This is a genomic window from Halorussus caseinilyticus, from assembly GCF_029338395.1.
Taxonomy (GTDB): Archaea; Halobacteriota; Halobacteria; order Halobacteriales; family Haladaptataceae; genus Halorussus; species Halorussus caseinilyticus.
In genome coordinates this window covers 1846095-1902906 of record NZ_CP119809.1, presented here as the reverse complement: position 1 = coordinate 1902906, position 56812 = coordinate 1846095, and the positions used below count along the sequence as shown (strand labels likewise).

Sequence of the window (56812 nt, the reverse complement as noted above, 5' to 3'; positions counted from 1 at the left end):
TCGAACCCCCGCCGCGTTCGCTCTTATAGCGAATTGGCCGTTCACGGCCGCTATCCCGGCCTAACGCGGCGACATCCGGATTACGGGCGAGCAATCGGAGTTACGGGCGGGAAACCGGGTGTTTCTCAGTCCCAGAACGACTGGGTTCGGGCGTACTGGCGCTCTTGGGCCAGAATGTCCCGGTAGAAGTCGTCCTCGTCCTCGCGCAACTTGGCGATGATTCGGGCCGCGTTCCGGGGACCGACGCCGCGGGCCGCCAGCGCGACGACGGCCTGCTTGCCGTGGCTCTGGACGAGGCTGGCGGCCTTGTACGCGCGCTCGGTCATCTTCTCCTGTTCGTCGTCCTTCTCGGCGGCCCGGACCGCCTGCACCACCTCGTCGGCCCACGGGTTGAGCGCGGCGATGCGGGTCGAGTGACACTCGGGGCACTCCGGTTGGTCGCGGACGCGCCGGACGGGTTTCTTGCGCTTCCAGTCCTCGCAGTGGAGACAGAGCAGGATTACCTCGTCGTCACGAATCCGGTCTTTGACCGTCTGGATGACGCTGGCGTCGGCGTTCTCGGGCGCGAGCAGTTCCCGGCCCGACGAGATGCCGCCGGTGCCGACCGGAGTGCGCCCGCCGGTGGTGACGACTTCGATTTCCTCGTCGCGGATTTTCCGGAGGACCTCGCTCGCGCGTTCGACCGCGAGGTCGTCGTGAAACACCTCTCGGACCGCCTCGTCGTACATCGGCGTCTCTTCGAGGGCGGCCATCAGGCGGTCGATGTGCGGACCGCCCGAGTTTCCCTCCCAGTTGCGGAGCGCGCCGAACTTCGCGGCGACCTGCGAGAGTTTGAACTTGAGCGAGTCGGAGCGTTTGAGGCTCAACTCGATGATTGCCTCGACGTGGTTCGGGTCGGTCCCTTCGAGGACTTCGGCGACTTCCCGTCCGTTCACCTTCGCGGGCACGTCCAACTCGATGCGGTAGGGGTCCACCTCCATGCCCACCGACGACCCCGTGCGCTGGCCCACGAGCGACGAGAGGACTCGGCCGAGCGTCTCGTTTACCTTGTGGCCGAAACACGCGTTGACGACCACCGTGTTGGCGGCGTGTTCGACCACGATTCGGTCCGCCGTCGGGAGGGGTGCCCCCGTCTCGGCGTGGCGGTCCAACTGGTCTAAGGCCTCACTCGCGGTGTACTCGTCGGTCGGATACCGGTTCGTGAACTCGCGGGCCACGCCCTCGCGGGGTGCGCCGCGCTCGAACCGGGGTCGCGCGACGGCGCGCATCTCGCCGACCTCTCGGGCCACGTCGTAGGGCACCGGAATCTCCTCGCCGACCCACGAGGGAATCTCGCCGCCGGGGTCCTCGACGGGCGAGACTTTGACGGTCTCCTCCTCGTCCTCGACCTCCGTAATCCGCCACATCTCGCCGCGCTGGACGAAGATTTCGCCGGGGCGGGCGAAGTTGACGACGAACCGCTCGTCCAGCGTGCCGACCTGCGACCCGCTGGCGATGTCCTCTACGGTGTAGGTCTGCTCGTCGGGAATCATCGAGAGGTTGGCGTAGAAGTACTGCCACGTCCCGCCCGACTTTTCGAGTCGGTCGTTCTCCTCGTCCAACCAGACGAGTCGGTTGCCCTTCAACTCGCGGCAGACCGCCTTGAACTCGGCCTTCGAGAGGTCCCGGAAGGGGTAGGCCCGCGTGACGATTTCGTAGGCCCGCATCGCCGAGAGGTCGCCGAAGTCCATCACGAGACCCACGATTTGGTTCGCCACGGTGTCGAGGCTCCCGTCGTGAATCTCGACGTTCTCCACGTCGCCCGCCTTCGCGCGCCGGGCGATGGCGAGGGCTTCGAGGGTGTCGTCGGGGTGTTTGGTGACGATGGTGCCGTGGGAAACCTGCTCGGAGCGATGGCCCGCGCGCCCGACGCGCTGGAGCAGGCGCGCGACCTCCCGGGGACTCGAATACTGGACCACGTGGTCGATGCGTCCCACGTCGATTCCCAACTCCATCGAGGAGGTACAGAGCAGAGCGTCGAGTTCCCCGGCCTTGAAGCGGTCCTCCACGTCGATGCGGGCCTCCTTCGAGAGCGACCCGTGGTGGACGCCGACGTTGGCGTCGAGTTCCTTGAACCGCGACCCGAGTGCCTCGGCGGTCTGTCGCGTGTTGACGAAGATGAGGGTCGAGTCGTGGTCGTCCACCACGTCGAGGATGGCCCGGACGTGGCTGGCGACTTCCTCGTCGGTGGCGAGTCTGCCCGCGAGTCGCTCGTCCTCGTCGGTTATCTCGGGTTCACGCACCTCGAACTCGACTTTGCTCCCCACGTCCACCGCCACGACTTCGGGGTCGTCGCCGCCGGTCAGGAAGCGACCGACCGCTTCGGGGTCGCCGACCGTCGCGGAGAGACCGATTCGCTGGAAGTCGTCGGCGAGTTCCCGGAGGCGTTCGAGACCTATCGTCAACTGCGCGCCGCGCTTGGCGGCCGCGAGTTCGTGAACCTCGTCCACGACGACGTGGTGTACGTCTTCGAGCGCAGTCCGGAGTTTCGACCCGGTGAGCATCGCTTGCAGGGTCTCGGGCGTGGTGACGAGAACGTCGGGCGGGTCGTTGGCCTGCTTCTGGCGCTGGTAGTCGGTGGTGTCGCCGTGGCGCACGTCCACCGCGAGGTCCAACTGGTCGCCCCACCAGTCCAGACGCTCGCGCATGTCCCGGTTGAGCGCCCGGAGCGGGGTGACGTACAGCGCCGAGATGCCGAAGCGCGGGCCGTCGTCGGCCCGCGCTTCGGCGATGGCGTCGAACACCGGGAGCATCGCCGTCTCGGTCTTGCCGGTTCCGGTCGGCGCGATGACCAGCGCGTCCTCGCCGCGTGCCAGCGGCGGGATGGCCCGACGCTGTGGTTCGGTGGGCGTCGAGAATCCTCGTTCCGAGAGCGCCGCCCGCACCTGTTCACCGAGTCGGGCGAAGGCCGCAGAACCGGCGGCCCGTCGGTCGCTCATTGGACGTTTTTAGCGGGTAGACGGTCATAAGCGCGTTGCCTTCGGAAACCGACGCCGGGACTGCGGGCGGCGTCTCGCGGGCCGACCCGTTCGCTCTCCGGGCGCTCGGTCGCCCGCCGTCAAAGACGCGTTGGCTGACCGTCGGCGCTCCGCGCCGACGGTCTCGAACCGAGGTTTCAAAGGAGAATAATGCTTTAATATTCGATATAGTATCTCTAACATTGGTAAAGATATTTGAAAGACAACTTTTCCGTTCCGAGAGCGCATCCGGCGGTTCGCGGCGCTTCGACGCGAGCGACGACCCGAGACGGCGATACGACGGGACTCCGGAGTCGCGCCGAACGTGTTCGGGGGAAAATATATCCAACCGACGCGTTCAAATTAATTCGACGCCGGTGGCGGTGCGGACCGGGCATCGACGCACGACCATCCCCCTCGTCGCCGAGCGCGGCGACGGTTCGACCCAAACGACACGAATGTCTGCAGGAGATACACTCTACCATCGGTTAGGCGGTAAAGAACAGATTTCGAGCATCGTAGACGAATTCTACGAGCGAGTGTTAGCCGACGATTCAGTCGCCCAGTTCTTCGAGGACGTGGACATGGCCGCCCAGCGCGCCCACCAGACGCAGTTCCTGAGCGCGGTCGCTGGCGGTCCCGTCGAGTACGACGGTGAGGAGATGCGCGAGGCCCACGAGGGTCTCGGACTCGAAGAACAGCACTTCACGGCAATCGCCACGCACCTCGAAGCGGCACTCCGGGAGTTCGACGTTCCCGACCAGTCCGTAGAGGAAATCATGGCCGAAGTCGCGGCGCTGAAAGACGACGTTCTCTGCCGGTAGCTTCGACTTCCGGCGAAGACTTTTCTCCGAAGGTGTCGAAGTCGCTCCATGGAGACGGAAGTCCACTTTCGGGAGACCCAAGCGTTCGACCAGCGGTGGCTCTGGGGACTGCTCGGCCTGCGCGCGCTCGCCGACTTCGTGTCCCTCGCCCGCGGCAAGCGGTCGGCCCGCGAGACGGTGGGCCGACTCGCCACGCTCGGGGCCGTCGCTCTCTTCTTCCGAGTCGCCACCCTCCGAACCGAGGTCCGCGACGACGGCGTGTACGTCGCCTTCGCGCCGTTCCACCGGTCGGCCAAGCGCGTCCCCTTCTCGGACCTCGCGGACGTGCAGGCGACGGGGTACAGTCCCCTCCGGTACGGCGGGTGGGGCATCCGGTGGAGTCCGAGCGGCATCGCCTACACCGTCAGCGGCAAGACCGGCGTCCGGTTCGAGCGCACCGGCGGCAAGTCGGTGTTCGTGGGGTCCGAGCGACCCGACGAGTTGCTGGCGGCGGTCCAAGAAGCGACGAAAGAGATGAAGTGAAATAATACTTTTATGACCTGAGTATTTTTTACTTCTGTGAAACGGTTAGATTCGTTGACCGGGGTTCGACGGTCGGTACCGAGTACGACCGATGGAAGCGGAGGGTTGTCTCGAGACGAGAAGTTACTCGCGACCTACGAGAATCTCCGAGCCGAGTTGCGCGTTCGGATGCAGGCGGGTAATCGGCGGAATACGCGGGGGGTAGCAGTCATCGGCGCAATAATCGGGTCTGCGATAGTCGAAAATTTCCATCTGTTAGTCTTCGTCCCGCTCGCAGTCGGGTTCCTGCTCGTTGAGAGCGTGCGGAGTTACCAAGAGATGATTATCGTCGCACGACACTTAATAGCGATAGAGCGGGAACTGTCCGAGGATGGTTCGCCGTTTCGATACGAACGTCAACGCGGCGGCGCATTCGGGAAATTACGTAGACGAACGGGATTATTCGGTCTCGGGTGGTCCACGGTTCCGAAGACAATTCAACTCTTTCTGTTCGGACTGACGTACCTCTCCATCGGGCCGATTCTCGTCTCGGAATGGAGTCCAGCACCGAAATTGCTTGGGTACGAAATCACGAGACAGTATGTGGGAATCGGATTCGGACTGCTTACCGCACTGTTACTGATTACGAGCGTTTCGTTCGTCGTTCAGCGTCGCAGGCTTCTCAACGAGATAGAAACCAAGGAGGGTTAACTAAACGTCGCCATATCTGCCGAGTCGCGTCCCGTCGAGCAGATACGCCTGTCCGCCGTCCAGTCCCTCCGGCAGGAACGGAGCCAGAAACTCCTGACCTTCGACGTTGACCCACGTCGCGCCCACGAGTTCGTTGAACGCCGGGAAGACGACGAGTTGCGCGCCGTCCCGCACCGTCGCCTCGCGTTCGGCGAAGGCGGCCCCCGAAAGCGACCCACGGAGCCAGACGCGCTCGACGCGACTCCCGCCCACCTCGTCTTCCAGTCGGACCGCGGGGTGTTCGTGGCCGACGCAGACGACTTCGCCGTCCAGCACCTCCGGCGCGGGCCACGTGTGGCCGTGCGCGAACCCCACATCGCCGAGTCGGACCCCCGCGCCGTCGGTGACTTCGAGGTCGGCCCACGACTCTATCGCGCCGTCGTGGTTGCCCTTGACCAGCGTGGCGGCCACGCCCCGCTCCGCGAGGCGTTCGAGCAGGACTTCGATTTCGCCGCGCTCGGCCCCGCCGGGGTCGCCGATGGTCTGCATCAGGTCGCCCAGAAAGACCACCCGGTCGGGGTCGGTCCGGGTGACGAGCGAGAGCAGTCGCTCGCGGCGCTCGCTCGCGCGGCTATCCAGCGAGACGCCCTCGGCGCGGAGCGCCTGCTCGACGCCCGCGTGGAAGTCGGCGACGACAAGCGCGCGCTCGCTCCCGAGGTCGGCGACCGCGGCCGGTTCGCCGGGAACCGGCTCGACGAGGCTCATCAGATAGGCTTGAGGGTGTCCTCGCCGGACTCGTAGCACCGCCCGGCCATCAGCGCGGCTTCGAGGGCGTCCTCCACGTCGGCGGGCGTCACGTCGTAGGCCTGCACCACGGCGGCGAGTAGGGTCTCGCGCCCGACGCCGTCGCCCTCGTTCAACTCGCGCATCTCGGTCATCACGGTGTCTTCGAGGTTCTCGGGCACCGCTTGGTCGCCGGACTCGCCCGAGTCGTCGCTCACACCGCCGGATTCGTCCGCTTCGTCCTCGCCGATGGACGCGCCGGGCGCTTGGGCGGCGGCCGACTCACTGCCCTCGGGCGCTTGGTCTACCGAGTCAACGACTTCCTCGGTGCCGCCCGGCGCGGGTTCGACCTCCTCCAGTTCGTCGGCGTCGATTTCGTCGTCGGTGGGTTCGGCGTGCCCGTCGCTGTCGCCGGGTTCGCCTTCGAGACCGGCGTCGGGTTCCGGCGGTTCGAGGTCGGACTCCTCGGGACTCTCGACTTCCGACCCCGAGGAGAACTCCAGTCCGTACTCCTCTTCGACCTGTTCGCGCTCCTCGTCGTCGAATTCGTACATCTCGTCGCCCGCCCCGGCGGTGCCGATGTCCGGTCCCTCGTCGCCGTCGGTCTCCGGCGCGAGCGATTCGTCGGTCGAAGTGTCCTGCTCGGACTCGACGGTCGGCGGTTCCTCGGTGCCGATTTCGTCCTGCAACTCCGCGGCATCTTCCGCATCTTCGACCTCCGGGGCTTGCTCGGTCTCGGCCTCGGCGGTCTCGGCTTCCGACCCCTCGACGGTCCCGGTGGGTGCCTCGCCGAGTCCCTCGTCGGCGTCTGCGGGCGTCTCCGATTCCATCCCCTCGTCTGCGGGCGTCTCGGTTCCCGGTTCCGGAGCGTCACCGAGACCCGTCTCGGGGTCGGCCGGTTCGGTCGTTTCGACCGATTCCGCAGTCTCGGCAGTTTCGGTCGCCTCGGTCGATTCCGTGGTCTCGGCTACCTCGGTTTCGAGACCTGTCGCGTCCGCGCCCATCTCCGTCAGCGAGTAGTCTAGCTCGACGGCCACTTCGTCGCCGCCCTCGCCGGGCGCGAATCCGAGCGGACCCACCTCGTCGGCGGTGATTTCCCCGGCGACGACGCGGGTCGAATCGACCGCGAGGTCCCAGACTTCCGCGAGGTAGGCCTTCGTCGTGCCGTAGTGGTCGAGCGCGAGCGGGATGCCCGACGCGAGTCCGGCGTCCGCGCCCTCCGCTTCGAGCGCCATCCGGAGTTCGTCGCCACGTGCGCCCGAGTCGATGGCGTCGGCGAACGTCGAGACCCTCGAGAGGGTCTGCTCGGCGGTCTGGACCACCCAGCGGTCCCGCGTCTCGGCGTCCACGCGGTTGATGGACTCGGGCCGAATCGAGGTGAACACGCGGTCCGAATCCTCGGGTTGGAAGGTCCGAGCCTTGCCCGTCACCGCGACGAACGCGGGCGGGTCGGCGCTTTCGAGGAAGGCCATCTCGTCGGGTTGGTACTGCCCGGCGTAGAGGACGAACGCGCCGGTCGGGTCCACGACCCGACCCCGAAGCACGTCGTCGCTGACCTGTTCGACTTCGGTCAGAACGCCGACGACGAACAGGCGATTGATTCGCGCGCCGGTCGGCGTGACCACGTAGTTCGGGGCGCGCTCCTCGTCGCTCTCCGAATAGTCGAAGTCGGCGTCGTCGTACTCGGCGGCGAAGACGCGCCACGCGACTTCGCGCCGCCCCGCGCCGCCCTGATTCGACTCGTTTTCGTCTTCGTTTCCGCTCATTCTGCCACCTCCGCGAGCAGGGCCTCGGCGCGGTCTGCGGGCGAGTCGGCCGACTGCTCGAACTCGGTGACTTCGAGGTTCGCGCCGTAGTCGTCCACCGAGAGGTTGCCCCGGACGCGGTACTCGTGGCCGACGATGCGGTCACGAATCGAGTCGGCGACGACTTCCTTGTCCATCGCGTCTCGGGCCTGCGCTTTGGCGTCCTCCACGCCGCCGCCGTACACCTCGGCGGTTCGCTCGTCGTCAAGCACCGCGGTCACGGTGCCGGTGCCGTCGTCCACGATGGCCTTCACGCGCAGGTCGTCTTGGCCGTCAACGTCGCCGTGGCTTCGACACTGGCCGTTCTGGATGACCCGGCCGCACTCGGGGCATCGCTCGATGAGACCCGACCCGTCGCGGACCGCCACGATGCTCCCGACGACTTCCACGTCGTAGGCACCGCCGGTCCCGACCGCCTCGCTGACGGTCATCCGGGTGCCGGTGTCGCTGATGGCCAGTTCGCGGTCGAGCGGTGCGACTTCGGTGAACTCCGAGAGGTTGACCGAGGGGACGCCCCGGAACTCCCGGACGTACACGTCTTCGAGTCGCAACGTCTCGCCCTCGGCGACTTCGGGTCGGGACTCCCAGTCGGTGAACGGGAGGCGGGCGCTCTCGTCGGCGAGGACGCCGCTCTTGATTTGGGTCTCGCCGTCCCGTCCGTCGATGGTCTTGGTCTCGACTTCGACCACCTCGACTTCGAGGTCGATGCCCCTGTCGCCGGGGTCGAGGTCCGCGAGGTCCGCGTCACCGCCGACGGGGTAGGGCACTTCGATGTCGTCCCCGAAGGCGACGTTGGTACTCTCGCCGAGGTTCAACTCGGGTTCGCCCTCCCACTCGCGGACGCCAGCGTTGCCCGCCGTGATGGTGTCGCCCGCCGAGAGACCGAAGTCCTCCCACGCGGTGTACGAGATTTTGCCCGAGTCGTCGGCAATCTCGCCCTCGTGGATGACCTGCTCGTTGCCCTGATACCGAATCGAGCGCTTGCCCACCGTCAGCACCTTCCCGGTGACGGTGACGTTGCTGTCCTCGGTGGACACGTCGGCGATGTCGGCCTGCGAGGGTTCGCTGGAACCGCCGCCGCCGTCGCCGTACTTCCGCCTGAGGCTCTGTTTGGCCTCGTCCACCGGCACGCTGTACTCTACTAGATTTTCGAGGTCCGCCTTGACCTCCTCCTTGTCGACGCCGAGGTCGGAGGCGAGTTCCTCGGCATGGTCGTCCAAACTCATCACTCGACCTTTGCCCGGACGGATTAAAAGTGTTCGTCACGGGGGTCGAACCCCGCCCGGTCGCGGGTCTGCGACCCGCAACCGGGCGACTCTTTTATTTGCTCTCGTCGGTTGGTCGATTGAGCGCGAAACAAGTTAGCGGGAGAACCAGCGACTCACTGGAGTCGAATCGGCCACCGGAACGACACCGACAGCGAGGAGTTGCGGTACTCCACGGCGGCCCACGCGAGGACGGTCAGGACCAAAATCAGGGCGGCCCCGATGTCGGTGAAGCCCATCCAAACCGGCAGGACGAACGCGACGCTGTTGGTTATCTTCCGAGGGGTGAACCCGGCGACTGCGGTAGTCTCTTTCTTCACGTCGGCTTCCTCGATGCCGCGGGACTGGAGGTCGGCTTTCGCGGCGCTCGGCCCGCCCGCGCTCTCGTCGCCCGTGCCGAGGCGTTCGAGTTCGTAGGGCGCGTAGAAGTTCACGCTCCACACCACCTCACCCTGCTCGTTGACCTCCAGCACGCGGTGGGCGTTCGTGTCCGCGATGAGCGTGTTACCGTTGGGCAGTCGGTCGGCGTCTCGGGGCCACTTCATTTCGTCGTCGGACCACACCCACGTCTGGGCCCACTTGCCGTTCTTTCGCTGGTACTCGATTACCCGGTCGTTGAGCGAGTCGGCGACGAGAACCGACGGGCCGCCCTCGGAGGCCGGAATGTAGTCGGGGTTGTGCTGTTCGTAGAGGACGCTGTGAGCGCCGTCGGCACCGAGCGTCCAGTTGTCCTGCATACCGGTCTCGGGGTCGATGAAGACCACCGAGTCCTGATTCCGGAGACTGGTCATGATTCGGCCGTCGTGGAGACGCTCTACGTCGTTGAGGTGGGCCCAGTCTTCCGGGTAGGGACCGCCGCCCGAGATGGGATACGACTGCTTGGTGGACCACTCCCACGTCGTCGTTCCCGTCGTGGTGTTGACGACGTAGGCCTCGTCGGTGTTGATGGCCCCGACGAGGAGGCGGTCCTCGCCGAGTCGGTCCACGTCGTGCCAGTTGGCCCCGCGGTCCTGCGGGATGACCCGCGAGTAGACGCGCTCTATCTCGCCGGTCGTGAGGTTCAGGCGCTCGACGACGGAGACTGTACACTTGCCGTTGCAGTCGTCGCCGTCGTAGTCGTACTCGGCGACGTACTCGACGGTCATCTCGGTCCCCTTCACGGGGTCCACGTCGAAGTAGCCGTGGTAGGAGTCGTTGTGGTACAGCACCTTTCCGTCGGGACCGAACGCGACCAGCGCGGCCGACTCGCCTTTCATCCCGTGGCCAGCGACCACGGTGACGTTCTCGCGCGGCGGGACGACCGACGCGCGTTCGTCTTCGGGGAGTTCGGCCTGCTGTTGGTAGGTCGAAACCGCGGCGTTGGCGGGCGAAGAGCCGTAACTGTAGCCGAGCGTGCTGGCACAGAGGACGACGACGAGGGCGAAAGCGACTCGGTGGCGGCGCACACGCGGACATACGTCGTGAGCGACATAAATCGACCGAAAGCGGTTTTCCGGGGGGGCGACTACTCCGGGTATGCGCGTGGTCGTCAACGCCGCCATGAGCGCGGACGGCAAACTCTCCTCGAAGCGCCGCGAGCAGATAGCCATCAGCGGCCCGGACGACTTCGACCGGATGGACGCGCTCCGGGCCGGGAGCGACGCGGTGATGGTCGGCGTCGGGACGGTACTGGCCGACGACCCGCACCTCACGCTGGACGACCCCGAGCGACAGGCCGCCCGCCGAGACCGAGACGAGTCGGCCCACCCCGTCCGCGTCGTCGCCGACTCCCGAGCGCGGACCCCGACCGACGCCCGGATTCTGGACGACGCCGCGACCACCTACGTCCTCGTGTCCGAGTCCGCGCCGACGGAGAGAATCGAGGCGCTGGAGAGTTCGGGGGCGCGACTCGTCACCGCGGGCGACGAGCGCGTGGCCCTGACGGACGCGCTCTCGACGCTGGAACGCGAGGGGTTCGACCAGTTGATGGTGGAAGGCGGGGGCGAACTCATCTTCTCGCTGTTCGAGGCGGGACTCGCCGACGAACTCCGGGTGTTCGTCGGTCCGAAGATAATCGGCGGCCGGGACGCCCCCACGCTGGCCGACGGCGAGGGGTTCGTTTCTGAGTTCCCGGAGTTGGAACTGGCCGACGTAGAGCGAATCGACGATGGGGTTCTGCTCCGGTACTCGGTCGAGTGAATCTCGGAGGAGACCGGACTACTCGCTAATCCGGTCTAGTGAGAGTGTGTGGCCCGTTCGCTGACCGTGTTCGATGAGAACGTCCGCGGGCGTCTCGTCGGCATCGACACTGACGACCTTCTCGAAGGAACAGTCCCGGCAACGAACCCGTATCCGGATTTCGTCCCCGCCCATTGATGTTTCTCAGGTAACACTTCGGAGTCGTCAGGGGAATGATTTTCCCTGCTATGCAATCACGTTTTTAGGTTTCCGGAGAATCGGACGAACGGTCGGGCGACTCAGTGGGAGTGGCCGGTCATCTCGCCGAACGTCTGGCCGAACCGCTCTTCGAACAGTTCCATCGCCTTCTCCTCGTTGGCCAGCACTTCCTCGTCGGGTTCTTGGGGCGCGTGGTGGACGAGCGCATGGGCCTGCTGTGCGAACGACAGCATCGTCAGGTCGCCCAGAACCTTGGTGTCGGTTTCGGTCGCTTCCTCGCGGAGGAGGTCCACGATTTTCTTCGGGAGGGTTAGTTCCTCGGCGTCTCCGTCGGGCGATTCGATGGTGTACGTCACGGTCTCAACGTCGGTGTCGGTCATACCCCTCTCTTCCGGGGGCGGACGTAAAGATGTGAGGGTATCGACTACGTGGTATCTCGGGTCTGCGGGTCTTCCGTAGTCGTCGCCGTGGTCTCGTCGCTTTGTTTCTCTGTGGTCTGAATGGTCGGGCGTCTGCGGTGGTTCGGTCGGAGTCACGACACGACGGTCACGTCCACCGTCCGGGTTCGCGGGCCGTCGCACTCCACGAACAGCACGGACTGCCACGTTCCGAGCGCCAACTCGCCGTCTTCGACGGGGACGCTGACCGACTCGCCCAGTACGGTCGCGCGGAGGTGTGCGTCGGCGTTGTCGTCGATTCGGTCGTGTCGGTAGTCGCCGTCACTCGGCGCGAGTCCCTCCGCGAACGCCTCGATGTCGGCCAGCAGGCCCGATTCGGCCTCTTGGACGACGACGCCAGCGGTCGTGTGCCGAACGAAGACGGTGCAGACGCCGGTCGCGTCGTCGGGCACCTCGGCGGCCACGCGGTCGGTCACGTCCACGACCTGCGTTCGCTCGTCGGTCTGGACCTCGAACATGGCCGGGCGTTCGACGCCCACCGCCGTAGTTGCACCGAGTGACCGCGGCGTGAAAAATATATAGTTGTCTTTCAGAATTATTTATATTGTCTTTCAATTTATTTTTGTTTGTCTCCTTCCCCGACGCGTGCGGGCGCGACCCGCGGTGGCGGTGCGGTCTTCGTCGGAGTCGGCTAGAACCCGTCACCAACGTCGCCGTCCTCGCTCACCGCTTCAGGTGCCACTTTAAGACCGGACGCCGAAGCACCGACGAATGACCGACGACAGTCCGAAAATAACCGACGATAGCCCCGACGTAGTGGTCCTACGCAAGAGTACCCACGGCGTTCCCGTCGCGGAGTACGTCGCCGAGTTGCGCGAGCGCCTGCCCGACTACGACGTGCGCTACGCCCGCACGCCGACCGAAGAGCGCGAACTCGTCGCCGACGCGCCCGTCGTGGCCGGGATGGAACTGGACGAGGACCTGCTGGACCGCGCCGAGGCGATGGACCTGTTCGCGTGCGCCTACGCCGGGACCGGTCACCTGCCGCTGGACGCCCTCGAAGCGCGCGGCGTGGCCGTGACGAACGCCTCGGGCGTCCACGGGCCGAACATCGGCGAACACGTCGTCGGGAACCTGCTCGTGTTCGCGCGCCGACTCCACGAGGGGTGGCGGCGTCAGCGCAACCGCGAGTGGCGCCACTTCTGCGCTCACGAGTTGCAGGGAAGCACCGTCACCGTCGTCGGACTCGGGGCCATCGGCCAGTCGGTGGTCGAGCGACTCGACGGCTTCGGCGTAGAGACCATCGGCGTGCGCTACACCCCCGAGAAGGGCGGCCCGACCGACGAGGTGGTGGGGTTCGAGGGACCGGAGTTCGAGGACGCCCTCGCGCGCACCGACTACCTCGCTATTTCCTGTCCGCTGACCGATACCACGCGCGGACTAATCGGCGAGGAGGAACTCAAGACCCTCCCGCCGGACGCCGTTCTCGTCAACGTCGCCCGCGGACCGGTGGTCGATACCGACGCGCTGGTGTGGGCGCTCCGCGGGAGCCACCTCCGCGGCGCGGCCCTCGACGTGACCGACCCCGAACCGCTCCCCGAACATCACCCGCTCTGGAACTTCGAGAACTGCCTGATTACGCCCCACTGCTCGGGCCACACGCCGGAGTACTACTCGCGGTTGGCCGACATCGTGGCCGAGAACGTCCGGCGGTTGGACGACGGCGAGGAGTTAGAGAATCAGGTAATCTAATCCATATTTTCACTATATCCATGAATTATGGGTGGAGTACGGTGTTTGGATTAAAAATACCCTGCCTGTTTCCTATCCCGTGAAAATCTCTCCCCGTTTCTAACCCCGTCGAAGTGCTACGTTCGAGTATGACCGACCGCATCGATACCGTCTTCCGGGCACTGGCGCATCCGCTCCGCCGCGAGGTGTTGGGTCTGCTCTCCCGGCGAGAGGACGACGTGGCCGAGTTGTCCGAGTTGGCCGAACTACTCCGCGACGTGCGCGAGGGCAGAACCGACGAGCAGTTGCGAGTCGCGTTGCACCACAACCACCTGCCGATACTCCGAGAGGCCGGACTAATCGAGTACGACGCCCGAACCGGTACCGTCCGGTATCGGGCGTCTCCGCCCGCGACGGAACTCGTGAGCGCCGCGCTGGAGAGCGACGCGAGTCGCGCCCCCGAGCAGACGACCGGCGGGGCCTAAATCCAGCCTTCGCTCCGCAACAACTCGCCGTTCAGCACCGCCGCGCCCGCCGCGCCGCGAATCGTGTTGTGCGCGAGGCAGTTGTACTGGACGCCCGCCGGAGTCGCTTGCACGCCACCCGCCGCGATGGACATCCCGCCGCCGAGTGTCCGGTCGAGTCGGGGTTGGGGGCGACTCGGGTCCTCGAACACCTCGATGAGCGGGTCGGGCGAACTCGGCAGGTCCAGACTCTCGACGCCGCCGAACGCGTCTTCCACGTCGGCCTCGGTCACGTCGTCGCGGGTCTCGGCCCAGACGTTTTCGAGGTGGCCGTCGATGGTCGGCACGCGGTTGCACGACGCCGACACGTCGGCGTCGTGGTGAGAGAGTTCCGCGCCGTCGAAGGTGCCCAGAAGCTTCCGAGATTCGGTCTCCATCTTCTCCTCCTCGCCGCCGATGTGGGGAATCACGTTGTCGATAATCTCCATCGAGGAGACGCCCGAGTAGCCCGCGCCCGAGACGGCCTGAAGCGTCGAGACGTGGACACGCTCCAGTCCGAACTGGTCGAGGGCCGCCAGCGTCGGGACCATGGTGATGGTCGAGCAGTTCGGATTCTTGATGACTGCGCCGTCCCATCCGCGTTCGTCTCGCTGGACCTCCAACAGGTCGAGGTGGCCGGGGTTGATTTCGGGGATGACGAGGGGAACGTCGTCGGCCATCCGGTCGTTCGAGGAGTTCGACGAGAGGACGTAGCCCGCCTCCGCGAAGTCGGGTTCGACTTCCGCGGCCACGTCCGAGGGGAGCGACGAGAAGAGGAGGTCAACGTCGTCGGGCACTTCCGCGGGGTCGGTCGCCCGCACGGTCAGGTCAGAGACCGACGCGGGAATCGGGGAATCGACCCGCCACTTCGCGGCCTCGCCGTAGGAGAGACCCGCGCTGTCTTCGCTCGCAGTTACCGCCGCCAGTTCGAATTCAGGGTGGCCGTCCAGCAGTTGGATACATCGCTGGCCGACGGCACCCGTCGCGCCGAGAACGCCGACTCGTACACTCATGGTACTGCATCGTTCTGCGTTACGACGATAAAACGATTTGGGAAGCGTCACCATTTTGCGTGACTTCCGGGGACCGCCAGCTACCGGGGAGTCACGACTGGTCGGCGAGTCGGTGAAGTGGAGGAAACAGCGTCAGTCGGCGTTATTTCTTGCGGGTAACGTAGCCAGCGATGCGGTTTCGCACGCCCTTCGACTCGATGTTGGTGAGTTTCTGGACGCTCTCTTTGTTCTGTTCGAAGTCGGTCGTGAAGGCGTCGGGGTACCGCTCCAGCAGGATGGTACCCGTCTTCTTTACGTAGTCGGGTTTGATTGCCATGCATAGATTTCTACGACCGTAAAGTAAGTGCGTTGCGGTATCTGGCCGGACCCGACGGTCCCCTCGAACGTTCGCGCCGTCGGTTGGGCACGCCCGCCGACGAATCGCCGAACTGACGACTCAGGGCGAGTATCGCGTCTCAAGGTACTTTTCTTCGTAAAAGGGTACTTTTCTTCGTAAAAATAATGACGGTGGAGTCTGCACACCGAACTAGTAACTGTGCGTAGAACTGACCGAGATACCGACCGGGAAGCCGTCGAAGACGGCGCGCCCGACCGCACGTTCGAGAGCGAACTCGAAGCACTCGTGCTTCGGGCGTTCGGCGAAGGGAAGGACATCGAGGGAGTCTGGGACCTCGAATACGAACCCGAGGAACTTCCCGATTGGACCGTCACTATCGACCGCAAAGACGGCATCTGAAAGCCGCGAAGTGGTTCGGCTCCGGAACGACCCACCGGCGCGAAGGAGCGAGTGGCTACTCTTCGACGTACTCGCGGAGTCGGTCCGTCGCCGCGCACACCCGGTCGTCGCCGCACGCTCGGGCGACTTCCTCGAAGTACGCCAGTCGCTCTCGGAGTTTCGTCTGGTCGTAGGCGTCCACGCCGAGTCGTGACGCCGCGACGGTGGCCTCCACGACGGCGCTGAACCCCCTGTTGGTCGTCGGCACCGTCTCGCGTTCGACGCTCGCCTCTCGGGGGTAGAGTTCCCACTGCTCCCATCGCGTGCCGCCGTCCTCGCCGGAATCGACCTGCTCGACTTCGACTTCGACCCACGCGTCTGCGCTGTCCAGCACTGGCTCGTCGATTTCGAAGATGGAGAGCGCCGCGTCCACGTAATCGACCGGATTTCGGGTGAACTGGACGTAGCCCCGGCCCTGCCGGTGGAAGTTGCGCCGGGTCCGGGTGTTGCCCCACGTCGTGGCCGTCACGGGGGCTTTCGGGGTCGATTCGTCGTCCGGGTCGCCCGACGATTCGTCTGCCGCCGGTCCGTCCGACTCGTCGGACGGACCGGACTCCTCGGGTGGATGCAACCCGAGCGCCGCGACGTTCCACAGGTCGTTCGGGCCGAGGGTGGTCACGACCGACTCTGTGACGCCCCGGAGCGCGACCGGCCAGTCCGCTGGCGACTCTTGGTCGCCAGCGGACTGGCGGTCTTCCGATTTCTCGGTCTCGCCCGACCCGTCCCGCGGCTCTCGCTCGCCGGTCACACCGACACCTCCCCGCGCGCCAGCGCGACGAACAGGCCCGCCGCGGTGAGGTCGGCGGTCGTACCGGGGTTCACGCCGTCTTCTACCAACGACTCCGCGAATGCCTCGACCACCTCGGGACCGCCTTCGAGGGCTTCCTGCGCCCGGACCCGAACGCTCTCGGCGGTCTTCGCGCCGTGCTGTTTGGCGACCAGCGTGTCGGGTTCGCGCGCGAGCAGTTCGAGGTAGACCCGCGCGCCGAGGGCCGACGCCGGGACCGACCCCGAAAGTTCCGCGAGGCGGTCGGCCGCCCAGAAGGTGCGCTCGAACTCGCCGGTCCACTCGGCGGCCACGTCGTCGGACTCCGCGCCGAGTTCCATCACGTCGTAGAGGGTGACACCCCGCGATTCGACCGCGGGAACCGCCTCGCTCCCCCGCCGGGCGTCGAGTTCCTCGGCGTCTTCGGGTGGGTCGTCCACGAACACGTCGGCGTGGTCGAACGCCCGGTAGAAGTTCGCGGCGTCCTCTACGGTAGTGTCTTCGACCACGCGCGCGACCCCCTCCGGCGAGAGGTCGCCGTCCGCGGCGGCCCGGACGAGGGGCACGAGCAACAGGAGCGCGCCGAACTGGGTGTTGCCGCCCTCCTGTTGGCTCATCCCCGCGACCGCCTGCTCGAAGGCTTCGCCGACGGGAGCGCCGCGCTCGGCCGCGCGCAGGCCCGGACCCGCACCGACCGCGCCCGCGAGGAAGTGGTCGAATCGGAGGTCCGTGAAGTCGCGCTCGCGGTCCACGTTGCCGGGCTTGGGCGTGCCCGACACCTCCAGCAGGAGCGCGAGTTGGGCGTCCTCGGCGGGGGTCATGCGCTCACCTCCCGTCTATCGGTCTCGAACCAGTCGTCTACCGCGGTCCGGACTCGCCGGAGGACAGCGGGGTCGTCGCTCGGTCGGCCGACGCTCACCGCGTCCGCGCCGTAGTCTAAGTACTCCCGGACCGTGGTCTCGTCGCGGACGCCGTTGTTCGCTATCACGAAGAGGTCGGTCTCGGCGGCGACTCCCGCGATGTCGGCGACGACTGCCTCCGAGTCCATCGCGTCCACGTGGATGGCGTCACCGCCCGCGTCGGCAATCGTGCGGGCGACTGCCGAGAGGTCCACGCCGGAGAGTTCCGCGCGGACCTTCACGCTCACCGCGGGACCTTCCGCGGCCGCGGCGCTCACCTGCTCGCGGAGTCGGTCGGGGTCCCGCAGGAGGGCTTCCCCGGCCCCGGCGCGGCACATCTCGTCCTGTCGGCAGTGGGCGTTGAGTTCGAGGATGGCGTCGTGGTCGGCGCAGACTTCGGCGACCTCTCGGAGTGGACCGAGCGAGGCGGTTCGGACGTTGAAGCCCGGTCGGAGGTCGGCGTCCGCGAGCGCGGCGAGTTGGCGGTCCACGAAGGCCACGGGGTCGTCGGGCAGGAACTCCTCGCGGTCGCGTTCGACCATCTCGGCGGCGGCCTCGCGGGTCGGGCCGTCGAGCGCGATGCCACCGAGGAACGCCGCGCCAGCGTGTTCTTCGGCGGTCTCGGCCCACGCCGCGTCGGACTGGCCGCTGAGACTGGCGAGCGCGAGTCGAGGGTCGAACACTCAAATCACCTCCAGCGCGTCGGCGACGGCGCGGGCCACGCGCTCGGCGTCTTCGTCGTCGCTCATCTCGGTGTCGGTCTTGACCACCGGGCGGTCGAGGTCAGTGTCGTCGCGGTCGTCCAACACGAAGGCGTCGGCGAAGGGGTAGGCCTCCGCGACACCGGCAGTCGAGGGGTCGAAGCCGACGCCTTCCATCAGGTCGGCCGCCGGGCCGGAGAACACCTCGTCCTCCACGAACGGCGAGACGGCGACCACGGTGGCTTCTTCGAGCGCGTCGTGGAGTTCGTCGATTGCGAGCATCGGCCCGATGCTGGTGACGGGGTTCGACGGGCCGACGACGACCGGCCCTTCCTCGATTGCGCCGAGTGCGGCACGGGTGGGTTCGGCGTCCTCGCCGCCGCGGAACTCCACGTGGTCCACTTCAGGGTCGCCGCGGTGGGCCACCCAGAACTCCTGAAAGTGCATCTCGTCTTCGTACTCGTCGTCCCCCTCGGGAGTGTGGACGACGGAGGCCACGGGGTCGTCGCTCATTGGCACCACGTCCACGGGCACGTCGAAGGCGTCGGCGAGCAGTCGGGTGACTTCGGTGAGACTGTGGCCCTCGTCCAACAGACTCGTCCGGGTGACGTGGACCGCCCGGTCCCGGTCGCCGAGTTCCATGAACTCGGCGACCCCCGAGAAGCGCCGCCAGCGGGCGATGTCTCGGCCCGCGGTCTGGGCCTCGTCGGGGAGGTACCGCGGCCCGCCGTCGAGACCCGCGGCCGCGGCGAGTTCGTGGAGTTCGTCGTGGGTCTCGGTGGTGTCGCCTTCGATGCCCCACCAGAGTTCGCGGTCCAGCAGGTCGCCCTGCTCGAACAGCACGGTGTCCACGTCGGGACAGACGAGCAGGCCGCCCAACTCCACGTCGTCGCCGGTGTTGGCGACGACGGTCGTGTCTGCCGGGTCGAAGACCGACTCGGCCCCGGCGAGTAGCTTGGGGGTCCCGGTGCCCCCGGAGAGAAACGTCGTCATGTGGGGAGGTGCGTGTTCGGAGAGGTAAACGCTTGTGCTGTCTCGCGGTGGGAGAACTCCGACGGGCGCGCTGGTTTCATCTTCTTCCCGGCGCGTGCGGGCGCGACCGCGACGCGCGTCGCGGTCGCGCCCATCCGCGCGAGGGATGAGCAACGCAACGAAGTGAGTAGCGCAGTCGGTTGGGGAGGACGTGGCCCTTGCGGGGCGGTACGGTCGCGGTGCTGTGACTCCTTGGAGTCGGCAGTAGCTAGCTTCCCCGACATCACCATCGTCGTTTCGAGACCTCCCCGACATCACCATCGTCACTCCGCTCAATCCCCCACAAGCCGCGTCGCTCGCCTCATCTACTCCCGGCGGTTTTTATACTAAGGCGACAAATTCCGGAGCATGAAGACCATCAAGGACAGCGTTCACGACCACATCGAGGTCGAGGGCGTCGCTCGCGCCTTGTTCGACACGCCCGCGGTCCAGCGACTCCGACGAATCAGGCAACTCGGCCCGGCCCATCTCGTCTACCCCTCGGCGAACCACACCCGGTTCGAACACAGTCTCGGCGTCTACCACCTCGCCTGCGAGGGACTCGACCACCTCGGCATTCAGGGCAAGCAGGCCGAGCGAGTTCGGGCCGCCGCCATCCTCCACGACATCGGCCACTGCCCGTACAGTCACGCCATCGAGGAGGTAATCCACCGCCACACCGGCAAGTACCACGACGACGTTCACGAACTCCTCGACGAGAGCGAAGTCGGCGACGTACTTCGGGACCACGGCCACGACCCCGGTACCGTCGCGGACCTCATCGCCGGTGACGGGAAGTTGGGTCAACTCGTCTCGGGCGAACTCGACGTGGACCGGATGGACTACCTCGTCCGGGACGCCCACCACACCGGCGTCCCCTACGGCACCATCGACCACTCGCGTCTGGTGCGCGAACTCACCCTCATCGACGGCGAACTCGTGTTGGCGGAGGGCAACGTCCCGACGGCCGAGAGTCTCCTGCTGGCGCGGGCGCTGATGAACCCCACCGTCTACAACCACCACGTCACGCGCATCGCTCGGGGCATCCTCCAACAGGCCAGCGAGCGTCTGCTCGAAGCGACAGACGTGACCGCCGAGCGACTTCGCCGGATGGACGACTACGACCTGTTGGTCGCGTTGCGCGAGACGCCGGAGACCGCCGAGTACGCCCGGCGACTCAGCGACCGGGACCTCTACAAGCGGGCGGTCTGGGCCGAGATGTCCGACGTTCCCGAGGGCGTCATCGACGCCGACTACGAGACCCTCCGCGACTACGAGGCCGACATCGCGGCCGAGGCCGACGTGGAACCGGGCGAGGTCATCATCGAAGTTCTCGACAGGCCCAGCATGACCGAATCCGAGAGTCGGGTCATCGTCAACGGCGAGATTCGACGCCTCGACCAGCAGTCGGCGCTGGTGGCCGCCCTCCAACACGTCCAGCGCGAGCAGTGGCGACTCGGCGTCTACGCGCCCGACGGCCACACCGACGCGGTGGGTCACGCCGCAGAGCGCGTCCTCGGACTGGAGACCGAGGGTGCGCTGGTCAGCGAGGTTCGGACCGCGGGTCAGCGGACGACGCTGGACGAGTTCGAGTAGCGTTCCCGTCGCCGCCGTCGATTCGCGGTCTCTTCTCGGGGCGAACTTCGACGCGACAGCGAAAGGTAAACAGTACAACCATTTTATCGCGTGGTTTTCATCCGCGATAATTTTAATATAGAAAACATTTCCAACAAACATAAATAGGGTATCATTGATTGTGACGTTGTGTCAGTACTTGAGTTCGATACCGAGTCAGAGGCACGAACTATCGAGACGTTCGATTTCACACCGGACGCCGGATGGAACTCGCTGTACGTGGGCGGCGAGTGGCGGTCCGTCGGCGACCGGAACACCTGCGACATCGTGGACCCGACGAGTCGAACGGCCGTCGGCGCGGTGCCCGCGGGCACCGCGGCCGACGTAGACGAGGCCTACGAAGTCGCCGAGCGGCCCAGACCGACTGGGCCGAGCGCACGCCCGAGGAACGTGCGCAGGTCGTCGCCGACGCCCGCGAACTCCTCGCGGAGTACCACGAGGACCTCGTGGACCTGTTCGCCGTCGAGTGCGGCGGCGCGCGACTCAAGGCCGAAATCGAACTCGACCTGACCGCTGGCACGATGGAAGTCGCCGAGGGGATGGCCGACTCCTTCGGCACCGAGGAACACGAGTCGGTGATAGACGGCAAGCGCAACCTCGTCACGCGCGAACCGACGGGCGTGGTCGGGGTCATCTCGCCGTGGAACTTCCCGCTGTACCTCTCGATGCGGGCCGTCGCGCCCGCCATCGCGCTGGGCAACAGCGTCGTCCTCAAGCCTTCGACCCACACGTCCGTCACGGGCGGTCTCGCCCTCGCGCGACTGTTCGACGAGGCCGGACTCCCCGACGGCGTGCTGAACGTCGTCACCGGGAAGGGTTCGGAAATCGGTAGCGAGGTCGCCGGACACCCCACGCCGTCGGTCGTCTCGTTCACCGGTTCGACCGAGGTCGGCCGCGAAGTGGCCGCGGAGGCCGGAAAACAGCTTTCGGTCCCGTCGCTCGAACTCGGCGGCAACAACGCCCACATCGTGACCGAGGACGCGGACTTGGACCGCGCGGTGGACGGCGGCGTCTTCGGGTCGTTCACCCACCAAGGACAGGAGTGCATCTCCATCAACCGCCACATCGTCCACGAGTCGGTGTACGACGAGTACGTCGAGCGACTCGCCGACCGCGCCGCACAGTTGCCGGTCGGCGACCCCCGAGACGACGACGTGCTGGTGGGTCCGGTCCAGAACGAGGACCAGTACGAGAGCATCGTGGCCCTCGTCCAAGCCTCAGTCGCCCAAGGCGCGGAAATCGAGGCGGGCGGCGACTTCGAACCGTGGTTCGTGGAACCGACGGTCCTCTCGAACGTGGACAACGACATGCCCATCGCCGCGAACGAACACTTCGGTCCGGTCGCGCCGGTCATCCCCTACTCCGACGAAGAGGAGGCCATCGAGATGGCAAACGACACCGAGTACGGTCTCTCGGGGTCGGTCCACTGCGAAAATATCGAGCGCGCAATCGACATCGCCAACCGGATGGACACGGGCATGGTCCACGTCAACGACCAACCGCTCAACGACGAACCCCACATCCCCTTCGGCGGGGTCAACGCCTCGGGCGTCGGCCGGTACAACGGCGAGTGGATTCTGGAGGAACTCACCGAGACCCGCTGGATTTCGGTTCAGGACGAACCGCGCCAGTACCCCTACTGAACGACGCTTCGGCCCTTCCGCGGTCGGCGTCACTCCCTTGCCTGCGGTTCTCGCCTATTTTCGCCGGACGACGGCGCGATTTTTCCGAAACCGATAGCTTGCGCTTCCGTAGCACCGGCGCGCGCGGGCGCGGCGCTCGTGCGCCGCGCCCATCCGCGCGAGGGCGAGTAGCGCAGGCCGTAGGCCGAGCAACGCAGTCGGTTGGGGAGGTGTGAGGCCCGCGGTCGCGGTGCGGAGCGGTGCTGTGCGGTCCTCATTGGCTCAAGCCTGTAGCTAGCTCTCCCGACACGTTCGTTCTCCGAGTACGTCCCTAACACGTTCGTTCTCCGAGTTCCGACTCGGCGACTTCGACGCCGAACTCGGACCGTCCACCTCACCCCGCTACCCGAATAGGGACCTTCAAGGTCATCGCGGAGAGTCTCCGAGACATGATAGTCGAGGGAACCGTCCTCCGCGGTCCCGACTTCGAACCCGTCGAGGGTCGGGTCGTCGTCGAGGACGGCGAGATACGCGCAGTCGAGGAGGCCGCGGTCGATTCGTCCCGAATCGTCCTCCCGGCGTTCGTCAACGCCCACACCCACATCGGCGACTCCATCGCGAAGGAGGCCGGTGGCGGCCTGAGTCTAGACGAACTCGTCGCGCCGCCCGACGGCCTGAAACATCGACTCCTGCGGGCGGCGTCCCGCGAGGAGAAGGTCTCGGCGATGCGCCGGTCGGTGACGTTCATGCGGCAGACCGGGACCGCCTCGTTCCTCGAATTCCGCGAGGGCGGCGTCGAAGGCGTCTACGCCCTCCGCGAGGCGGTCGAAGGACTCGACGTGGACCCTGTGATTCTGGGCCGGGAGACGATAGAGGCGATGGAGGCCAGCGACGGGTTCGGTGCCAGCGGCGCGCGCGACGGCGAGTTCGGCCGAGAGCGAAACGCCACCGCCGACGCGGGCAAACTGTTCGGCATCCACGCGGGCGAGCGAGACCCCGACGACATCAACCCGGCGCTGGACCTGAATCCCGACTTCCTCGTCCACGTCGTCCACCCCGAACCGCTCCACCTCGACCGCATCGCCGACAGCGAGACTCCCGTGGTGGTCTGCCCGCGGTCGAACCTCGTGACCGGCGTCGGCGTGCCGCCCATCGCGAACCTCGCCGACCGGACCACCGTCGCGCTCGGCACCGACAACGTGATGCTCAACTCGCCGTCGATGTTCCGCGAGATGGAGTTCGCCGCCAAACTCGCCGACGTGAGCGCCCGCCAAGTCCTCCGGATGGCGACCCGCAACGGCGCGAAAATCGCGGGTCTCGACTGCGGCGTCGTCGAGGAAGGCCGCCCGGCGAAACTGCTCGTCCTCGACGGCGACACGGACAACCTCGCGGGCGCGCAGGACGTGGTTCGCGCCGTGGTCCGCCGCGCCGGAACCGGCGACGTGGCCGACGTGATACTGTAGGTTCGACTCGGCAATCTTTGAGAATTTTTGGGATATATTTTTCTTTCTTTAAGCACTAATAGTATTTCTTTTAGCACGGGTTTCCATTCCACCCCGTTGTCGGCGTCGCGCTCGGCCGACCAACCGCCGAGGACGCGCCCGGCCGACTAATCCACAGGACGCGCTCGGTGAACCGACCGACGGGGTGGGATAAAGGGGCCGCCCGCTCGCGTTCACTTCAGTCGTCTCAGTGACCCCTATCCGAGACGAATCGAGCGAAGCGAAGATGAGTCGAGGATATGTCGCTGAGCGACCGTCTGCGGAGCGAAGCGACGCAGACCTCGGAAGTCGCATGCCCGCGCAACGCAGTGAGCAGGAACGTCTTCCGGTGGCGAGCGGGCGGGGGCTTTCGAGGACTTCTTCGCTCCGATGTCTGCGGTCGCTGTACCATTTCGTAGTGCGCGGGAGCTTTCGAAACGTCCGTCGCCGTCGTTCGCCCGGTCACTCCCACGGTCACGATGTTTCGGGGACCGCGCGTCACGCACTGCAAACGCTTAAGTCGTGTAGGGTGTTATCATCTATCATATAGATGTACGACCGGATACTCGTGCCGACCGACGGCTCGTCCGAGACCGAGCGCGCGGTCGAACACGCCGCAGAACTGGCGGCCGAACACGCCGCCGAACTCCACGGCGTCTACGTCGTCAACTCGGCGACGTTCGCGGGCCTCCCGATGGAAACCTCGTGGGAGGGCGTGGACGACGTACTCCGCGAGGAGGGCGAGACGGCGCTGGAGAGCGTCGAGACCATCGCCGAGCGGTACGGCGTGGCGGTCACGTCCACGCTCCTCGACGGGTCGCCGAGCAAGCGCATCGTGGAGTACGCCGAGAACGAGGACTGCGACCTCGTGGTGATGGGGACCCACGGCAGGGGCGGTATCGACCGCCTCCTGCTCGGGAGCGTCGCGGAGGGGGTCGTCCGGGCCTGTTCGGTCCCGGTGCTGACGGTGCAGGTCGGCGGCGACAGCGAGCGTTCGACCGAACCCGAGTCCGAAAACGAGCGTGCGGTCGCGGAGTAGTCGCTTTCGAGAACGCGAGGTGGCAGACTCTACGAAGCGAGCGACTGCGACGGCGAATTTACGGTGTGAGTGAGCAACTGCGACAGCGGTTCTACGGAGCTAGCTTCAGGCTTGAACCAATGAGGACCGTCCCGCCGCGCGACTCGGGTCAGACCGGGCGCAGATGCTCGCAGTCGCCCGCGTGGACCCGAACCCGCTCGCCGTCGTCGGTCTCGACCACGAGCGCACCGGGGAAGTCGATGTCTACGGCCTCGCCCACGACATCCCCCTTCGGAGTCTCCACCCGCACGCGCTGGCCGAGCGTGGCCGACCGGTCGCGCCACGCTTCGACCGCCGCCTCGGGGTCGGACCGGAGCGCGTCGAACCGTTCGAGGAGACGCTGGACGAACGCCCGGCGGTCGATTCGGCCGACTTCCTCCTCGACGCTGGTCGCGCCCGCCGGGAGGTCTGCGGCCGCGACGTTGGCGTTGACGCCGACGCCGACCACGACCCACGACACCCGGTCGGCCTCGCCCTCCATCTCGGTCAGGATGCCAGCGAGTTTCCGGCCGCCGCGGTCGGTCTCGTCCGGGCCGTCAGCGGCGACCAGCACGTCGTTGGGCCACTTGATTTCGGCTTCGACGCCCGCCTCGCGCGCCGCGTCCGTGGTTGCGACTGCGGCCGCGAGCGTGAGCGCGGGGACGTGCGCGGGCGGCAGGTCGGGCCGGAGGACCGGACTCAGCCACACCCCGCCGGAGGGGGCCGACCACTCCCGGTCGAGTCGGCCGCGACTCCCGGTCTGTTCGTCGGCCAGCACTACCACGTCGGCCGCTCCCTCGTCGGCCAACTCGCGGGCGCGGTCGTTCGTACTCCCAACCGCGTCGCGGTACTCGATTTCGAAAGGAGCCTCCAGTCCGAACTCGACCGCGGGACCGCCGTACTCCGGCACGCCTTCGAGGGCGTAGCCGTCGTCGCCGCTGGCTATCTCGAACCCCGCGTCCCGGAGTGCCTCGACGTGCTTCCACACCGCGTTGCGCGAGACGCCGAGTCGGTCGGCGAGGTCCGGACCCGGAACAGGACCGTCCGCGATAGCGTCGAGGACGGCCCGGCGCGTTTCGTTCATGCCCGGCGGTAGGGCCGAACCGAACAAGAAAGGCGCGCTTCGGCGGGGAGACGGCGAGGCTACTTCCGACGCGGAACAGTGCCGAGAAGCGCCTCGACCACCGACTGGTCGCCCGCAAGACTGACGGTGCAACGTCGGCGGCGTCGTGAGCGGGAATCTCGGACATCGGTCGCTCGTCCGTGGAGTAACGTCGCTCTGGCGGGTGCCGATTCGGGGCTACGTGTGAGGGTCCTTAAAAGTCACTTCAGTCCCGCGACGCCGAGACACCGGCCGATGAACGTACTCTGGGCCAGAAACGTCTCGGTGTCGAGCGCGACCGCGATTCCCTGTCGCTCGTCGGCGACGAAGTGCATCTCGATGGCCTCCTCGAACACCCACACCGTGCAGTTCAGCGGGCCATAACCCCGGAGTTCCTCCCGAATCCCCTGCTCGTAGGAGTCGGCCCAGAGGTCGGCGACGATGCCGTCGATGTCTTCTTCGGAGCGTCCGTCCACGTTCTCGCGGACGTAGACGACTTCGTACCCGTCGGGGTCGTGATAGATGACGCTCCGGAGACCGTCGCCGACCTGTTCGTGCAGAAAATCCGCCAGCCGATACGGATAGACCTGCGACACGGCCAGAGGTTAGCCCGCGTACAGCAAGTGGATTGTGGCTACGTGTTTAGACGGCGACGGTTCGTCAGTCGATGACGACCAGCACGTCGCCCATGTCCACGCTGTCGCCCTCGCCGACCGCGACCTGTGTGACCGTGCCGCCGCGGGAGGCCACCACGTCGTTCTCCATCTTCATCGCTTCCAGCACGCACACCACGTCGCCGGAGGCCACTTCGTCGCCCTCCGAGACGTTCACGTCGAGGATGGTGCCCTGCATCTCGGCGGTGACGTTCTCGCCTTCTGCGTCGGCCGCCGCGCCGCCGTCGTCGCTGTCGTCGCCGCCCGCGGGTTGGGGTTTCTGGCCGCCGCTACTGCCTGCGTTCCCGGCCGGAATCGCCGCCGCGCCGCGCTCTTCTAAGTCAACCTCGAAGCGCTTGCCGTTGACCTCGACGGTGAACTCGCGCTCGACGACTTCTTCGTCGTCGCCCGCGGTCGATTCGGTGTCGGTGCCCCACTTCTCTTGGGCCTCCTCGATGCGCTCGGGGTCGAGCGTGTGGTCGAGGTACTTCGTGGTGTGGGTGCCCGCGACGAACGCGTCGTCCTGCAACATCAGGCGGTGGAACGGGACGATGTTCGGGATGCCCTCGATGTCGTACTCGGCGAGCGCACGCTCCGAACGGGCGATGCACTCCTCTCGGTCCGACCCGTGGACGATGAGTTTCGCAATCATCGAGTCGTAGTCGGTCACGAGGTCGTCGCCCTGACGGAGGGCGTCGTCCAGTCGGACGCCGATGCCGCCCGGCGGGTCGTAGGTCGTGAGTTTCCCGCCGGTCGCGGGCGCGAAGTCGTCGGCCGCGTTCTCGGCGTTGATGCGGAACTCCATCGCGTGGCCTTCGAGTTCCACGTCGCTCTGGTCGAAACCGAGTTCCTCGTCTTGGGCGACCCGAATCTGGGACTTCACGATGTCGATGTCGGTCAACTCCTCGGTGACGGTGTGTTCGACCTGAATCCGGGTGTTGACTTCGAGGAAGTAGAAGTTCGCGTCCGGGCCGAGGAGTTCGCCGTCCTCGCGGTCTTCGTCTTCCTCCACGAGGAACTCGAAGGTGCCCGCGTTGTAGTAGCCAGCGGCGTCCGCCCCTCTGCGGGCGGCCTCCGCGATTTCCTCGCGGAGTTCGTCGGTGAGGGCCGGGGACGGCCCTTCCTCGATGACTTTCTGGTGGCGGCGCTGGAGCGAACAGTCGCGTTCGCCGAGGTGCCGGACGTTCCCGTGGTGGTCGGCGATAATCTGGACCTCGATGTGTCGCGGGTTTTCGAGGTATCGTTCGAGGTAGACGTTGTCGTTGTCGAAGTAGGCCTCGCCCTCGCGTCGGGCGGATTCGAGTTGGTCCTCGGCTTCCTCGGGACTCCGGACGACCTTCATCCCGCGGCCGCCGCCGCCGCCCTCGGCCTTGATTGCGACCGGGTAGCCGTGTTCGTCGCCGAACTCCGTGACCTCCTCGGGGTCGGTCACGGGGTCGGTCGTCCCGGGGACGATGGGCACGTCGGCCTCGCGCATCGTCTTGCGGGCCTTGGTCTTCTCGCCCAACTGCTCCATCGAGTCGCTGGCCGGGCCAATCCAATTCACGCCTTCGGTGTCTTCGACCTTACCCGCGAACTCGGCGTTCTCCGCGAGGAAGCCGTAGCCGGGGTGGATGGCGTCGGCGTCGGCCTTCTTCGCGGCGTCGATGACCGCCTCGTGGTCGAGGTAGGAGTCGGCCGCCCGAGCGGGACCGACGTTGTACGCTTCGTCGGCGTACCGGACGTGACCCGAGTCCTTGTCGGCCTCGCTGTAGACGGCGACGGTCTCGATACCCAACTCCTCGCAGGCCCGCATCACGCGGACCGCGATTTCGCCGCGGTTAGCGACGAGTACCTTGTCGAACATTCTTGCGGAGAGATATTCGGGTGGGCTACCTCATTCTGTCGGTTCCGGATAGGGATGCGGTGACTCGTCTACTTTCACCGGCGAGTCAGTTGACGAGATGGCGAGGGAGTCGGCGAGCGATGGCAGTCCGCGCTCGGACGAGCAAACCACGAGACGCCTCCGGCCACTCCGACCACCGAATGCGCTCCGGCCACTCCGACCACCGGACGCGCACCGCGAGCGCCGACAGGCGCGAGCGGTGCGGGGAGGTACGGGGGCGCGGTGCAGTAGCTGTGCGGTTTCGGTGCTGTCTCATTGGTTCAAGCCTGAAACTAGCCGCTCCGAGTCGTCCGCCATTGTAACCGCTCCGAATCGTCCGCCATTGTAACCGCTCCGAATCGTCTACGTGTCACAGTCGTAGTGCAGAAGAGTGCTGGTCGTGGTCCGCCCGAAGCAACACCGTCGTCTCGCCGAAACCCACCACGCTACGCCGTCGCACGCCCTGCCAAGGCTTAACTCCCGCTCGCCTGAATCCCGAGTCAGACGAGTAAGATGACCGACGCCGACATGGACCCCCGCCAGTACTACGACGAGTTCGGGGAGGACGAGTGGGAGCGACTGGACCGCGACCCCGTGACCCGGATGGAGTTCGAGAACACGACCGACTACCTCGCCGGGTACCTGCCCGACGCGGAGTCACGCGGCGACGACCCGGTGCGCGTCCTCGACGCGGGCGGCGGCGCGGGCCGGTACGCGCTGTGGTTGGCCGAGCAGGGCTACGACGTGACGCTCGCGGACATCAGCGGCGAGCAGGTCCGCATCGCCCGCGAGAAGGCCGACGAGCGCGAAACCGGCGGGCACGGCGTCGGCGAGCGAGGGGTCTGCGGGCGCGTGACGACCGGACAGGCCGACCTGCGGGCGCTACCCTTCGACTCCGGAGTGTTCGACGCGGTGTGCTGTCTCGGCGGCCCCCTCAGCCACGTCGTGGACGACGGCGAACGCGCGGCGGCGATGGCCGAACTCCGGCGGGTCGCTACAGCCGACTCGCCCGTCTTCGTCTCGGTCATCGGCCGGTTCGCCATGCTCCGAGACGTGCTGAAGTTCGCCCTCGACGACTCCCACGGCCTGCTCGCGCCCGTCGCCGAGGACGGCGACTACACCGCCGAGCGAGTCGCCGAACACGCCGACGGCGAGGGGTGGGCCGAGTGCCACGGCTTCCGGGCCGACGAGCTCGAAGCGGAACTGGAAGCGACGGGGTTCGACGTGGAGCGACTGGTCGGACTGGAGAACGTCGCCAACCGGATGAAATCGGAGTTGGCAGAGGCCGACGACGAGGCGGTCGAGTCCGTCCGCGAAGTCGTCCGGGCGCTCCGCGAAGACCGGACCGCGGTGGACTTCTCGGAACATATGCTGGCGGTCTGTCGGGCTTGAACACCGAACCGGCGGCCGAGAGTCCGAGCGCCTGTCGATGGAGTGGTCGGTCCAGCGGGAAACCGGTATCAGTCGCGGGCGCGAAGTCGGGGCATGGTCTCCCGCGAGAACAGGATTATCCTCGCCTGCATCGCCGTCGCGGTCCCTCTCGGTCTCGGCGTGGCGTCGGTCAAGTCGGTCCCCGACTGGGTTGGTTTCCTCGTCGTCTCCGTCGTCGGCATCTTCCTGCCGGGGTACCTGACCGGCAGATACCGCGCCGACGAGGGTGCGTAGGTTCGTCGTCGCCCTACCGGACCAGCGCGGCGTCCACCGGCGCGCGCTCTGCCTTCCGGAGGAGCGCCGACGCCGTACTCTCGGTGCAGTCGAGTTCGGCCGCCACCTCGCTCAGTTCGGCCTCGCGGGGCACGTCGTAGTAGCCGAGGCCACGCGCCGTTTCGATGCCCTCGAACTGGCGCATCGTCAGTCGCCCGGCCAGCGACCCCGCGAGGTGGCGATGGTCGCCCACTCGGTCGATTTCCACCTCGACCCGTTCGGGGAAGTCCGCGACGACCTGCTCTCGTTGCTCGTGGCGGCCGCAGACACCGACGAGACCGGGATGGACCCCGAGGCGGTCCGCGACCAACTCGTGACCTTCCTGTTCGCGGGCCACGAGACAACGGCGACCGCGCTGACCTACGCCTGCTGGCTTCTGGCCGGGAACCCCGACGCGCGCCAGCGTCTCGACGCCGAACTCGACGCGGTGCTGGACGGCCGGGACCCCACCTTCGCCGAACTGCCGGAACTCGACTACACCGGGCAGGTCGTGAAGGAGGCGCTTCGCCTCTACCCGCCGATTTACGCGCTCTACCGCCAACCGAAGAAACCGGTCGTTCTCGGGGGCTACCGCATCCCGGCGGACACGACGCTCCAACTGGCCACCTACAGCGTCCAGCGAGACGACCGCTGGTGGGACACTCCCGACGAGTTCCGACCCGAGCGGTGGGGTAGCGAGGCGCGAAGCGCCTCGGACGCGAGCGGAGAGCGAAGCGAACCGCGAGCGAACGACCACCCCGAGTACGCCTACCTCCCGTTCGGCGGCGGTCCGCGCCACTGCATCGGGATGCGCTTCGCCACGACCGAGATGAAACTCGTGCTGGCGACGCTCGCCCGCCGGGTCGAGTTCGAGCGCGTGACGGCGGAACTGAACCCCCCTCGATGGGTCTGACGCTGGACTCCGGCGAAGTCGAGGTTCGAGTGCGACGGCGACTAACTATTCATTGCTCTACCAAACAAATACGTTTGCGAAAGGACGATATACGTTTCTCCGGCGCGTCGGGACCGTTCGGTCCCGACGCGCCTTCAGAACCGGTCGGACGGTCCCGACGCGCCTTCAGAACCGGTCGGACGGTCCCGACGCGCCTTCAGAACCGGTCGGACGGTCCCGACGCGCCTTCAGAACCGGTCGGTCCGCCCGGAGGCGGCCCACGCGTTCGTGGGCGCGCCCTCGGGTACGCGCGCCGCGCGGCCCTGCAACCCACGCAGGCGACCCGCGAACGACCAGCGTTCGTCTTGCCACGTCTCTTCGTCGCTCTCGGCGGCGGCCGCGGCCGCCGCCTCCTGCGCCCGGAGGTGAGCGCCGATTGCGGCGGCGATGGCGGCGGCCTCCTCGTCGGTAGCGTCGTCCGGGATGGTCACGTCCACGCCGTCGAGCGGTCCGGCGTCGGCCTCGTCTACGGACTCGGCCGTCGTCTCCTCAGAGCGGGATGTTGCCATGTTTCTTGTCGGGTTGCTCGTCGCGCTTGCTTGCGAGCATTTCGAGGTCGTCTATCAGGCGCGGGCGAGTGTCTTGGGGTTCGATAACGTCGTCCACGTAGCCGAGGTCCGCGACGGTGTAGGGGTTGGCGAACTCGTCGCGGTACTCGTCGATGAGTTCCTGTCGGCGGGCCTCGGGGTCGTCGGCCTCCTCCAGTTCGTCGTCGTAGAGGATGTTGACCGCGCCCTGCGGTCCCATCACCGCGATTTCGGCGGTGGGCCACGCGTAGTTCACGTCCGCGCCGATGTGTTTCGACGCCATCACGTCGTAGGCTCCGCCGTAGGCCTTCCGCGTGATGACGGTCATCAGCGGCACCGTGGCCTCCGAGTAGGCGTAGAGCAGTTTCGCCCCGTGGCGGATGATGCCGCCGTGTTCTTGGTCGGTGCCGGGCATGAATCCGGGCACGTCCACGAACGTCAGAATCGGGATGTTGAACGAGTCGCAGAATCGGACGAAGCGCGCGCCCTTCTCCGAGGACTCGATGTCCAGCGTTCCGGCGTTCACGCGGGGCTGGTTGGCGACGATGCCGACCGACCGCCCGTCGAGTCGCGCGAACCCGACGACGATGTTCTTGGCGTAGCCCGCTTGGACCTCGAAGAACGAGTCTTCGTCCACCACGCCGTCGATGACCCGCGTCATGTCGTAGGGCTTTTTGGGTTGGTCGGGGACGATGGACGTGAGTTCCTCGTCGCGTCGTTCGGGGTCGTCCCACGGTTCGACCCGCGGCGGGTCCTCGACGTTGTTCTGCGGGACGTACGACAGCAGGCGGCGGATGTCGTCTAACGCCTCCTCCTCGTCTTTCTCGGCGAAGTGGGCCACCCCGGAAGTCGATTCGTGGGTCTTCGCGCCGCCCAACTCCTCGAAGGTGACTTCCTCGCCCGTCACCGTCTCGATAACGTCCGGGCCGGTGATGAACATGTGGCTGGTGTCTTGGACCATGAACACGAAGTCCGTGATGGCGGGCGAGTAGACCGCACCGCCCGCGCAGGGTCCCATGATGGCCGAAATCTGGGGGATGACGCCCGAGGCTTCGGTGTTGCGCCGGAAGATTTCGGCGTACCCGGCGAGCGACGAGACGCCCTCCTGAATCCGGGCACCCGCCGAGTCGTTCAGGCCGACGACGGGCGCGCCGACTTCCATCGCCTTGTCCATCACCTTACACACCTTCTCGGCGAACACCTCGCCGAGCGACCCGCCGAAGACGGTGAAGTCGTGGGCGAAGACGAACACCTTCCGGCCGTTGACCTCGCCGTACCCCGTCACCACGCCGTCGCCTTTGATTTGCTTTTCTTCCATCCCGAAGTTGTGGCTCCGGTGGGTTCGGAGTTGGTCGAACTCGTTGAAGGTGCCGTCGTCCAAGAAGTAGTCGATGCGCTCGCGCGCGGTCATCTTTCCCTTCTCGTGCTGGGACTCGATTCGGTCCTCGCCGCCGCCCTGCAAGGCTTCCTCGCGCAACTCGCGGAGTTCTTCGATTTTGTCTTCCATCGTCATACTCGTCGAACCCTCCGATGGCAACTCATTGGGCGATTTGAGAACTACGGGCGGGAAAAGGTTTCCTAAAAAGGAGTTGTTTGCGGTCGCTCACCCCGGAAGCGAGACGCCCGCCACCGCCAGCAGATTCACCACGAGCGTCCCGAGCAGGAACAGCGGCAGAATCGTCCGGATCGACCAGAGCCACGCCGGGCCGAGCGACCGGACGCGCGGCCCCGCGCCCGACGAGAACTCGGCCACGGCGTCCTTGCCGAGGACCCACCCGACGAACACCAGAAAGCCCGCGAGTCCGGCGGTCAGCATCAGGTCCACGAGCGTACTCGCCACGAAGTCGAACAGCGCCGGGGTGAGCGCGTTCGCCGACCCGGTGACGAGGACGAGACCCGCCAGCGCGCCGGTCGCGGTCCGTCGCTCCATCCCGTACTCGTCCACGAGATACGCGACCGGGATTTCGAGCATGCTGATGGACGACGACAGCGCCGCGAGGACGATGACGCCGAAGAACGCGATTGCGAGGACCTGACCGAAGGGAACCTGCGTGAACGCACCTGCGAGGCTGACGAACAGCGCGCCCGGACCGCCGCCCGCGGCCGGACCGGTCAGTTCGCCCACCGTCGCAAACAGAAGCGGGAAGACGACCAAGCCCGCGAGGACGCCGATGCCGGTGTTCAACACCGCGATGACGCTCCCGTCGAACGCGAGGTTGTGGTCGTCGCCCAGATACGAGGCGTAGGTAATCATCGTGCCGACGCCGAGCGAGAGGGTGAACAGCGCCTGTCCCGCCGCCGCGCCGAGCACGTCGAAGAAGTTGGCCCGGAGGTAGGCGGCGTCGAAGTCGAGGTAGAACGACAGGCCCGCGTCCGCGCCCGAGCGCGTGACCGCCCACGCCGCGAGCGCGACCAGCAGGACCACGATTGCGGGCATCATCACCTTCGTCGCCTTCTCGATGCCGTCCCGGACGCCCCCGACGACGACCAGTGCCGTCAGCGCGAGGAAGGCGACGTGGAACCCGGCGGCCTGCGCGCCGAAGTCGATGACCCCGAAGTAGTCGCCGGGCGACCCGAAGTACGCGCCGGTGAAACTGGCGAGGAAGTACCGGAGAATCCACCCGCCGACGACGCTGTAGAACGACAGCAGGACGATTGCGGTCACGACGCCGAACAGACCCACCGCGCCCCACGACTTCGACCCGGAGGAGAGTCGGAAGAGCGCGCCCGCCGGGTTGCGCTGAGAGCGCCGCCCGATGACGAACTCAGCGAGCAGGCCGGGGACCCCGACCAGCAGGATGATTCCGAGGTAGACGACCAGAAACGCGCTCCCGCCGTTCTCCGCGGTCATCCACGGGAAGCGCCAGACGTTGCCTAAGCCGACGGCGCTCCCGACTGCGGCGAGGATGAAGCCGAGTCGCGTGCGCCACGATTCGCGTGTCATTGCGACACACTCACCAAGCCACTCCCAAGAGGCTTTCGAGTTTGAAATCGTAACTTCGGATTTTGCGCGGATTTCGTCGGGATATTCGTGATAATTCCGAGTCGAAGTCGTGGAGTGAATCCGAATTCGATTAGGATTCGTAGGATACGAACCGAGTCACCGTCTCGAATCTACGAATCGTAGCCGCGGCTACGGAGGATAGCTCCGAAAAGAACGAGGATAGTCGAACCGCGTCGGCCTTAGAAGTACGCTCCGTTGGTGAGACCCGTGTAGAGCGCGTCGATACCGAGGTAGAGGGTCACGACGACGGCGAGGGGAACGACGACCCGAACCCACCAGAGCCACGCCGTGGTGAACGACTCGCCAATGGTCGACCCACGGCCGAGTTCGTCAACCGCTTCGGTGTCGGCGACCCAGCCCACGAAGACGGCGAGCAGGAACACCGAGATGGGGAGTAGAAGCTTGAACACCACGTCGTTGTAGAAGCCGAGCCACGAGGTGCCGAACGTCGCGGGCACGCCGATGAGGGCGATACCGAGACCCATCGCCACCGCAGTCGTGGAACGACTGTACCCGTAGTTCTCGGTGACGTAGGACACCGGCACCTCCAGCAGACTGATGGAGCTGGAGAGGGCGGCGAACAGCAGGACGGCGAAGAAGACGAAGCCGATGGCGCCGCCCGCGGGGAGTTGACCGAACGCCCCGGCGATAGCGATGAACGCGGTTCCGGCACCGCCGCCCGCACCCTCCGCTCCGCCCGTTGCGAACAGGAGCGGGAAGACGACGAACCCGGCCAGAAGCGCGACCATCGTGTTGACGACGACGATAGCGCCGCCGTCGGCCGGAAGGCTGTCGTCGCGCCCGAGGTACGACGAGTAGGCAATCATCACGCTGAACCCGAGCGAGAGCGTGAAGAACGCCTGTCCCATCGCGGGCGGGACGATGGACCCGAAGTTGTTGGCGATGACGCTGAAGTCCGGCGAGAGGTAGTAGCTATACCCCGCGGAGGCACCGTCGAGCGTGGTGGCCCACGCCCCGAGTGCGACGAGGAGGACGAGAATCGCGGGAATCATGAACTTCGTCGCGCGCTCGATGCCGTCGGTGACGCCGGACGCGACGATGCCGATAGTGACCAGCATGAAGATGCCGTGTGCGGCGATGGCGGTGGGACCGGACGCCACGGAACCGAAGTACGCTCCGGCGTCACCGAAGTACGCGCCCGTGGCGCTACCGACGATGTAGCTGAGAACCCAACCGCCGACGACGCTGTAGAACGACAGCGTGACCAGCGTCGAGAGGACGCCGAGTCCGCCAGCGAACGACCAGTTGCCGTAGCCGAGTTTTCCGAAGGCGGCCACGGGGTTCTGCTCGCCGCGCCGACCGATGACGAACTCGACCATCATCGTCGGGAAGCCGATGAGGAAGACGGCCAGCAGGTAGACCACGAGGAACGCCGCACCGCCGTTCGCGGCGGTCTGGAAGGGGAACGACCAGATGTTCCCCAGACCCACCGCGCTCCCCACGGCGGCGAAAATAAATCCTATCCGACTCGTCCACGTCTCTCGTTGTGCCATGTGTGAGGGTAGCTTTCAAACAGGCGGATATAAACGGAACGATTCGAAGGAAGGCGGGCGGTTTTTGCCGGGATTTCCTGACAATTTATCCGGTGAGGCGCGAAATTTGACGAACGTTCAAGCTTCGCCGTAGACAGGCACCGCCGCACCGCTCGTGACGGCGGTGGCGTCCGAGCAGAGGGCCAGCACCGTCCGGGCGATGTCGGCGGGGTCCACCCACTTGGCGTGGTCGGCGTCGGGCATCATCTCGCGGTTGGCGGGCGTGTCGATGACGCTCGGCATTACCGCGTTGGCCCGAACGTCGCCCGATTCCTCCTCGGCGATGCTCTCGGTCAGCAGGCGGACGCCCGCCTTCGACGCCCGGTAGAGACTGTCGCCCTCGCCGCCTTCGAGCGACGAGCGGGCGCTGACGCTCACGATTGCACCCCGTTCGTCGTCGCTTCCGCTCTCGCGCAGGTGGGGCAGGGCGTGCTTGCTGGCGAGGAACGCCGTCTTCAGGTTCACGTCGAAGAGGAAGTCGAACGTGTCGGCGTCGGTCTCGGCGACGGGCGACCCTCCGCGCCACGTCCCCGCGACGTTGGCGAGGGAGTCGAGACTCGCGTGGTCGTCCACCACCTCGGCGACGACTCTCTCGACTGCCTCCTCGTCAGTGAAATCGCCCTCGTAGAAGTGGATGCGCTCGCGGTCGGCGTCAAGGCGGGCGTCCTCGTCGTCGGGTGCCACCACGTCCGCGGCGGCGACCGTCGCGCCCGCGTCGGCGAACGCCTCGCAGACTGCGCTTCCGAGCGCACCGGTCGCGCCGGTGACGAGAGCCACGTGGTCGGTGAAGTCGAAACTGACGCTCATGCGGCGTGTAGAATCTACTCGCAGGAGGTTAAAGAGGCGGGTCGGCCGAGCGTTCGCCGCCGATGGACAACTCTAGCGTTCTTAGACATGAGTAAATATATTTTTACCACATCTAAATATTGCTCTAGAAATCGTCGCGGTGGCTCTACGCTCCCGTCGCGTTCCGTCGCGCTCCCGGCGAGCGGTCGGACTACGGTTCCACGACCAGTTTGCCGAGGAAGCTGTTGTGCAGGACCGCCTTCTGCGCGTCCGCGGCGTGGTCCAAGTCGTAGCGCTTCGAGATTCGGGGTTCGAGGTCGCCCTCCGCGAGCAACCACGCGAGTTTCCGGAGAATCGCCGTCATGTCCGGCGTGTTGTACATGCTCATCAACTGGAGGCGCATCTCCTTGGCGCGGGCGGCGGCGACGTTCTCGAACCCGGCGGCGGGTTCGGTGTTGCCGATGCCGACCACGCGGACGCCCGTCGTCCCCACCTCGGCGTCGAAGTCGAGGTACTGGTCGAGGCGGTGGTCCAGAATCACGTCCGGGTTGCCCGCCGCTTCGACCACGGCGTCGGCGAGGTCGTCCCGGCCGTAGTCCACGGGGTCGTCCGCGCCGAGGTCTTCGAGTTGGTCGTGGTACTCCCCGGAGGCGGTGGTGACGACCCGCGCGCCTACGGCGTCGGCGAGTTGGACCGCGACGTGACCGACGCCGCCCGACCCGCCGTGGACCAGACACGTCTCGGCGGGTTCGAGTGCGGCGTGGTCCACCAGCGCGCGCCACGCGGTCACGCCCACCAGCGCGGCGGCCGCGCCCTCCGCGAAGTCTACCGAGTCGGGCAGTTCGGCCACGCGGTCGGTCGGCGCGACGGCGTACTCGGCGTAGGTCCCCTGCCGGTCGTTACCGAGCCCCGTACCGAACACCCGGTCTCCCTCGGCGAAGTCCTCGACGCCCTCGCCCGCGGCGTCCACGACGCCCGCGAAGTCCGACCCCGGAATCATCGGGAGTTCCGGCGGTTCGTAGCTCCCTTCCCGGAAGTAGGTGTCCACCGGGTTGACGCCCGCGGCCCGGACCTCGACGCGGATTTCTCCGGGTCCGGGGTCGGGTCGCTCCGCGTCTTCGACTGTCAGTACGCCCGGCCCGCCGTGTTCGTGGTATCGGACTGCTCGCATGGCGTCGGGTACGCCGCCGAACGTGATAAAATCGGACGGTAGGCGTAGGAGTTGGAGTATCTTGCTCGGAAGCGGCCCGCTCGCTACGCATCGTTGGACGTGTGAGTGCGACCGCAAGAGTCGCGGCGAAGAACACCTCGAAAGCCCCCGCCCGCTCGCTCCGACTCGTTACAGCAACCGCCGGAGTCATCGTGATGAACATCCAGAAAGCCCCCGCCCGCTCGCGGTCGCTGACCGACATATCCTCGCTCGCTTCGCTCGCGTCGGATAGGGGTCGGTCAGACGACCACGGGTCGAAGACCCGCGAGCGGGCGGCCCCTTTCATCCACCCAGACCGGTGGTTTGGTTCGCCGGACGCATCCCGGCGGTTGGTCGGCCGAGCGCGTCCCCGGCGGTTGCCGGGGAACTCAGAGGTACTCGTCCAGTTTCTCGGCGCTGAGGGCCAGATAGTCGAAGTCGAAGGTGTAGACCTCCACCGAGACGGTGCCCTCCCACCCTTCGCGGAGGGGTGCCAGCGCGGTCCCGAAGTCGGTCGTTCCCGACCCCGTGGGGACGTGTTCGTCGGCGTCCTCGCGGGCGTCGTTGACGTGGACGTGCGAGATTCGGTCGCCGTGGTCCGCGAGGAAGTCGGCCGTCTCGTCGGCGTCCATCCCGTCTACGCGGGCGTGGCCGGTGTCGAAGGTCATCGACGCCTCGGTTTCGGCAAACACCCGGTCGAAGTGCCGAACCGTGAACGGGACGCCGGGCAGGTTCTCGACGCAGATTTCCACGTCGCGGTCGGCCGCGAACCGGTCCAAGACCCGAATCGAGTCGAGCAGGTTCGGCGCAACCTCCTCCAGTTCCCACTCGGGCGGCCGGGCGCTGGTCCCGGCGTGGAGGACCGCCTTCTCCGCGCCCATCTCGGCCGCCGCCTCGATGCAGGCGCGCTGTTCGGACAGCGACCCCTCCCGGACCGCGTTCCGCGGCGACCCGATTTCGAGGTCCACGAACGGCAGGTGAACCAGCAGGTCCAGACCCTCCTCGGCCGCCAGCGACCCGACCGCGTTCGGGTCGAGTCGCGTGCGCTCGGTCGCTCCGTCCATGTACAGTTCCGCGAAGTCGAACCCAATTCTGGAGGCCGACCGGAGCGCCTCGTCCCACGGGACCGCGCCGGTGTGCGTCTGGGTGACGTACCCCCGGCGAACCTCGCTCACTCGTCGCCACCTCCGCCGCGCTCGGCCGACGCGATTCGTTCGCCGTGGGAGTCGGTGCGCTCGTCGGATTCGGCTTCCGGGGTCTCCCCGACGAACTCGCTCAACGCGGCGACGGTCGGCGCGACCAGCGACGGCGACCGGTCGCTGGCCTCAACGTCGACGCGGGTCGCGTCGCCCGACAGCACGCACACCGACTCACACCCGACGTTCTCCGCGAGTTGCACGTCGGTCTCCAGTCGGTCGCCGACCACGGCAACCTCGTCGGGCGCGTACCCCTCGGCGTCCAAGACCGGCCCAATCATCTCGACGTTCGGCTTGCCGAACACCCGGTCCGGTTGCCGGTCGGTCGCGCGCTCTATCATCGCGCCGATGGCCCCGCAGTCCGGGACGAACCCCTCGGCGGTCGGACACACTGCGTCGGGATGGGCCAGCAGGAACGTCGCGCCCTTCCGGACCGCGAGCGTGGCGTTCCGGGCCTTCTCGTAGGTGAGTTCGGTGTCGAACCCGACCACGACCGTTTCAGGCGCGTCGTCGCCGAAGTCCGGGTCCTCTACCACCTCGACCCCACGGTCGGCCAGCGCATCGCGCATCGTCTCGGTCCCGAGGACGAACACGCCGTCCGGGTCGGTGCGCCGGAGGTGCTGGAGAACCCCGTCGGTCGAGAGCAACACGTCTTCGGGGTCGGCCGGGACGCCCAGATTCGTCAGTCGGTCGGCGTAGTCGTCCTTCCACTTCGAGGAGTTGTTCGTCAGGAAGTAGACATCGACGCCCTGCTCGCGGAGCGACTCAATCACGCCGTCCGCGCCGTCCACGAGTTCGTCGTCCAGATACACCGTACCGTCCAAGTCGAAGAAGACCGCCTCCTTCTCGCCGAGGGGAGACAGCGAGGCGAACCGGCGGTCCGCGTTCCGGAGGTCCGCGAAGTCGTCGATTTCGACCCACCGGCGACCCGACACGTCGGCGGGTTCCACGTCGTGGTCCCGGTTCCTGACGAGGCGGTCGATTGCGGCCTCGGTCCAGTCGCCGAAGTTGCCCTCGCGTTCGACGGTCCGGGTAATCTCCTCGAACAGCGTGGCCGAGAAGTCCGCGGAGAAGCGATAGGCGTCGGTCGAGACGCCGTAGGCTACGTCTTTGGGGACGCCCTTGGCGATGTGTGTCACCCGGCCGTCGTCGCCGACGGTCACTTTCATCGCCTCCTCCGAGAACGTCTCGGTGTCGGTGGCGACGGCGCTGTCGGCGTCGGCCGCGAGCAGGTCGGCCAGCAGGTCCGGTTCGAACACCACGTCACCGTTGGTCAGGACGAACGGGTCGCCAGCGACTTCCTCGCGCGCCAGATACAGCGAGTACATGTTGTCGGTGTTGGCGAACACCTCGCTTTCGCGGACAGTCACGTCGAGTTCCGGGCGCGCGTCCGCGACTTCCTCACAGAGTGCGCGCACGTCGTCGGCCAAATACCCCGCGACGACCACCACGTCGGTCACGCCCGCGTCGGCGTAGGCGCTGAGTTGGCGGGCGAGAATCGGCGCGCCGTCCACTTCGATACAAGACTTCGGCTTCTGAAGCGTGAGCGGCCGAAGTCGAGACCCGATACCGGCCGCTAAGATAACCCCCATCACGAACAAGTCACCGCACCAGAAGCCAACGTCGTCGGTATTAACCCTATTGGCCCTTCTCGGCCCGACGGAGCGTCAGATTCGATATGCGATATTAAATAGGTACTTTGCGCGCGCGGAAACTCGCCCGACGGGACTCGCGTTCGACGCTCCGGGGCGTTCGGCCGACGCGGGTCAGTCCGCCGCCGTGCCGCCGAACCGGAGGACGCCGGGGTAGTCGGCGATGACGCCGTCCACGCCCGCCTGCCGGAGTTGGTCGGCCTCGTACCAGCGTTCGACGGTCCACGCGTTGACCGCACGGCCCTCCTCGTGGGCGATTTCCACGAGATCGATGTCCTCGTATGGACCGAGCGACCCGTACTCGGCGTTGAACAGCGCGGTGTCAGCTATCATGTTCCACGGCGGGTGGACCGCCTCGCAGTCGTACCGGCGCGCGACTTCCATCCCGTCGGCGATGGAGTCGGCGAACACTGCCGCGAGGGGGACCGAGGGTTCCACCTCTCGGACCGCCGCCAGCGCACCCTCCGCGAACGACGAGACCAACACGTCGTGGTCGGTGCCCGAGAGGGTCGAGAGAACGTCCTCGGCGAAGTCTTTCCAGAGGGCCTTCTGGTCGGCGCGGGCCTCTGGAGGGAGGTTCTCTCGGGGGCGCACGTCGGCCGACCCCGGATTCTTGAACTCGACGTTGACGCCGATTTCCGAGGGGAGGGCGTCCAACACCTCGTCTAACGTGGGGACTCGCTCGCCGGTTCCGAGGACTTCCAACTCCGCCAGCGTCTCGTAGGGCGTCTCCCACACCTTCCGGTCGGCGAGTTCGGCGGGCGCGTCCGTCACGCGGCCGAGAGAGGTGTCGTGAAACGTGATGATTTCCCCGTCGGCGGTGGGCATCACGTCGATTTCGACCATCTCGGGTCGTCCGCCGACGGCGACTCCGGCCGTCGCCTGTTCGACCGCCGCCACCGTGTTCTCGGGGTAGACGCCCGCGAATCCCCGATGTGCGATGAGCGATACGTCGGTTCGGTTCGGCGCGTCCTGCCCTGTCGTTCCGCTCGTGCGTACCATGTTGTCAGTTTTCGTGGCGCTCCCGCGCGGCCGCGCGAGCGCCGTCTGCCACCCTTAACCGAGGGTTGAGACGAAGTGAACTTCAAGGTTTCTTTTTCAATATAAATACTGTTGCCGAACGCAACCGAGACGATAGAGACCCCAATAGACTACGTAATCGGTCTGAGTCCGTCGATTTCGGCCGAACGCCGGTGAGTCGTCGCCCGACGAGTCGCGCGACCGACGCCGACCGGTCGGCGTCGGTCGCGCAGTTCGTGGCGTCGTCCGTGGTGCGGTCGGTCGCGCTCCGGTACGGGGCGGAGGCAGTCGCCGACTCGCCCGACACGGCGGGGTCGCCGTCGAGGAGTCGAGACCGAAGCGCCGCGCGCCGGTCGGCGTCGTGGTCGGCCGCCGGGTCGAGCGCCCGGTCGAGACCCGCGAGCAACTGGTCGAAGGTTCGGGCGACCGGGCCGGGCGTGACCTCCTCGTAGTCGAAGTAAAAGCCCCGGCGGGCGCGGTACTCCTCGAAGTCGTAGGGGTAGAACACGACCGGCCGGTCGAGCAGGAGGTAGTCGAAGTAGACCGACGAGTAGTCGGTGACGAGGGCGTCGGCGTGCCGGAGGAACGGGTAGATGTCGGTGGACTCGGGGAGTTGAACTACCTGCGAGAGACCTTCCGGGAGTTCGAGGTGGTCCCGAGGGTGGGTTTTGAAAACCAGCGTGGCGTCTCGCTCGGCGAGGAAGGCGTCGAGCGTCTCCAAGTCGAGTCGGTCGGCGACCGACTCGTCGGTCCACTCCCGGAACGTCGGCAGGTAGAAGACCAGCGACTGGTCGTCGGCGAGGTCGCCGATTCGGTCTAACGCCGCGGCGTCGGCACCGACTTCCTCGCCCGGAACCGCGCCGAAGAGCGCGTCGTTTCGGGGGTAGCCCACGACCGCCATTCGCTCGCGGTCGATGCGGAGACCCGACGCGAAGGTGTCGGCGACTCCCTCGCCGGGAACCGTGAGCAGGTCGAACTCTTCGGCCATGTCCGCGTGGGCGCGCCGGACCGGAGCGGGGAGGTCCCGAAACCCGGCGTCCCACGAGACGTGCTTGAGGGGGACGCCGTGCCAGAGCAGGACCGTGAACGCGCCCGCGGTGGCGGGCATGGCGAGGTCCCGGTGGCCCTGCGTCAGGAAGACGACGCCCGCCCGGAGCGTCAGCAGGAGGCCCCGAAGCGAGTAGCAGTGGTAGGCTTCGAACCCCGCGTCCTGTAGGCGAGTGACGACCTCGGCGTTCTTCGAGAGCCACACCGGTCGAATATCCGGACGCTCGGCCGCGACGTGGAGGTAGAGGTACTTCGCGTTGTCCGCGAACGTCGCGCCGCCCTGCGCGCCGAAGACCCACAGCGTCTCGTCGCGGCCGAGACCCGGCAGTCGCTCCCGGAGGGGTTCGAGGGCGCTCGCGCCGCGGTAGGCGACCCACTGCGCGAGAAACGAGGCGTGGCCCGCGAGCGACCGCGCGGCGTCGGAAGCGCGGCCGGTCACGTCCATCGTTGCGTCTCTGGAGTCGGCGACGGTCGGAGAATCATCACCGAACCCACGACGCCCGGCGACAAAAAGGCCGTCTGCCGTGAGGGACGTTGGCGTATCGGAGGAGACGGGTGCGTGCCACAGAGTACCGTGAGACCAAATACCGCCCGATTCCGGCAGTAGCAGGCCTTATTAACGCCGACCCGCCACTTCGGAGCAATGAGTTACAAAATCGGTCTCGTGGGCAAGCCCTCGGTTGGCAAGTCCACGTTCTTCAACGCCGCGACGATGAACGACGTACCCGAGGGTGCCTACCCCTTCACGACCATCGACCCCGCCGTGGGCGAGGCCTACGTCCGGGTCGAGTGCGCCGCCCCGGAGTTCGACGAGCGATGCACGCCCAACGTCGGCTACTGCGACGACGGGACGCGGTTCGTCCCGACGAAGTTGGTGGACGTGGCGGGCCTGATTCCCGGTGCCCACGAGGGCGCGGGACTGGGTAACCAGTTTCTCACGGACCTGAACGAGGCCGACGTGCTGGTCCACGTCGTCGACTTCTCGGGCACGACCGACATCGAGGGCGAACCCACCGAGGGCCACGACCCCCGAGAGGACATCGACTTCCTCGAAGACGAGTTGGACATGTGGTACCTCGAAGTGCTGGAGAAGGGCATCGACCGCTACGAGAGCGGATACGACGGTAACGACGACGACATCGAAGTCGAACTCGCCGAGCAGATGAGCGCGTTCCGGACCAACAAGGACGAAATCAAGCGCGAAATCCTGTCGCTCGGCCTGTCGCTGGACCCCGCCGAGTGGGACGAACAGGACCGCGAGCAACTGGCCCGCGAGATTCGCAAGACGACCAAGCCGATGGTCGTCGCCGCGAACAAGATGGACACGCCCGAAGCGCAGGCGAACTACGAGGAAATCACCAGCGACCCCGAGTACGAGCATCTGACCGTCGTGCCGGTCAGCGCCCACGCGGAGAAGGCCCTCAAGCAGGCCGACGAACAGGGGGCCGTGGAGTACCGGCCGGGCGACGGCGACTTCGAAATCGTCGGCGACGTGTCCGGCGACCAGCGCGAGGGTCTGGAAGCCATCGAGTCGTTCGTCACCGACTTCGACGGCACGGGCGTCCAGAGCGCGCTGGAGAAGGCGCTGTTCGAGGAGTTGGGTCTCGTCCCCGTCTTCCCCGGCGGCGCGAACGGTCTGGGCAACGAGAACGGCGAGGTCCTGCCCGACTGCTTCCTCCTGCCCGAGGGCGCGACGGCCGAGGACTTCGCCCACCACATCCACTCGGACCTCGGCGAGGGCTTCCTCCACGGCATCGACTGCCGTAGCAACCGACAGGTCGGCGCGGACACGGTACTCGACAGTCGAGACGTTATCGACATCGTGTCCACGAACTGAGAGCGTTCGGTAGGAGGGAATGTATTGCTGTCTCTAAGACGTATTTTTCTTGTTTAGAGAAAGGTGGAAGTTGCTTTCGCGCGCGGCAGGCGCGTCTGCGCCTGCCGCGCGCCGGGCCGACCAACCGGCAGGACGCGCTCGACCGACCAACCAGCAGGACGCGCTCGACCGACCAACCAGCAGGACGCGCTCGACCGACCAACCAGCAGGACGCGCTCGACCGACCAACCGGCAGTTTGGGTGGACGAAAGGGGCCGCCCGCTCGCGGGCCGCAGGCCCGTGGTCGTCTGAGCGACCACTATCCGAGCGAGCGAAGCGAGCGACGGATATGTCGCTCAGCGACCGCGAGCGGGCGGGGGCTTTCTGGGCCTCCATCGTGGCAATTCTGACGGGAGCGGTTGCAGTGTGTAGCGAACGGCCGAGGGATTTCTGGACCTTCGTCACGGTGATGCCGATGGTACGGTTCTCGAAGAGACAGACACCAGATAGCGCCGAGACCGATACGTTAATTCGCTTTCAGTCGCATGAGACACGTAAGCATGCGGATACGCGAGTGGAAGGACATCGTCGAGGACGTGGTCGAGAAAGACGTGGACCCCGACGACTGGCGTGCAGTCGGTGGCAAGCGCGCTGGCGGCGTCGGCGAGGACCTCTATCTCGGGCATCCGCGCGGGGGCGTCTACCTCCTGAAGACCTACGCGAAGAACCCCTACGAGGTCCGGGGCGTGGGCACGCGAGTCGCGCGGAGTCTGGACGACGAAATCGGGTCGTTCCTCCCCCAGCAGGAGACCGAAGGTCGGTTCGCGGTTCAGAACCCGCCCGAGAGCGAGGACGACGCCGAGGAAAAGGCCCGACACCTCGAAGAAGTCGTGAAGGCCCACGCCGACGCGCCGACCACCCCGAACGACTTCTTCGACGACATGATGGACGCGCTGGACAGTCCGGCGTTCGGTCCCATCGACTTCGACCGGTACGACCGGCCCGACCCCGCCGACGAACTCTCCGAACGATTCGAGGAAGCCGAGGACCTCCTGAACGAGGAGTTAGACGACCTCATCGACGACGACGACGTTGGCCGAGCGTTCCAGTAGGCGAGCCGGACGACCGGCCCGCCGATGATGGGACAATCGGCCCGCCGATGATGGGACAATCGGCCCGACAGTGGCAGAGCGACGACGACCGGCGTTCCCGCGTCGGACGTACGTGTCCGGTAGCGGACGAACCTGTCCAGTGGCAGACGAGTAGGCTTAAGCGAATCCGCCGACACCGACTTTTCATGAACCCGACCGAGACCGTAGCGGATTACTACGAGGCGCTCCGTCGCGGCGACCCCCTCGCGCCCTACTTCGCCGAGCGCGACGACGTGGTAAAGTTCGGCGTGAGCGAACGTCTCTCCGGCTACGAGGCGGTCGCCGAGGGCCTCCGCGACCAGACTCGGACGACCGACGACTGGGGCGTCGAGAGTCGCCGACTCCGGACGACCGACCGCGAGTCGGTCGCGTGGTTCACCGACGAAGTGGAACTGGCGTGGACGCCGACCGACGGCGACCGTCGGTCGTTCGACACCCGGTGGAGCGGCGTCCTCGAACGAGTAGGGAACGGTCCCGACCGGACCGAGAGCGACTGGCAGTTCGCCCAGATGCACGTTAGTGCACCGCACGAAGTGTAACCATGGTCGGACCACCTTCTGACGACGACCCACACCGAAGCGGGAGACGACAGCTAAAGGCCTCTATCGTCGTTCTCGTCGGCGTGTCGGCCGGGCTTATCGTGGTTTCGAGCGGCGGGTCGCTCCTCGAAGTCGGGGCCGCAGTCGTCGCCGGACTCGCCGTCGGTGCGGCGCTGTTGGCGTATCTGGTCCGGATTTCGAGGTGAGGGTCTGGAGAGAAGGGAAGTCAATCTACCGACGTGTACCGGTTCAGCAGATGGTGGACCGACTCCGGAAGCGCCTTCAGCAACCACCCGACGAGTCGCCACCGTCGCGTGACGTAGGCGTGGTTCCGGTCGGCCTGAATCGCGTCGAAAATCTGCTCGGCGGCGACTTCGGGCGGTGCGACCCAGAACGCGCCTTCGACGTTCGCCGATTCGGTGTCCACGAACCCCGGTTTGATGTCCGTCACCGTCACCGGAAGTCCCTCGGCGCTCGTCTTCTGTCTTAGTCCTGATAGGTAATTCGAGACGAATGCCTTCGAAGCGTTGTACGTCGGGGCGACACGGCCGCCGTGAAGCGCGCCGACCGAGGAGAGACCGACGAGCGTTCCGCCGCCCCGCGAGACGAAGTAGTCGAACGCGGCGTCCGCTATCGCGGTGAATCCGGCGACGTTCACGTCGATGGTCGTCTTCTTGGTTTCCCACTCCAGCGACTCGTTCGTGAAGAACACCCCCGCGTTCACCACGATAGTCTCCACCCCGCCCATCTCTTCGGCGAGTTCTCGAAGCCGACCCCTCGCCTCGTCGGTTTCGGCGATGTCCATCTCTTTGACGTAGCCCGCCGTCGGCAACTCGTCCGCGAGTTCTACGAGTTTTTCCCGCCGTCGAGCGGTGAGACCGACTTCGTGGCCGTTCCGCGCGAAGACCTTCGCCAGTTCCCGCCCGATACCTGCCGACGCACCGACGACGATTACGCCACCATCGTTCATAGTCGTGATTTCATGAGTTCGTGACGAACTTGGTTAATTTTTATCTTTTTGATTGAGCATGTAAAACGGGGAGAGCGAAGGGGCTAGAGGAATGTGAGGAAGGAATCCGAAGAACGTGAGGGAAAAGACCGGAAGAACGTGGGAAAAGGAGTCGTCGACTACGGACTGACCCGCGCCAGCCATCGCTCGGGGTCGTCCAGTTCCGCGTCGGTCGGCAGATTCTCCGGTCGGTCCCACACCACGCTCGCGCCCTCGATGCCTCGCCGGGCGGCCACCGCCTCGAAGAACGCCTTTCCGCGCTCGTACTGCCTGCGCTTCAGGCCGAGACCGAGCATCCGGCGGACGAGTCGGGAGAGGGGGTCGCCGCCCTGCCTGCGGGCCTCCATCTTCTCACGGAGGTCGGCGTACTCGTCGTCGAACGCGCCGTCCATCAGGAGTTCGGCGTAGCCCTCCACCGCAGTCATCGCGGCGTCGAGTTCACGGAACGCCTCCCGGTCGAGTTGCCCCTTCGCCAGCGCGTCGATTCCCGACTCCATCCGGGTTTCGAGGTGGTCCGAGAGCCACGGTGCCGCGCCGAACTCCGCGGCGTGTGTCACCTCGTGGAACGCAATCCAGCGCCGGAACCGGTCGTAGTCCACGTCGAGTTCGCGGGCGATGCGGTCGATGTTCGGTCGGACGAAGTAGAGGGCGTGTTCGTCGCCCTCGGCCAGCAAGAGGGGGTCGTACTGCCCGAGGACGTTCTTGCCCAGCACCGAGAGCATCAGCGACATCGTTCCGGTGTTGATGGTGCGGGCAACGCCCGGCATCACTTCCGGACCGTGTTCCTCGACGGGTTTCATCACCCGCCGGAAGGTGTCGATGTTGGCGTCTATCCAGTGGTGGCGGTTCTGCACTTCTACGACGTTGGGTACGTCGAACTCCGCGCCGGAAACCTCTTGCACGCGAGCGCGAGCGTCCCGCACGTCGGCCGCGTAGCCTTTCTGCTCGTCCTCGGACAACGCGAGCGAACCGGGAGGCGTCACTGCTTTCGCGGCCTCGGCGACCGCTTCCCAGTCGATGGGTCCATCACCCGACGCGTCGGCGATTGCCCGGACGCTACGATAGAGACTCACGGTTTTCAGTTGGGGACGTGTGGTCAAAATCTTTCTGCCGCAGGCGGCGTGTCTCGCTCGGACTCCGGCGTCGGGAGAGACGTTCGACTCGTCTCGTGGGGGGAGACACCACCGTCGCGTATGTAAGTGGTGAGAGAGGGGTACCGTGAGTCGCTGGCTTCGTCGGACCCTGACACCACTGTCGCGGATGTATTTACGGATTACTAAATAGAAGAACATTGATAACCCAATATTTGACTTTTGGGTTCTGAAGCGCCCTAAAACACCGTATTTACATCCGCGATAGTGGTGTGTGTCGAACTACTAGATACACACGCCGTTACAGACGCGACGTAGGTGTGTGACTCTCTCCCTCTTTTTCTTTTCTCTTTGCTTTCTCATTCCCTCATATAATTATATAATAAGGATAATAAGTGCGTATTTGTATACTATAATTTATTTATATGAAATACCGTTTTATGTATCGTTTTATGGTATGTTGTAAATTGTATGCGATACTAATTGTCTATTATCGCTATCTCATTCTCTCGTCTTTTCGTCTTCGCTGTCCTTCGTTCACTTTCTTGTCCGTGGTCTGGTCCGTGATTCTCGTCCGTGTTCTCGACTCCCGTTTGTTTCCCGCTTCTTTCTGGTTTCTGCCTTTTTCTCTTCTCCACCCCATCCTCCTCTCCCCTACTCCATTCTCCTCTCCCCTACTCCATCCTCCTCTCCCCTCGCCTTCTTCTCCCCGCCTCCCCTACCCACCCTTCCTTCGACTTACATCCGCGAGGTAGGTGTCTGTCACAATCAGTTTCCCGTCACCTCGTCCGGTCTCGCCCGACGGAACATCCGCGAGGGTACTCCGAAGGGTCGGTTCCTGCGAACTGGTTCCAAACCCTTCTAGTTCGTCGTTCGGTGGAGAGATACATCCGCGACGATACCCCCTCCATTTATGTGCTGAAGTGCGAAGGCATTCCCATCAGATGGCTACCGACGACGACGTAGACCGCGACCCGCTCTTCCGGTACGACGAACCGATATTCGCCGACGAGGACCTCCTCCGCATCTCTCACCTCCCCGGCCCGAACCGCATCGTCGGGCGCGACGAACACATGCAGAAGGTCGCCGAAGCCCTCAACCCTGCTATCTTCGGGCAAGAACCAACCCACCTCTTCATCTTCGGAAAGACCGGGACCGGTAAATCGCTCATCTCCCGAAGCGTCTCCAAGCGCGTCGAGAACGAGGCCCGCCACGAGGACGTGGACGTGGAAACGGCGTTCATCGACTGCGGGGAACAGACGACGGAAGCCTCCGTCATCAAGACGGTCGGCAGGGAACTCAACGAACCGAACGAGACCGGTATCTCGGTTCCTCAGCGAGGACTCGGCACCGGCGACTACTACGACCGCCTCTGGCAGATTATCGACGCCTGTAGCGACGTGGCTATCGTTATCCTCGACGAAATCGACATGCTCGAAGATGACGAAGTTCTCCGAAAACTCTCGCGGGCGGGCGAGAACCGCCGCGTCACCGACTCGACTATCGGCATCATCGGTATCTCGAACAAGATAGACTTCCCCGACGAACTCAACGAGCGAGTCAAGTCGAGTTTCGCCCACGACGAACTCGTCTTCCCGCCGTACGACGCCCACCAACTGGTGGACATCCTTCAGAACCGCGCCGACGCGTTCCGCGACGGCGTGCTGTCGGACGACGCGATTCCGCTCACGGCCGCGCTCGCCGCCCAAGAACACGGTGACGCGCGCAAAGCTATCGACATTCTCCGGAACGCCGGTCGAATCGCCACCAAGGAAGAGGACGAGGAAGTCACCGAGGAACACGTCTACGCCGCCAAGGAGAAGACGGAGGCCGACCGATTCGCCGAACTCATCGAGGGCGCGCCGACGCAGGCGAAAGCGATTCTGCTTGCGCTGACTGTCCTGACGGAGAACAAGCCCCGCGACCAGTTCCCCACCCAACAGATTTACCGGCAGTATCAGTCTATCGCGCGCAAACTCGACATGGACTCGCTGTCCGAGCGCCGGGTGCAAGAGATTCTACAGGAACAGGACTTCCTCAACGTCATCAACTCCGAGACGAAGGGTCGGGGTCGGGGCCGCGGGGTCCACACCAAGCATCGACTGCTCGAAGAACCGGAAATCGTCAAGAAGGTCCTGAACCGGGACTCCAGAATCGCGGACCTCGGTGTCTGAACGACGAGAATATATTAGGGGCATATTATCTCAACTTAGGTATTTTAGATATACCTGCACAGAATTTATACGCCAGAACGTCGGCGTATCGTGTATGTCAACGACCGCAACGTGGAACGACCCGAACGACTGCCCCTTCTGCGGCAGTGAACTCCAGAATCCCGGCGCGGCCTTCATAGACCACATCCACGAGAATCCGGACTGTGAGGCCGGATTCGAGACGTGGCGGAGCAACATCACCGACGACATCTGCGCCGGTTGGTCCGGGTAGCACCCGACTGGTTTTTCTCGGTAGTCCGAACGCCCGGACGGTAATCGGAAAGTTCCCGAAATCGTGACGACGCCGTGAGCGGCGTCGTCACGATTCGGAGCGCCTTTCTGATAGTCACAGCTGGAGTCCCCGCATCCCTTGATGGTGCGTCACGCTTGACCAAGGCAATATTAGGCAACCTTATACACAAATCATCAAATTAACTCTTCTTATAGGAAGGCTTATCACTGCGTCTCGGCTACCGACTCCTACGATGAGATGCCCCCAATGCAGCGGTAAACTCGTGGCCGCACGCGGTTACGAGTCGTGTTCGAAGTGCGGACACATCCCGCCCCACGGCGCGGACTAACTGGCGACCCCGCCGCACGACTGTGGCACGACCGCGGCACGACCGCACGACCGCACGACTGCCGCGCGAACCCGGCCGAGACAGTATCGCTTTCGACCAACCACTTCCTCCGTTTTCGACCGACTGCTTACGTCCCGCCTGCAACCGCGACCGACGGGGTTTTTCTACCGTCGGGCGCTACCACTGTTCCGTGAACGTCCGGGGAGAAGCCGTCGAGGTCGGAGAAGTCCGAACCGTCAGCACGCAGTACGGCGAACGCGAACTCGCCGAGGTCACGGTCCGGGAGGACGATGGACCCAAACAGGTCACGCTCTGGGGCAAGTGGACCGAGAGCGCCGAACTCCTGAAAGAAGGGATGGAGTTGCTCGTGACCGACGTGGAAGAAGGCGAGTACCGCGGCGAGACGACTTACTCCACCGGCAAGGACTCCTACGTCGTCGTGGAACCCTCGTTCCTCGTGGACGTGACCGACGTGCGGTCGTGGGTCCAGTGCCCGCGGATGTACTACCTCAACAAGTTGTCGGGCATCCCGCTGGCGTACCCCGTCATCAAGGGGACCATCGTCCACGAAGTCTTCGGGGACTTGCTCAGGGGCCGCGAGTTGGACGAGAGCATCGCGGAGCGAGTCGAGGAGGCCGGTCTCGAACTCGGACTGCTCGGGCGAGAACGCGACGAAGTGGCCGAGGAGGTCCGCCAGAACGCCGCCGCAATCGAAGGCTGGTTGGCCCAAGGTGCCCTGACGGAGGAAGACGACTGGCGGAGCGAGCAGACGCTCATCAGCGAGCGATTCGGCATCAAAGGCCGGGCCGACGCCCTCCGGCGCGGGATGCCCGTCGAACTCAAGACCGGCAAGAACCTCAAGCGCGACCCCCGGTTTCAGGACAAGATTCAGGCGGCGTGTTACGCCTTACTCCTCCAAGAGAAGGGGGTTCCGGCCGACACCGGAACCCTGCTCTACACGAAGAACTCGGCGCTCGACCGGACCGAAGAGGATGGGGACCTCTCGCCCGCCAAGGAGTTCTCCATCGGCGACGGTCTGCTGGACTTCGTGGTCCGCACCAGAAACGAAATCGCCGCGATGGAGTACCACGCCGTCGCGCCGACGGAGGGCGACACCGCCGAGGACACCGAAGGAACCCCCGGCGTGCCCACCGGTTACGAGGCCGACGCCACCTGCGAATACTGCTTCGAACAGGACGCCTGCATGGTGGTCTCGGGTCGCTTAGACCAGCAGTCGAAGGCGGGCCAAATCGGGACCGCAATCCCCGAGGAAGAGCGCGGCTACTTCGACCGCATCTACAGACTCATCGAGGAAGAGCGCCGGGCGACCCACGCCGAGTACGCCAAACTCTGGGAGCAGACCGCCGCGGAGCGCGCCGACGACGACCGGGCGCTAATCGGTCTCGAACCCACTGGCCGCCGCCAACTCGACGGCGGCCGATGGGAGATGCGGGCCGAACGCGCCGGGAGCGCGGTGTCGAAAATCCGGGAGGGCGACTTGGTGATGGCCAGCGACGGCGACCCGGTGAACGGCCACGCCGAACTCGCCCGCGTCGAACGCCTCGGCGAGGAAATCGTCGTCACCGCGGACGAACCGGTCGAACTCCGCCGACTCGACGTGTATCCGTCCGAACTCTCTGCCGACCGGATGTTGACGGCGCTCCACGACTTCCTGCTCAAGGGCGACGAGCGCCGGAAGGACGTGCTGTTCGGCCGCGCCGCCCCCGAGTTTCGGGACGCCCGCGAGACCTACATCGACAACAACGAGGGCCAGAACGACGCGGTGAACCTCGCCGTGAACGCCGAGGACTTCGCGCTGGTCCACGGCCCGCCGGGGACGGGCAAGACCTACACCATCGCGCGGACCATCCGCGCCCTCGTGGAGCAGGGCGAGCGAGTCCTCCTCTCGGCGTTCACGAACCGCGCGGTGGACAACGCGCTCGAAGCCCTGCGCGACCAAGGCTTCGAGGACATCGTGCGCGTCGGCACCGAGAGCGGCGTCCGCGAGGACATGCAGGACCTGCGCCTCGAACAGGCGGGCGACCCCGGGGAGCGCGTGGCGGAGTTGCGCGACGCGAGCGTGGTGGCCGCGACGACGGCGACCTGCGGGTCCCGAGTCGTGCGCGAGCAGTCGTTCGACGTGGCGCTGGTGGACGAAGCCTCGCAGTTGACCGAACCCGAGACTCTCGCGGCTATCAACCGCGCCGACCGATTCGTCCTCGTCGGCGACCACCAGCAACTCCCGCCGGTCGTCCGGACCGAGAACGGCCTCTCGACCTCGCTGTTCGAGCGACTCATCGAGCAGTCCCCGGAGGCGGGCGTGATGCTCGACCGACAGTACCGGATGAGCCAGCGGATTCAGGCGTTCGCGTCCCGCGAGTTCTACGACGGCGAGTTGCGCCCGGCCAGCGGCGAGGTGGCCGCCCAGCGACTCGCGGACCTCCCCGACGTTGCCGAAACCGAGGTTCCGGCCGAATTCCGGGGGAGCGGCGGCGTCTCGTTCGTGGACCCCGACGGGAACGTCGAGGGGAACACCAACCCCGCGGAGGCCGAGCGCGTGGCCGAAATCGTCGGGGAGTTCCGTGCGGCGGGCGTGACGGTCGAGGAAATCGGCGTCATCGCGCCGTTCCGCGCGCAGGTCGCCGAAATCTCCCGCCGCGTCCCCGACGACGTGACCGTGGACACGGTGGACCGATTTCAGGGGTCGAGCAAGGAGGTCATCGTGGTCTCGTTCGTCGCCGCCGAGAACCTCGACAGCCCGATTTTCGAGGACTATCGCCGGGTGAACGTGGCGCTCACGCGCGCGAAGAAGTCGCTGGTGCTGGTCGGCGACGAGGACGCCCTCCGGAGCGACGACCTCTACGCGCGGATGGTCGATTGGGCGTCGTGACCCGCCGGTGTTCGCTGTCGTGGGCCGCGGAGAACGGACACGAAATACGTTGCTAAAGAAAATGTATAGGTTTTTTAGAGGCCTCTGTATCCACCTCCCGGACGTAAAATTGTTGCTCCCTACGGAGGCGTCCGCGGTCGGCGCGGCGACGACTCCGACATCTCGCGCCGCGGTGACGGTCGGCCCTCGCCACTCGGACGGTCGGCCCTCGCCACTGCGCCGCCCAGTCGTCGCGGTCCCGTCGGTCGATTCTCCCCGCCGCGGCGTCCGATTCCGGCCGACTCGACGCCCGGTCGCCGCGGTTCCCGCGTCGGTTCGGGCCGCCACGCCGACGACTAGACTTCAATTCATTGGCCAAATATTGAAACTTTCCACAGAGACGCGTTTCCGGTACGTTTAAGGCTCCCACGGGTGCCGGTATTGAATATGAGTGGACGACCGCTCGACGTGCTGGAAGCCTCTCTCGACGAAGAGGTCACAGTGCGATTGAAAGGCGGCGAAGAGTTCGAGGGCGTTCTCACCGGATACGACCAGCACATGAACCTCGTGCTGGAAGACACCGACGAGGAAGACACAACCATTATACGCGGCGATAACCTCGTGTCGATTAGCCCATGACCGGAGCAGGAACCCCGAGCCAGGGGAAAAAGAACAAGACGACGCACGTGAAGTGCCGTCGTTGCGGCGAGAAGTCGTATCACGTCAAAAAGAAGGAGTGTTCGAGCTGCGGTTTCGGCAAGTCGAGCAAGCGCCGAGACTACGAGTGGCAGAGCAAGGCTGGCGAGTAGTCGGCCCGACTGCGACCGAAGATGCGGCTCTCCCTTCTCTCTGAAGCCTCTCGGGTAGCGGCGGGTGTGTTTTCGGCTGGGGGTCGGTATCTTCTGTTGTCGGTTTTCGGTTCGTGACGGCCGTGTGAGTGTTCGGTGACGCGTAGACGGTACGGTGGACGTGAGTTATCGAGCGGGAGTCGGCTTCGGACGAGAGTTGTTACTGAGAGAGCTAGCTTCAGGCTTGAACCGATGAAGGCCCCACCGCGACCGCGGGCCACACCCTCCCCGACCGATTGCGCGTCTCGGCCTCCACTTCGTTCCGGCCTGCGATGTTTGCGAACGTCGTTCGCAAATCAGCGAGACGCTTCGCGCCTCGCAAGCCTCATCCCTCGCGCGCATCGGCGCGGTCACGAGCGACCGCGCCAGCGCGCGCCGGGGAACTCGCCGAGTCGGCGCACGCCGGGAAGAACGGTCGAATCAGCGCGCGCCGGAGTCGAGGGGTCCGGTCAGCGCACGCTTCTGGCCCGCTACACCAGCGTCAGCCAGTCCTGTGCCGACCAGCCCTCGGCGTGGTTGTCGTACTCCACTTTCCACCAGACGTAGCCGTCGGCCCACTCGGGTCCGTTCACGACGCGGCCCCTGTCGCCGTCGTCGGCGGCGTCGATGGCCGTGTAGCCCGTTCCCGGTCCTTCGCGGATGTTGAGGCGGTCGGACCCCGTGTTCACCTCCACGCGGTCCCCGATGGAGAGGCGTTCGGAGTTGCGCGCGCCGCGGTCCAATCCAACCTCGTTCGACCAGCCAGCGATTCCGCCGTCGTCCTCGTAGTACCGGACCTTCCACCAGCGGTCGCCGTCCGCGGCGGTCGGACCGTCCACGATTTTGCCCGACGAGTAGACGTGCTTTTGCTTCTTCGAGTCGTAACTCGTGCCCGGGCCGGTCCGCACGTCGAGGTTCTCGACGGAGACGTGAACCTCGTCGCCGACCGCGAGGTCCTTCTCGACGGTGTGGGTGTCCGAGACGCTCCGCATCGGCAGGGTGAACTTCGAGGGGTAGTCCGCGGAGTGGCCGATGTAGACGCCTTCCGACTCCCGCGAGTCGAAGTAGAAGGGGTTCGAGATGCTGACGCCGAGGCTAATCGTCTCGTCTTTCTGGAGGAACCGCTGGATGGGCGAGAACTGAATCTGGACGCGGTGGTACTGGTCGGCCCCCTCCACGCGGTAGGTCTCGCCCATGTCGTTTATCATCTTGGTGTGGCCGTCAGCGTCGGTGTGGTAGAAGTTGAAGAAGAGGCGCTCTTCGGGACCCTCGGGGTAGACCCAGATGTCGAGTTCGGGCGCGCCCACGATTTCGAAGTCCGACCCGGCCCGCCAGTCGAATCGGTACTCGGTGTCGTTCCACCACCAGATGTCCTTCTCGAGGTAGGTGTCGCCGCCGTCGGCCGTCTCGCTGAGTTTCAGCGTGGTCTCCGACGCGTCGCTCGGCGGGAACTGGTCGTGGGTGCGCCACGCGTCGGCCTGCTTGAGGTACATCGTGGACTGGGGAACGTCCGTGGCCTTCCCCTTGACGTGGCGGTCCATCCAGTCGAGCGCGAGACCGTTCAGGTAGTCGATTTCGCTCTGGGTGCGGTCCAGTCCTTCGAGGGCGTGGCCGCCCTCGTAGAAGCAGATGCGGGTCTCGACGCCGCGGTCCTGA

General features: G+C 65.9%; 52 protein-coding genes and 1 pseudogene (1 of these 53 running past the window's edge). 22 read left to right on the top strand and 31 right to left on the bottom strand.

Features of this window, described 5'->3' with window-relative positions; all coding sequences use genetic code 11:
• Positions 1-125 precede the first annotated feature (125 nt).
• Positions 126-2978 (bottom strand): DEAD/DEAH box helicase, encoded by a 2853-nt coding sequence (locus P2T60_RS09520; protein WP_276279010.1) that lies wholly within the window; start codon positions 2976-2978, stop codon positions 126-128.
• Positions 2979-3454: 476 nt separating this feature from the next.
• Between P2T60_RS09520 and P2T60_RS09515 the strand changes: the two genes are divergently transcribed.
• Together P2T60_RS09515 and P2T60_RS09510 are read left to right on the top strand one after the other, a co-directional pair.
• Positions 3455-3820 carry a group I truncated hemoglobin gene (locus tag P2T60_RS09515; protein ID WP_276279009.1) on the top strand — a complete coding sequence of 122 codons (366 nt, stop codon included), beginning with the start codon at positions 3455-3457 and terminating at the stop codon, positions 3818-3820.
• Positions 3821-3868: 48 nt separating this feature from the next.
• Positions 3869-4342, top strand: coding sequence for a hypothetical protein (locus P2T60_RS09510; protein WP_276279008.1), 474 nt, complete (start codon positions 3869-3871; stop codon positions 4340-4342).
• Positions 4343-5032: 690 nt separating this feature from the next.
• On the opposite strand, the gene P2T60_RS09505 is transcribed toward P2T60_RS09510, so the two are convergent.
• From P2T60_RS09505 to P2T60_RS09490, 4 genes are all read right to left on the bottom strand, one after another.
• Positions 5033-5776: a metallophosphoesterase gene (locus P2T60_RS09505; protein ID WP_276279007.1), complete on the bottom strand. Its 744-nt coding sequence runs from the start codon at positions 5774-5776 to the stop codon at positions 5033-5035.
• Entirely contained in the window at positions 5776-7560 is a 1785-nt protein-coding gene (locus P2T60_RS09500) for a hypothetical protein (RefSeq protein WP_276279006.1), read from the bottom strand. The genes P2T60_RS09505 and P2T60_RS09500 overlap by 1 nt, the downstream gene beginning before the upstream one ends.
• Positions 7557-8825 (bottom strand): Single-stranded DNA binding protein, encoded by a 1269-nt coding sequence (locus P2T60_RS09495; protein WP_276279005.1) that lies wholly within the window; start codon positions 8823-8825, stop codon positions 7557-7559. The genes P2T60_RS09500 and P2T60_RS09495 overlap by 4 nt, the downstream gene beginning before the upstream one ends.
• A 155-nt stretch (positions 8826-8980) precedes the next feature.
• Entirely contained in the window at positions 8981-10309 is a 1329-nt protein-coding gene (locus P2T60_RS09490) for an arylsulfotransferase family protein (RefSeq protein WP_276279004.1), read from the bottom strand.
• Positions 10310-10379: 70 nt separating this feature from the next.
• On the opposite strand from P2T60_RS09490, the gene P2T60_RS09485 reads away from it, so the two are divergent.
• Positions 10380-11042: a 2,5-diamino-6-(ribosylamino)-4(3H)-pyrimidinone 5'-phosphate reductase gene (locus P2T60_RS09485; RefSeq protein WP_276279003.1), complete on the top strand. Its 663-nt coding sequence runs from the start codon at positions 10380-10382 to the stop codon at positions 11040-11042.
• A gap of 18 nt (positions 11043-11060) precedes the next feature.
• Here the strand turns inward: P2T60_RS09485 and P2T60_RS09480 are convergent, their stop codons facing one another.
• The 3 genes from P2T60_RS09480 to P2T60_RS09470 form a co-directional block, all read right to left on the bottom strand.
• Positions 11061-11216 (bottom strand): hypothetical protein, encoded by a 156-nt coding sequence (locus P2T60_RS09480; RefSeq protein WP_276279002.1) that lies wholly within the window; start codon positions 11214-11216, stop codon positions 11061-11063.
• A gap of 104 nt (positions 11217-11320) precedes the next feature.
• Positions 11321-11620, bottom strand: coding sequence for a DUF7545 family protein (locus tag P2T60_RS09475; RefSeq protein ID WP_276279001.1), 300 nt, complete (start codon positions 11618-11620; stop codon positions 11321-11323).
• A 152-nt stretch (positions 11621-11772) separates the two neighbouring features.
• Positions 11773-12156: a secondary thiamine-phosphate synthase enzyme YjbQ gene (locus tag P2T60_RS09470; protein WP_276282192.1), complete on the bottom strand. Its 384-nt coding sequence runs from the start codon at positions 12154-12156 to the stop codon at positions 11773-11775.
• Between the two features lie 253 nt (positions 12157-12409).
• Here P2T60_RS09470 and P2T60_RS09465 point away from each other — a divergent pair, with 253 nt between their 5' ends.
• Together P2T60_RS09465 and P2T60_RS09460 are read left to right on the top strand one after the other, a co-directional pair.
• Entirely contained in the window at positions 12410-13390 is a 981-nt protein-coding gene (locus tag P2T60_RS09465; RefSeq protein ID WP_276279000.1) for a D-2-hydroxyacid dehydrogenase, read from the top strand.
• A gap of 128 nt (positions 13391-13518) precedes the next feature.
• Positions 13519-13854, top strand: coding sequence for an ArsR/SmtB family transcription factor (locus P2T60_RS09460; protein ID WP_276278999.1), 336 nt, complete (start codon positions 13519-13521; stop codon positions 13852-13854).
• On the opposite strand, the gene asd is transcribed toward P2T60_RS09460, so the two are convergent.
• Both asd and P2T60_RS09450 read right to left on the bottom strand, forming a co-directional pair.
• Positions 13851-14885 carry an aspartate-semialdehyde dehydrogenase gene (asd, locus tag P2T60_RS09455; protein ID WP_276278998.1) on the bottom strand — a complete coding sequence of 345 codons (1035 nt, stop codon included), beginning with the start codon at positions 14883-14885 and terminating at the stop codon, positions 13851-13853. The two genes, P2T60_RS09460 and asd, sit on opposite strands and share 4 nt — an antisense overlap.
• A gap of 142 nt (positions 14886-15027) precedes the next feature.
• Complete coding sequence (locus P2T60_RS09450) at positions 15028-15201, bottom strand: 30S ribosomal protein S17e (protein WP_276278997.1); 174 nt, start codon at positions 15199-15201, stop codon at positions 15028-15030.
• A gap of 219 nt (positions 15202-15420) precedes the next feature.
• On the opposite strand from P2T60_RS09450, the gene P2T60_RS09445 reads away from it, so the two are divergent.
• Positions 15421-15621: a hypothetical protein gene (locus P2T60_RS09445; RefSeq protein WP_276278996.1), complete on the top strand. Its 201-nt coding sequence runs from the start codon at positions 15421-15423 to the stop codon at positions 15619-15621.
• A 55-nt stretch (positions 15622-15676) separates the two neighbouring features.
• Here the strand turns inward: P2T60_RS09445 and P2T60_RS09440 are convergent, their stop codons facing one another.
• From P2T60_RS09440 to cofD, 4 genes are read right to left on the bottom strand one after another with little or no spacing between them, the layout of a single operon-like run.
• Positions 15677-16408, bottom strand: a complete 732-nt coding sequence (locus P2T60_RS09440; RefSeq protein WP_382209301.1) for a DUF447 domain-containing protein — start codon at positions 16406-16408, stop codon at positions 15677-15679.
• Positions 16405-17247, bottom strand: coding sequence for a triphosphoribosyl-dephospho-CoA synthase (locus P2T60_RS09435; protein ID WP_276278995.1), 843 nt, complete (start codon positions 17245-17247; stop codon positions 16405-16407). Before P2T60_RS09435 ends, P2T60_RS09440 begins: the two co-directional genes overlap by 4 nt.
• The gene (locus tag P2T60_RS09430; protein WP_276278994.1) at positions 17244-18008 is read right to left on the bottom strand and encodes a tRNA-dihydrouridine synthase; all 765 of its coding nucleotides are present in this window, start codon (positions 18006-18008) and stop codon (positions 17244-17246) included. Before P2T60_RS09430 ends, P2T60_RS09435 begins: the two co-directional genes overlap by 4 nt.
• On the bottom strand, positions 18009-19019 hold the full coding sequence (gene cofD / locus P2T60_RS09425; protein WP_276278993.1) for a 2-phospho-L-lactate transferase: 1011 nt from the start codon (positions 19017-19019) through the stop codon (positions 18009-18011).
• A gap of 387 nt (positions 19020-19406) precedes the next feature.
• Here cofD and P2T60_RS09420 point away from each other — a divergent pair, with 387 nt between their 5' ends.
• The 4 genes and pseudogenes from P2T60_RS09420 (at position 19407) to P2T60_RS09405 (ending at position 24814) form a co-directional block, all read left to right on the top strand.
• Positions 19407-20633, top strand: a complete 1227-nt coding sequence (locus tag P2T60_RS09420; protein WP_276278992.1) for an HD domain-containing protein — start codon at positions 19407-19409, stop codon at positions 20631-20633.
• A 210-nt stretch (positions 20634-20843) separates the two neighbouring features.
• Positions 20844-22315 (top strand): annotated as a pseudogene (locus P2T60_RS09415) (aldehyde dehydrogenase family protein).
• Positions 22316-22743: 428 nt separating this feature from the next.
• Entirely contained in the window at positions 22744-23757 is a 1014-nt protein-coding gene (locus P2T60_RS09410; RefSeq protein ID WP_276278991.1) for an amidohydrolase family protein, read from the top strand.
• A 568-nt stretch (positions 23758-24325) separates the two neighbouring features.
• A complete protein-coding gene (locus P2T60_RS09405; protein ID WP_276278990.1) occupies positions 24326-24814 on the top strand; it encodes a universal stress protein in 489 nt (162 codons plus the stop codon).
• 148 nt (positions 24815-24962) lie between these two features.
• Here P2T60_RS09405 and P2T60_RS09400 read toward each other — a convergent pair whose 3' ends face one another.
• The 3 genes from P2T60_RS09400 to P2T60_RS09390 form a co-directional block, all read right to left on the bottom strand.
• Entirely contained in the window at positions 24963-25916 is a 954-nt protein-coding gene (locus P2T60_RS09400; RefSeq protein WP_276278989.1) for a biotin--[acetyl-CoA-carboxylase] ligase, read from the bottom strand.
• A gap of 239 nt (positions 25917-26155) precedes the next feature.
• Positions 26156-26530, bottom strand: coding sequence for a DUF7522 family protein (locus tag P2T60_RS09395; RefSeq protein ID WP_276278988.1), 375 nt, complete (start codon positions 26528-26530; stop codon positions 26156-26158).
• Positions 26531-26594: 64 nt separating this feature from the next.
• A complete protein-coding gene (locus tag P2T60_RS09390) occupies positions 26595-28433 on the bottom strand; it encodes an acetyl-CoA carboxylase biotin carboxylase subunit (RefSeq protein WP_276278987.1) in 1839 nt (612 codons plus the stop codon).
• Between the two features lie 531 nt (positions 28434-28964).
• Here P2T60_RS09390 and P2T60_RS09385 point away from each other — a divergent pair.
• Positions 28965-29843 (top strand): class I SAM-dependent methyltransferase, encoded by an 879-nt coding sequence (locus tag P2T60_RS09385; protein WP_276278986.1) that lies wholly within the window; start codon positions 28965-28967, stop codon positions 29841-29843.
• Between the two features lie 93 nt (positions 29844-29936).
• Positions 29937-30116: a DUF7987 family protein gene (locus P2T60_RS09380; protein WP_276278985.1), complete on the top strand. Its 180-nt coding sequence runs from the start codon at positions 29937-29939 to the stop codon at positions 30114-30116.
• 13 nt (positions 30117-30129) lie between these two features.
• Here P2T60_RS09380 and P2T60_RS09375 read toward each other — a convergent pair whose 3' ends face one another.
• Positions 30130-30348, bottom strand: a complete 219-nt coding sequence (locus P2T60_RS09375; protein WP_276278984.1) for a helix-turn-helix domain-containing protein — start codon at positions 30346-30348, stop codon at positions 30130-30132.
• Between P2T60_RS09375 and P2T60_RS09370 the strand changes: the two genes are divergently transcribed.
• Positions 30337-31047: a cytochrome P450 gene (locus P2T60_RS09370; protein WP_276278983.1), complete on the top strand. Its 711-nt coding sequence runs from the start codon at positions 30337-30339 to the stop codon at positions 31045-31047. The genes P2T60_RS09375 and P2T60_RS09370 overlap by 12 nt on opposite strands.
• A 227-nt stretch (positions 31048-31274) precedes the next feature.
• Here P2T60_RS09370 and P2T60_RS09365 read toward each other — a convergent pair whose 3' ends face one another.
• The 10 genes from P2T60_RS09365 to P2T60_RS09320 form a co-directional block, all read right to left on the bottom strand.
• On the bottom strand, positions 31275-31595 hold the full coding sequence (locus tag P2T60_RS09365) for a DUF8022 family protein (protein ID WP_337250820.1): 321 nt from the start codon (positions 31593-31595) through the stop codon (positions 31275-31277).
• The gene (locus P2T60_RS09360) at positions 31576-33120 is read right to left on the bottom strand and encodes an acyl-CoA carboxylase subunit beta (protein WP_420028677.1); all 1545 of its coding nucleotides are present in this window, start codon (positions 33118-33120) and stop codon (positions 31576-31578) included. Before P2T60_RS09360 ends, P2T60_RS09365 begins: the two co-directional genes overlap by 20 nt.
• Positions 33121-33216: 96 nt before the next feature.
• Positions 33217-34557, bottom strand: coding sequence for a sodium-dependent transporter (locus tag P2T60_RS09355; RefSeq protein ID WP_276278981.1), 1341 nt, complete (start codon positions 34555-34557; stop codon positions 33217-33219).
• A 239-nt stretch (positions 34558-34796) separates the two neighbouring features.
• Positions 34797-36131, bottom strand: coding sequence for a sodium-dependent transporter (locus P2T60_RS09350; protein ID WP_276278980.1), 1335 nt, complete (start codon positions 36129-36131; stop codon positions 34797-34799).
• Between the two features lie 117 nt (positions 36132-36248).
• On the bottom strand, positions 36249-36977 hold the full coding sequence (locus tag P2T60_RS09345) for an SDR family NAD(P)-dependent oxidoreductase (protein WP_276278979.1): 729 nt from the start codon (positions 36975-36977) through the stop codon (positions 36249-36251).
• A 190-nt stretch (positions 36978-37167) separates the two neighbouring features.
• Positions 37168-38127 carry an NADPH:quinone reductase gene (locus P2T60_RS09340; protein WP_276278978.1) on the bottom strand — a complete coding sequence of 320 codons (960 nt, stop codon included), beginning with the start codon at positions 38125-38127 and terminating at the stop codon, positions 37168-37170.
• 407 nt (positions 38128-38534) lie between these two features.
• Complete coding sequence (locus P2T60_RS09335) at positions 38535-39320, bottom strand: sugar phosphate isomerase/epimerase family protein (RefSeq protein WP_276278977.1); 786 nt, start codon at positions 39318-39320, stop codon at positions 38535-38537.
• Entirely contained in the window at positions 39317-40933 is a 1617-nt protein-coding gene (locus P2T60_RS09330) for an HAD-IIA family hydrolase (protein ID WP_276278976.1), read from the bottom strand. Before P2T60_RS09330 ends, P2T60_RS09335 begins: the two co-directional genes overlap by 4 nt.
• A 174-nt stretch (positions 40934-41107) precedes the next feature.
• Complete coding sequence (locus tag P2T60_RS09325) at positions 41108-41995, bottom strand: glycerophosphodiester phosphodiesterase (protein WP_276278975.1); 888 nt, start codon at positions 41993-41995, stop codon at positions 41108-41110.
• Positions 41996-42077: 82 nt separating this feature from the next.
• Positions 42078-43505, bottom strand: a complete 1428-nt coding sequence (locus P2T60_RS09320; protein WP_276278974.1) for a CDP-glycerol glycerophosphotransferase family protein — start codon at positions 43503-43505, stop codon at positions 42078-42080.
• Between the two features lie 198 nt (positions 43506-43703).
• Here P2T60_RS09320 and P2T60_RS09315 point away from each other — a divergent pair, with 198 nt between their 5' ends.
• The 4 genes from P2T60_RS09315 (at position 43704) to P2T60_RS09300 (ending at position 46772) form a co-directional block, all read left to right on the top strand.
• Complete coding sequence (locus P2T60_RS09315) at positions 43704-44897, top strand: redox-regulated ATPase YchF (RefSeq protein WP_276278973.1); 1194 nt, start codon at positions 43704-43706, stop codon at positions 44895-44897.
• Positions 44898-45436: 539 nt separating this feature from the next.
• Positions 45437-45988, top strand: a complete 552-nt coding sequence (locus P2T60_RS09310) for a hypothetical protein (RefSeq protein ID WP_276278972.1) — start codon at positions 45437-45439, stop codon at positions 45986-45988.
• A gap of 185 nt (positions 45989-46173) precedes the next feature.
• Positions 46174-46566 carry a nuclear transport factor 2 family protein gene (locus P2T60_RS09305; RefSeq protein WP_276278971.1) on the top strand — a complete coding sequence of 131 codons (393 nt, stop codon included), beginning with the start codon at positions 46174-46176 and terminating at the stop codon, positions 46564-46566.
• Between the two features lie 83 nt (positions 46567-46649).
• Complete coding sequence (locus P2T60_RS09300) at positions 46650-46772, top strand: hypothetical protein (protein WP_276278970.1); 123 nt, start codon at positions 46650-46652, stop codon at positions 46770-46772.
• 20 nt (positions 46773-46792) lie between these two features.
• Here P2T60_RS09300 and P2T60_RS09295 read toward each other — a convergent pair whose 3' ends face one another.
• Positions 46793-47536 carry an SDR family NAD(P)-dependent oxidoreductase gene (locus tag P2T60_RS09295; RefSeq protein WP_276278969.1) on the bottom strand — a complete coding sequence of 248 codons (744 nt, stop codon included), beginning with the start codon at positions 47534-47536 and terminating at the stop codon, positions 46793-46795.
• Positions 47537-47694: 158 nt separating this feature from the next.
• On the bottom strand, positions 47695-48648 hold the full coding sequence (locus P2T60_RS09290) for a zinc-dependent metalloprotease (RefSeq protein ID WP_276278968.1): 954 nt from the start codon (positions 48646-48648) through the stop codon (positions 47695-47697).
• Positions 48649-49610: 962 nt separating this feature from the next.
• Between P2T60_RS09290 and P2T60_RS09285 the strand changes: the two genes are divergently transcribed.
• The 5 genes from P2T60_RS09285 (at position 49611) to P2T60_RS09265 (ending at position 55138) form a co-directional block, all read left to right on the top strand.
• Complete coding sequence (locus P2T60_RS09285; RefSeq protein WP_276278967.1) at positions 49611-50840, top strand: Cdc6/Cdc18 family protein; 1230 nt, start codon at positions 49611-49613, stop codon at positions 50838-50840.
• A gap of 94 nt (positions 50841-50934) precedes the next feature.
• Positions 50935-51111, top strand: a complete 177-nt coding sequence (locus P2T60_RS09280; RefSeq protein WP_276278966.1) for a DUF7501 family protein — start codon at positions 50935-50937, stop codon at positions 51109-51111.
• A 539-nt stretch (positions 51112-51650) separates the two neighbouring features.
• Positions 51651-54350 carry an AAA domain-containing protein gene (locus P2T60_RS09275; protein WP_276278965.1) on the top strand — a complete coding sequence of 900 codons (2700 nt, stop codon included), beginning with the start codon at positions 51651-51653 and terminating at the stop codon, positions 54348-54350.
• A 426-nt stretch (positions 54351-54776) separates the two neighbouring features.
• A complete protein-coding gene (locus P2T60_RS09270) occupies positions 54777-54968 on the top strand; it encodes an LSM domain-containing protein (protein ID WP_276278964.1) in 192 nt (63 codons plus the stop codon).
• Positions 54965-55138: a 50S ribosomal protein L37e gene (locus tag P2T60_RS09265; protein ID WP_276278963.1), complete on the top strand. Its 174-nt coding sequence runs from the start codon at positions 54965-54967 to the stop codon at positions 55136-55138. The genes P2T60_RS09270 and P2T60_RS09265 overlap by 4 nt, the downstream gene beginning before the upstream one ends.
• Before the next feature lie 509 nt (positions 55139-55647).
• Here P2T60_RS09265 and P2T60_RS09260 read toward each other — a convergent pair.
• On the bottom strand, positions 55648-56812 hold the 3' portion of the coding sequence (locus P2T60_RS09260; protein ID WP_276278962.1) for a CocE/NonD family hydrolase. Its footprint extends 845 nt past the window's final position; only the last 1165 of its 2010 coding nucleotides appear in the window; its start codon lies beyond the right edge, outside the window; it ends in the stop codon at positions 55648-55650.

Coding starts and splice junctions, on each gene's coding strand:
- P2T60_RS09320 (WP_276278974.1), bottom strand. CDS start 43,505: ATGGACGTGACCGGCCGCGCTTCCGACGCCGCGCGGTCGCTCGCGGGC.
- P2T60_RS09485 (WP_276279003.1), top strand. CDS start 10,380: ATGCGCGTGGTCGTCAACGCCGCCATGAGCGCGGACGGCAAACTCTCC.
- P2T60_RS09385 (WP_276278986.1), top strand. CDS start 28,965: ATGACCGACGCCGACATGGACCCCCGCCAGTACTACGACGAGTTCGGG.
- P2T60_RS09465 (WP_276279000.1), top strand. CDS start 12,410: ATGACCGACGACAGTCCGAAAATAACCGACGATAGCCCCGACGTAGTG.
- P2T60_RS09340 (WP_276278978.1), bottom strand. CDS start 38,127: ATGCGAGCAGTCCGATACCACGAACACGGCGGGCCGGGCGTACTGACA.
- P2T60_RS09360 (WP_420028677.1), bottom strand. CDS start 33,120: ATGGAAGACAAAATCGAAGAACTCCGCGAGTTGCGCGAGGAAGCCTTG.
- P2T60_RS09500 (WP_276279006.1), bottom strand. CDS start 7,560: ATGAGCGGAAACGAAGACGAAAACGAGTCGAATCAGGGCGGCGCGGGG.
- P2T60_RS09295 (WP_276278969.1), bottom strand. CDS start 47,536: ATGAACGATGGTGGCGTAATCGTCGTCGGTGCGTCGGCAGGTATCGGG.
- cofD (WP_276278993.1), bottom strand. CDS start 19,019: ATGACGACGTTTCTCTCCGGGGGCACCGGGACCCCCAAGCTACTCGCC.
- P2T60_RS09315 (WP_276278973.1), top strand. CDS start 43,704: ATGAGTTACAAAATCGGTCTCGTGGGCAAGCCCTCGGTTGGCAAGTCC.
- P2T60_RS09345 (WP_276278979.1), bottom strand. CDS start 36,977: ATGAGCGTCAGTTTCGACTTCACCGACCACGTGGCTCTCGTCACCGGC.
- P2T60_RS09510 (WP_276279008.1), top strand. CDS start 3,869: ATGGAGACGGAAGTCCACTTTCGGGAGACCCAAGCGTTCGACCAGCGG.
- P2T60_RS09475 (WP_276279001.1), bottom strand. CDS start 11,620: ATGACCGACACCGACGTTGAGACCGTGACGTACACCATCGAATCGCCC.
- P2T60_RS09280 (WP_276278966.1), top strand. CDS start 50,935: ATGTCAACGACCGCAACGTGGAACGACCCGAACGACTGCCCCTTCTGC.
- P2T60_RS09350 (WP_276278980.1), bottom strand. CDS start 36,131: ATGGCACAACGAGAGACGTGGACGAGTCGGATAGGATTTATTTTCGCC.
- P2T60_RS09520 (WP_276279010.1), bottom strand. CDS start 2,978: ATGAGCGACCGACGGGCCGCCGGTTCTGCGGCCTTCGCCCGACTCGGT.
- P2T60_RS09305 (WP_276278971.1), top strand. CDS start 46,174: ATGAACCCGACCGAGACCGTAGCGGATTACTACGAGGCGCTCCGTCGC.
- asd (WP_276278998.1), bottom strand. CDS start 14,885: ATGAGTGTACGAGTCGGCGTTCTCGGCGCGACGGGTGCCGTCGGCCAG.
- P2T60_RS09390 (WP_276278987.1), bottom strand. CDS start 28,433: ATGTTCGACAAGGTACTCGTCGCTAACCGCGGCGAAATCGCGGTCCGC.
- P2T60_RS09480 (WP_276279002.1), bottom strand. CDS start 11,216: ATGGGCGGGGACGAAATCCGGATACGGGTTCGTTGCCGGGACTGTTCC.
- P2T60_RS09310 (WP_276278972.1), top strand. CDS start 45,437: ATGCGGATACGCGAGTGGAAGGACATCGTCGAGGACGTGGTCGAGAAA.
- P2T60_RS09495 (WP_276279005.1), bottom strand. CDS start 8,825: ATGAGTTTGGACGACCATGCCGAGGAACTCGCCTCCGACCTCGGCGTC.
- P2T60_RS09405 (WP_276278990.1), top strand. CDS start 24,326: ATGTACGACCGGATACTCGTGCCGACCGACGGCTCGTCCGAGACCGAG.
- P2T60_RS09460 (WP_276278999.1), top strand. CDS start 13,519: ATGACCGACCGCATCGATACCGTCTTCCGGGCACTGGCGCATCCGCTC.
- P2T60_RS09330 (WP_276278976.1), bottom strand. CDS start 40,933: ATGGGGGTTATCTTAGCGGCCGGTATCGGGTCTCGACTTCGGCCGCTC.
- P2T60_RS09265 (WP_276278963.1), top strand. CDS start 54,965: ATGACCGGAGCAGGAACCCCGAGCCAGGGGAAAAAGAACAAGACGACG.
- P2T60_RS09450 (WP_276278997.1), bottom strand. CDS start 15,201: ATGGCAATCAAACCCGACTACGTAAAGAAGACGGGTACCATCCTGCTG.
- P2T60_RS09365 (WP_337250820.1), bottom strand. CDS start 31,595: ATGGCAACATCCCGCTCTGAGGAGACGACGGCCGAGTCCGTAGACGAG.
- P2T60_RS09515 (WP_276279009.1), top strand. CDS start 3,455: ATGTCTGCAGGAGATACACTCTACCATCGGTTAGGCGGTAAAGAACAG.
- P2T60_RS09505 (WP_276279007.1), bottom strand. CDS start 5,776: ATGAGCCTCGTCGAGCCGGTTCCCGGCGAACCGGCCGCGGTCGCCGAC.
- P2T60_RS09470 (WP_276282192.1), bottom strand. CDS start 12,156: ATGTTCGAGGTCCAGACCGACGAGCGAACGCAGGTCGTGGACGTGACC.
- P2T60_RS09410 (WP_276278991.1), top strand. CDS start 22,744: ATGATAGTCGAGGGAACCGTCCTCCGCGGTCCCGACTTCGAACCCGTC.
- P2T60_RS09370 (WP_276278983.1), top strand. CDS start 30,337: ATGGTCGCCCACTCGGTCGATTTCCACCTCGACCCGTTCGGGGAAGTC.
- P2T60_RS09285 (WP_276278967.1), top strand. CDS start 49,611: ATGGCTACCGACGACGACGTAGACCGCGACCCGCTCTTCCGGTACGAC.
- P2T60_RS09400 (WP_276278989.1), bottom strand. CDS start 25,916: ATGAACGAAACGCGCCGGGCCGTCCTCGACGCTATCGCGGACGGTCCT.
- P2T60_RS09420 (WP_276278992.1), top strand. CDS start 19,407: ATGAAGACCATCAAGGACAGCGTTCACGACCACATCGAGGTCGAGGGC.
- P2T60_RS09380 (WP_276278985.1), top strand. CDS start 29,937: ATGGTCTCCCGCGAGAACAGGATTATCCTCGCCTGCATCGCCGTCGCG.
- P2T60_RS09435 (WP_276278995.1), bottom strand. CDS start 17,247: ATGACCCCCGCCGAGGACGCCCAACTCGCGCTCCTGCTGGAGGTGTCG.
- P2T60_RS09325 (WP_276278975.1), bottom strand. CDS start 41,995: ATGGTACGCACGAGCGGAACGACAGGGCAGGACGCGCCGAACCGAACC.
- P2T60_RS09270 (WP_276278964.1), top strand. CDS start 54,777: ATGAGTGGACGACCGCTCGACGTGCTGGAAGCCTCTCTCGACGAAGAG.
- P2T60_RS09355 (WP_276278981.1), bottom strand. CDS start 34,557: ATGACACGCGAATCGTGGCGCACGCGACTCGGCTTCATCCTCGCCGCA.